The sequence below is a fragment of the Candidatus Villigracilis saccharophilus genome (assembly GCF_016711665.1).
This window is the reverse complement of sequence record NZ_JADJSO010000059.1, coordinates 1-57671: the sequence shown is the minus strand read 5'-3', so window position 1 is coordinate 57671 and position 57671 is coordinate 1. Positions and strand designations below refer to the sequence as shown.

Here is a 57671-nt window from a genome sequence, read left to right as displayed (position 1 = left end):
CGCGCCATCGCTGACCAGGGACGCACCATCCGCGTGCCCGTTCACATGGGCGATCAGATCAACAAGCTCCTGCGCGTTCAGCATCAACTCACCCAACGGCTGGGACGCGAGCCCAGTGTGGACGAATTGGCGATCGCATTGGATGTACCGCCCAAGAAAATCGAGAACATGATCCAGGTCGCGCGTCGTCCGCTATCACTGGAAACCCCGACAGATGATGAAGAAGATTCTGTGCTCGGCGATTTCATTGAAGACGACGAGGCTCCCCCGCCTGACGAGACCGCCACATACAACTTGTTGAAGGAACACCTCGGCGAAGTGTTGAATGGTCTGCCTCCTCGTGAAGTCCGTATCCTGCAATTGCGCTACGGCCTGCTCGACGGACAAGCCTATACCCTCGAAGAAGTGGGCCGCAAAATGGGTGTCACCCGTGAACGTGTCCGCCAGATCGAAGCGCAGGCATTAAGCAGATTAAGGCATCCCTCGATCCGCAGGAAATTGCGCGATTACCTAGGTGAATAGAAAAAATGAATATCAAAATGGGCGAACCAATCGCCCATTTTGCGTTTAAAATGGACATATGCAAAATAACAAAACATCTTCGCTGTTTGCTTATTTTCTGCCTAGATTTCAAGATATTTTTTTTATTAGCATTCTCTTGGCAGTTGCCTTTTACGGACCTGAACTTTTCAATTTAGACGGTGACCTGGGACGTCATATTACAATCGGCAAATACATTATTACGAATAAAATCATACCTACACATGACCTGTTTTCATATACGATGAAAGGCGAAGAACTTGTGCCACACGAATGGCTGGCGCAGGTTCTTTTTAGCGGCGCTCATTCCAGTATGGGATTAAGCGGGGTCGTACTTCTGACCAGCGTCTTAATAGCCTTGACCTTTACCCTCACATACCGTGAACTTATCACACGTAATGCTTTCCGCCTGATAGCATTGTTTGCAAGTTTATGGGCAGCGATGACCTCCAGTTTACACACACTGGCACGCCCGCATATTTTCACAATGCTATTTTTGGCGATCTGGTCTTATCAACTCGAGCATGTAGTGGAAAAGAAATTTTTCCGAATTTGGATTTTCCCGCTTCTCATGCTAATCTGGGCAAACACGCACGGCGCGTTCATTGCGGGCTTTGTCGTCTTGGGGGCTTATATCACGGAATGGTTATGGGATCTTTTTCATGGACAGGGAGATAAAGAAACTGGGAAATCACTTTTCATCATCAGCGCTACTTCCTTTGCGGTCACTTTTATCAACCCATCAGGCTATAAACTTTGGACAACCAGTGTTGGCTATATTGGCAATACATATCTTGTAGATCATACAATCGAATACATGTCGCCCAATTTTCATCTTGCCGGCACTTGGCCATTCCTGCTGACGTTGGCATTTTTTTTATTTTCACTTGGGCAAGGCGCAAAACTAAAATTAAGAGAGTCCATCCTGATAGCAGGATGGACAATCATGGCACTTTACAGCGCGCGAAACATTCCTCTCTTTGCAATTGTTACTACCCCCATGCTTGGCAGGCTTATCCAAGCTTCAGCAGAAAAATCATCCTTCCTTGCACGACAGGATAGGAATATATCAACGATCGAAAGCCAGCTTCGCGGAATACTCTTTCCAGTGATAAGCGTGCTACTACTTGCATTCGCCTTCGCGCACGGTGTAAAACTGGACACAGGGAAGGTGGGAAATCAATACGACCCGGCAGTTTTCCCAGTAAATGCAGTAAACTGGCTAGAAGAAAATCCTCAAAAGGGCAATGTATTCAATTCCTTTACCTGGGGCGGTTATCTGCTTTACCGTGAATGGCCTGATCAATTGGTGTTTATTGACGGGCAGACTGATTTTTATGGAGAGAAGCTCACAAAGGAATATGAACAGATTATTTCAACTTCAAATGGATGGGATGATATATTTTTTAATAAATATATCATCACATGGGTTATCATCCCATCCAATTCCCAGCTAGGGCAAACCTTGAAGGTCGATTATGACTGGCGTATTCTATATGAAGATAATACAGCCGTCATTTTACGAAGGTAAATTTAATTTCAAATAGCCATGTCCCTATTGCAAAATCAAAAAGCAAAACTTATTTTTATTCTAATTCTCGCCTTTGCCATCCGTCTGGCGGGAATCTCGTCGCGCCCCATTTGGTATGATGAAGCCTTTTCGATCCTGATCTCAGAGCAAGGTCCATCCGCTATTCTCCAAGGCACACTTGCAGCAGATAGTGATTCGTCCGCCGCAGAAGAACATCCACCCGCTTATTACTTCATGGCATGGGCTTGGATGCAAGCATTTGGAAATTCTCTAATCGCAGTTCGAATGCTTTCAGTCATTATTTCACTTGGAATTATTTTTTGTATTTACCTGATAGCAAATCATTTATTCGATCCATCCACAGCGCTTGCAGCCGCGTTCATATCAGCCATTCTGCCATTTCAAATTCACTACGGCCAGGAAATCCGCATGTACGGTTTATTGACCTTCTGGTTGTGTCTCGCGACCCTCGCGTTTCTCAAACGTCAGTGGATTCCATTCAGTATTACCGCCGCCCTTGCACAATACACACACAACCTCGCGGCTTTTTATTTGATTCCCCTCGCCGTGACACCAATTTTTCAAAAGGATTGGAAAACGCTTCGCTGCTTAATTTTGGCTGGATTCGCGGCAATCATCATGTACTCGCCGTGGCTGATTCAACTCCCCGCGCAACTCTCAAAAGTGACGGGCAGTTTTTGGGTCGAAAAACCTGGATTTGAAAAACTTTTTACGCTGTTCCTGATCTACCTGCCAAACTTGCCGCTCCCAAACAACCTGCTCCCACCTGCGTTGTTATTAGCGACTCTCACGATAATACTCGCGGCATACCAAACATATCGCGCAGCAAACAACAAATATGGGGAAGCCTATAACGGTCTTTGGCTTGCCTATCTAGCATACATACCCCCGTTATTGTTATGGCTGGTTTCACAAATATCGCCCATGTATGTAGAACGCGCGTTATTACCATCACATGCGATTTTTTGCGTCTGGCTGGCGTGGGCATTCACAAAGACCGGATTACCCCGTCCAATTCTTTTTATTGCATTCGCCTTGATCTTCCTCTCTTCAAGCATGGGACTGTACCAACACATCACATATAAGAGTTTTCCATACGGCGCATTTGAACAGATCAATGAAAACATCAAAAACAGCGTCCGTCCCGGCGATGTAATCATTCACTCGAATAAACTCACCTACCTGCCGTCATTTTATTTTGACCGCGAATTACCGCAAGGCTATCTCATCGACTCCCAGGGAAGCAGCACCGACACTCTCTCTTCCGCAACAAGTCAGATCTTAAACTTGACCAATTACGAAAACATGGAAACCGCATCAATAAACGCAACCCGAATATGGTTCATCATCTATCAGGAATCCGTGGACGAATTCAAGCAGAACAATAAGACACATCCGCACTTGGAATATTTGAACATCAAGTTTATGCTTAATTCTGTTGAAACACTGGATAATGTCATGATATATAGTTACACTCAAAGAACTCCTTGAAAATTCGATAAGGTTTTTATCAGATTCCCAACTCCTGTCTCCAAATCAACGTCAAGTGAATAAAGCGTTTTAACTTAACAAGAAAATGGAAATATACAAATGAAGTTCATTACACGGCGCAGTCTATTTATGATTACACTTATTACTTTAATTACAACTGTCTTTGTGATAGGTGTTATTTTCACGCATAATACTTTCACAGTTCGCTTTCCAGGCGGCAACGATTCACTGCCGCGGTATGTGGCGGCACGAGCATGGTTATTTGAAGGCTTGAGCCCATACAGTGATGAAGTCACAGCGCGCGCCCAGAAAATGGTATATGGACGTTTGGCAAAGCCTGATGAAGATCGCCAACGCTTTGCTTATCCCTTTTATACTATTTTCTTTTATATACCCCTGGCATTTTTTACATGGGATTGGGCGCAAGCAATCGGAATTGTGACCCTGGAATTTGCCATGATATTAATAGCTGTATTTAGTATGCGCCTCTACAGATGGTCCCCACCGCCGTTAATTTTAGGCGCCACCCTCCTATGGGCGACGATCTGGTACCACGCCGTCCGAACCATTATCGTGGTTCAGTTCGCTGGCATTGCGGCATTATTGATTGTCACAAGTTTATGGGCGATCAAAGAAAAGCGTGAAATATTAGGCGGGATAACCCTGGCATTAGCCTCAGCAAAACCGCAAATGCTCTTTTTATTACTGCCCCTGATAGGTATATGGAGTATATTCGCCAGACGTTGGCGCTTAACTCTCTCGTTGAGCATTACGATGAGTATCCTGCTTGCATCATCATTTTTTTTCTGCCAGGCTGGGTTTCTGCTATGCAAATACAAATTGCAGATTACACCAAATACACTCACATCGGCTCACCATTGAACATCTTAACTACAATTGTATTTCCCAAATTGGGATCAAACGCAGAAGCGGGGCTGATATCCGTTCTTTTGGTCTGGCTGCTGTGGGAGTGGTGGCAGGTGAAATATGATCAAGAAAGCCGACACCTTGATTGGACAATTGCCTTAACCCTTATTATTACCAATCTGGTTGTTACACGCACAGCAACGACCAATTACATTATGATGCTACCCGCTTTGTTCCTTATCTTCAAAACAAGCGTTGATCAGTTTGGACCTAAAGCCAATTTATGGATCGTCATTACCCAACTTGTTCTAGTGATAGGTATATGGGGATTGTTTGCTTTTACAGTTCAAGGACGCGATGAGCAATGGCCTGTTTATTTACCTCTGCCATTTGGGCTATTGACAGCAATGATATTTTTTAGACCAAAGCGGAATGGACAAAACATAATACACCCCATAGGAACACACTGAAGCAAGGGATGCTCCTTCCCATGCCACATAGCCGCAAACGGAGATGATCTTGAAAAATATGACCAGTATAAAAGATTTCCTATGGTTTTCAATTATTTCAATAGGAATCCTAGCATTCAGTTCCATCCCATACTGGGCGGCTCATTCTGCAGAAACGGATGACCTGCTTTTTCGCGGCGCATACTTTGATGAAATGGACTATGCCGTTCACATCTCCATGATGCAGGCAGGCCGAATGGGGGACTGGGCATACGAAATGCGCTTTACAAGCGAAAAACATCAACCCGTATTCTTGCGCATGTTCTACATCATCCTCGGGCACATCAGCAAATGGGTTAATTTAAATGTAGAGACAACCTATCACGCCGCGCGTTGGATATTTGGTTTTATGGCTTTATTTTCCATTTATCAATTGTGTCTTAATGTTTTCCCCAAAAAAATTCTCGCGCGGACAGCCTTCCTGCTTTGCTCAATTGGAGGAGGCGCAGGCTTGGTGCAATTACTCTTCAACAGTAATCTACTAAACGCCAGTTCGCCAATTGATTTCTGGCTGATAGATGCCTATATTTTTTTTAGCATCTCGGTATTCCCTTCCTTCTCCTTTACTCTGGCATTAATGGCAACCGCACTTAATTTGTATTTGAATTATTTGGTCAAAGGAAAATGGAGAATGCTGTTTCTTATCATTATGCTAGCCGTAATCAGTCAGATCATAAATCCGATCGCGTTTGCAGTCTTAGATATTGCGTGCGCAGGCGCAACGGTATTTTTATGGTGGAAAAATAGAGAAGTCCAGAAGCAACAACTCCTTGCATTGGTGATAATGGCTCTGGCTCAAATACCCCTCCTTATCCACAACTTTCTGATCTTGAACCGTGATCCATTTTGGAGTCAATTCACACTTCAAAACCAGACCCTTTCTCCGCCCCTCGTTTATTACGCCTGGGGATTTGCACCCTTCTGGTTATTAGCAATTTATGGAATGATCATGGCAATTCGTGAAAATAATGTCAATATGACAGCCTTGTCCGTATGGGTTATTAGCGGATTCATGTTTGCGTATCTGCCTTTACCCATACAGAGAAGGTTTTTATTAGGAATTACAATTCCGCTTGGGCTTTTGGCGATTTATGCATTAAATCATTTCCTTACAGAGCTTTCGACAAAACTACCAGCCTTATTGAAACGTGAACAACTTATTTATTTCTTCTATATATTAATTTCATCCATTTCATTCATCAGCCTATCTCTTGGGTCAAGCTTGTACATGCTAAGCCGCCCTGTTGACAATTTTTATCCGCGCGACCTTGAGAATGCCCTATTATGGCTGGATCAGAATGCAGAACCCAATGATTTTGTGCTTGGTGAAATTAAAACCGGTCAGATAGTCGCACAACGCACAAGACTCAGAACATATATTGGCCACCCCATGGAGACACTTTTTTTCAATGAGAAGATAAACACCGTCGAGGAATATTACCAAAGCAATACTCCTGAAGGTTGGATCAAAAATACGTCTGTTCAATGGGTCATTTACGGTCAATATGAAAAAGAACTTGCTCCCGATTTCCAGCCTGATTCAAAACTGGAGCTTGTATATCAGAATAGAACTGTGTTAATTTATAAGGTAAATAATTAACTCAATCTGCGAAGTTAAAATCAGAGGAGCGTATGCCGCGGAACAGTATCGAGCCTTGAAGTAGAAAGGCAGATGCTGCAAATATATTAAAAATCGGTCTTGATGTAATACATAAGACTTATTTTTTCAGTCGATAATTTTAAGCAAGCAATACCGCTTCTGCGGATTCATACCCATCATAGATCGGGATGATAGCAGGGATGCCTGTGATTTCAAGCACGCTTTTCACTTCTGGGCTTGGACTCAATAACACAATCTTTCCACCACGTGTAGCAATGGATTTGGCGTTGATCATAAGCAACCGAATGCCAATGGGTGCAAGAAAATTTACTTCCGATAAATCTATTATCACCCGAACAATAAGCCAGTAAATTTGGTTTCAATTTCTCCTGTACCGATAATATCCAACCTGCCATTAAGCTTGATCAAGCCAATGCCGTTCCCATTTTTATTGCATTGCAGTTCCATATTTTTCACCTTTACTTTAAGAGTAGAATTTATTATATGAGGGGTGGTCGAGATTATTATTAACAAAATATTATGGCTTTAGTGGACAAGATTGAAAATTGTCCTACACTAGTATTATCCGCAGTACGTAGTACAATGAAATCAGGTCATCAGTTGGTAAATTGCCTATATGCGGGGGATTTAGATTATCGCTTGTACGCATCCTACTACTAAACCTTCCGTAAATCCAAATTTCGGAAAACAACGCCTTAATGTGAAGAGGCGCGTTTAATTATTTAAGGGGTAGAGGAGCCGGTATCATGAATAAAGCGCTATTCGAAGAAAAATGGGATGTGCTCCGCGGCCAAATCAACGCCAAGTGGAGCTTGATGGTAGAGTACGATCTCGTCAAAGTGGATAAAGCAGAGGTGAAGTTCGATAAATTCGTCACCATGCTGCAGGTCAAGTATGGACATACCCGCCAGAAGGCCAAAGAGGAAATTGGCAAACTCTGGGCGGAATATGAATCCAAACACAAAAGTAATACATAACCAAACAAGGAGTAATACAATTGGATACAACCCCAGTAAAAACCAAAGCAAAACGCCCCTCCAAAGGAGTGGCTAAACATAATCGTCTCGTAAAACAGGAAGCCCGAAGAACCAGCATCCCTGGAACTGAAATAAAGAAAAAGAAAAGAATTGTAAAAGCGTCAAAGTAGGAATTTGAATCAATAATCGGAACGTTATGTTCCGATTATTGATTCAGAAAGCAACAGCGTAGTGCTATCTACAAGCTATCCAGATAAGTTGAATCAAAAACCACCAAGTTTCGCTAAGGGTGTGGAGGAAAGTATGGAGCCGCATCCAAATCCCACATCTTTACATTATCAATATTCACAATTGCTGTGTGATCAGGATCTGCAATCAGATGAAAGGCAACAGCCCGAAGGGATGGTTTAAGCGGCGAGGCAGATATACATTTGTTGGAATAATCCAGAGGGGTGTGATTGAGATACACTGCACATCGACCGTCCTGCACAATAAACAAGATATTGATCCGCTCAGGGGGGAATTGATCATATGTACCTGAAATGGATTTCCAATCGTTATTAAAAACCCAGCGAAATATCCATTTTTTATTTTTAGAGAGTTCCAGTGAAAAGTTTTGATCCGCAGTTGGAGAAAATTGAAACCTCATAAAATCATTGGGCTGAGTCTCCCCAAACTTAACTTCAAAACTCAAAACAAAATTCCTGCGATTCAATGTTGGGTTATAAACCATCGAATCCGATCTTTCTTTTCCTTCAGGAAGTCTCAAGATCAGACCACCATCCTGTATATGTGCATAATATGGCCCTACAGCACTTCCTGCAACATCATAGAACCAACCTCGATTCAACAAAGAAAAATCATCTTGAAAATCCGGCCGACGTCCGACCAATGAAACAAGAATAGGGTCTGAAAAATCAGAAACCCACTCGGGGGATATCGTGGTTTCAGGCGTTTGCTGAAAAGGCACCAAGGACGGTATTTGTGTCGGAAGTGAAATTCTTGGCATTATTTCAGGTATCATATCAACAGGCGTGCTTGCAGGCTGGGAAAGTGGAATAACGTCCGCTGCACAAGCCATAATAAATAGTTCAATACTGGTCAAAAAAAATAAAAGCCTGATTGATTTCATTGATATTTTTTCCTGAAATAATCTTTTCAAATAAAAGTTTATCATGTTGTTCATTTTTTCTGCATCGGATTTCTCAGGTCCAAATTTTAATTTGGACGGCCGCCCCAGACATACACCCGGGTGGAAATAAGCCCTTCAATCAAATGTAACAAACTTACCTTAAATTCGCCGTCTCAATTTTTACACCAGGCTAACAGCATCAATTGCTTTCTTGACAATCCCTATAAGTACGTGTAAAATCACGGACGCTTAACGACAAGCTTACTTTCGCCGAGATAGCTCAGTTGGTAGAGCACACGACTGAAAATCGTGGTGTCCCCAGTCCGATCCTGGGTCTCGGCACTCAGGCTGATGGTTAGCCTAAATTGCGGGCGTAGTACAGTGGTAGTACGTCTCCTTGCCAAGGAGAAGGTCGTGGGTTCGAATCCCATCGCCCGCTCAAAACAAAGAGGGTTGCAGGTTGAAACTAATTCAATCCGCAGTCCTCGTTGTAATATATTCGGCGTCGTGGCCAAGTGGTAAGGCAAGGGTCTGCAAAATCCTCATCGCGGGTTCGAATCTCGCCGACGCCTCAAATTAAAATAAACCTTCTTGTTTATAACAGAGGTTTATTTTTTTATTTAACCCACATACCGATGGAATTAGCATAAATCCCTTTTCAGAAAGATGATCGTGGCAATTCGTAATATCAATGATTCAATCATCCCCCCACCCAAAGCCAAAATAAATTGAAACAAATTGGCAAGCCAATTATTTCAAGAATGCTCTATAATTATCAACGGGCAAAAATTCATCCAATGAAAATCCTATATATTGAAGATAGTCCTGTACAAGTTGAAATAATTCAACGCTCCCTGGATTTCAACGGAGCTGAATTTCAATTGAATATTGCTAAAAGCATACAAGAAGCCCACTCTTTGCTGGTAGCAACTGAATATGATGTAATCTTATGCAACCAAAACCTGCCAGATGGCTCCGGGTTGGATCTGATCAAACTGGTTCGCAAGCAGGAAATAAAAACTGCAGTTGTGCTCATTTCTAATCTAGAAAATACACAAAACGCGGTTGCGGCGCTGACGGCCGGCGCGGCGGATTATCTTGTTAAGCAAGGTGATTACCTCCTTAGATTACCGGTCATCCTGCAAAACGCGCAGGCACATACGCAGCTTGAAAAACAAAACTTGGCCCTGCGCGAAAGCGAAAATCGGTATCGCAATATTTTCGAAAACGCAGCCGAAGGAATTTTTCAATCAACGCTTGAAGGCAAGTTCCTCAATGTTAACCCCACCATGGCAAAAATCTTTGGGTACGATTCACCTGAAGATATGATCAACTCGGTCATGAACATCAATGGGCAGATTCATATCAATACCGAGTCTCGGAGAAGATTTATTGATGAGCTAATGTCAAAAGAGTCGGTTGTAAAATTTGAAGCCCAAAATATTCGCAAAGACGGCATGATGATATGGACTTCCACCAATGCCCGCGCTGTAATGAATGAAAATAACGAATTTTTATACTTTGAAGGCTTTTTAACCGACATCACAGATAGAAAACAAGCAGAATTAAACATCGAAGCAAGCGAGAAAAAATATAAGACTCTTATAGAAAGCTTGCCCGGGGTTGTATTTCTTGACGATTTTCAAGACGACAGAAACAGCCGTTACATGAGTCCCCGCATAAAAGATGTTCTTGGCTACACGGTGGAAGAATGGGTCGGGGGAAATAAATTATGGGAAAACAATCTCCACCCTGAAGACCGCGATCGCATCATCGCTGAGGATAAACGCACCAATAAAACCGGTGAACCGTTTCAGGTGGAATATCGCACAAAAAGAAAAGATGGCAGATATGTTTGGATCAAGGAAGATGCATATCTGATCCTCGACCAGGCTGGAAAGCCCAGCTATTGGCATGGGATAATGCTTGATATTACGGCGCAAAAAGAAGCCCAAGAGACGATAAAAGTCAACGAGGGCAGTTATCGGGGTTTATTCAACAGTGTCACTCAGGCAATTTATATTCAAGACAAAGATGGCCGCTTCCTTAATGTAAATGATGGCGTTGTAAAAATGTATGATTATCCACGGGAATATTTTATTGGAAAAACACCGGATTTCTTGAGCGCGCCGGGCAAAAATGATATCAACAAATTGATACAAATTATCGAACGCGCCTTTATGGGAGAAACGCAGGAATTTGAATTTTGGGGAATCCGAAGAAATGGACAGGTATTTCCAAAAATTGTGAACCTGAACAAAGGCACATACTTTGGTCAGGAAGTGGTCATTGCCGTCGCACAGGACATCACTGAACGCAAATTGGCGGAAGAAGTACTTGAACGACAATTAAAAGAACTGACCGTGCTCCACGCGACATCTGTGGCAGGCACACAAAGCAGCACTGAAGACGAGATCATAGAAAAAGTAACGCAAATTACCGCGAGTATATTTCAAGAGGTTTGCGGCATTCTGCTATTGAACGAGCAAGGGGATCATCTAATTCCGCATTTTTCCTGTATCGGGGCAGTGGCGGAAAACTGGCAAAACAGCTACCCGATCACCAAAGGTGTCACGGGCCGGGCTGTCACATTAGGCAGGACAATTCGCATCGGAAATATCACGGAAGAGCCAGAATATATCAAAGTAATGGATGGAATTAAATCAGAGCTATGCGTTCCATTTTGGGTGAACAACCATATTATCGGCGTATTTGACGTTGAAAGCAAAAAACAAAATGCTTTTGATGAAAAAGATGAGAGACTATTGAATACAATTGCCGCCGGGCTGGGGACTGCCATTGAGAAGCTGAGACTATATAAGGCTGAGCAAGATCAAAGTAGGCGTGAAGCGGCGATCCTTAACCTAATCCGCACAGCAGCCTCGTCCCTGGACCTAAACCAAGTATTACAATCCATACTTGGCCAACTCGTTAAAGTAATCCCTTCAGACCTGGGAACGATTCAGTTGTTGGATGGAAATCAGTTGGTAATTTCAGCCGCAATTGGCTTAGAAGCAATTGGTTTTGCAAAACTCGGTCCAATGTTGCTTGCTGATTTTCCCCTCAACGAGATCGTACTTACACAAAACCAGACCGTAAGAATTGAAGATACATATTTTGATAATCGCTATAAACATTTCGATAGAAATGAAAAAGTACGCTCCTTCCTGGCGATCCCGTTAATTGCGAATGGGACAGCTATTGGCATTATTACCCTCGACAGTTATCAACCAAACCACTTTAGCGAACAGGACGCAGAACTCGCTCTGGCCATTGCCAATCACGCCTCGATCGCCATCGAAAATGCGCGCTTATTCGATGCAGAAAAAAATCGACGCAAACAAGCTGAGATCATGCGGAAAGCAACAGCAGCATTAACCACTTCTCTAGAGCTGGAAAAACTCTTTGAGATCATTTTTGATTCTCTGGCTGAAATGGTGCCATATGACAGTGCATCCATTGAGGTATTGAAGGATGGGTATTACGAAATCGTAGCGGCGCGCCGATTACCAGAGGGGCTGATCGGCAAAAAAAACTTATCGGAATTTGAGAAATGGGGCGGTTATGAAGTGGTAAGCCAGCCCATAATCATTCCAGATGTGCAAGTTGATGCACGCTTTTATAAGACGAGTGGTTCAGAATATATCCGCAGTTGGATGGGCATTCCCTTATTGTCACGTGGAACCTTGATCGGGTTCATAAATTTAGATAGCAAAAAAATCGGCTTGTTTACCCAAGAACACGCCTCCATTGCGCATACATTCGCCAATCAAGCCGCTGTTGCCATGGAAAATGCCAGCTTATTCCAAAAGGAGAACCGCCGCTCTCAAATCATTGAAGCGCTCGCAAATATCGCCAATGAGATTGCCGTCACCCGGGAAGTTATCCCGGCCCTGGATAAGATCGCTGAACGAACTCTTTTACTGTTAAATGCGAGTACGGTCGCATTCTATTTACTCCAGGAGGATGGCGAAACCATAAAGATCGTTTCGGCACAAGGCGCGTATCAGCATGAGATGATATCGCACACCATCAAGATCGGCGCAGGCATCACCGGCAATATCATTTCTTCCGGAAAGCCCGAAATCATAGACGATGTAAGTAAAGACCCGCGCCAAATAACAGTACCGGGCACATCTGAAGATGATGCCAGACACGATACCATGATGTCAGCACCTTTGATCCTACATGGAATTTCCATTGGGGCAATTAACGCATGGCGATTAAAATCCAACGGTTTATTTGACAAGTCGGAGTTGAATTTTCTTGTAAGCATTGCCCACCAGGCCTCCATTTCAATAGAGTCGGTGCGTCTATTCCAAGAAATCACTCGACGGGCTCAGGAAGCCACCGCAATTGCGGAAGTAGGCCGTGATATCTCCGCCACGCTTCAACTTGATATCGTGCTTGAGCGCATCGCTACTTATGCCCGGCAATTACTAAAGGGTCAAACCAGCGCAGTATATCTTTTTGAACCCGAGCGATCCCTTCTGCGCGCGATCTCTGCCATCGGAGATGATGCTGAAGAGATCAAGAATGATCCGCTTGAATTGGGCGTAGGAATCCTGGGTAATATTGCATTACAAAAATTCGGTGAAATCGTAAATGATACTTTCCGCGATCCACGCGCCATTACCATCCAAGGCACTGACGATGACCCCTATGGTCACGTCATGGGAGTGCCAGTTCTCTCGAAGGAAAACCTGACGGGTTTATTGGTAGTTTGGCGAACTGGGCTTGGCGAAGAATTTCAAACTACAGACCTGGATTTCCTGAGCAGCCTTGCGCAACAAGCCGCCATAGCGATTGAGAATGCCCGCTTGTTCGAACTGGAATTACATCGTCGACTGGAAGCGGAAACCGTCATGCGCGCCACCACCACGGTTGCCAATCTACTTGATCTCCCCTCGTTGCATAATGCGATCCTCGACTGGTTGTTTAAAATCACGCCATATGATAGCGCCTCTATTTTAGAAATTGAGGAAGATCACCTTCGTATCACAGCCGCAAAAGGTCTCCCATCTCTGGAAAAAGCATTAAGGCAAAGTTTTCCATCCGATAATATTCTTTGTCAAATCATTAATAAAACAGGCATGCCATTAATCATTGGAGATTGTCAAATCGACCCGCGCTTTGAAAAATGGGGCGACGCCGATTATGTGCGCGGATGGATGGGGATCCCTTTGACCGCGCGTGGCAGAGTGATCGGATACATCACAATAGACAGCCGCACACCAAATGCATTCAGTCAAAACGATGCAATTACCACACAAACATTCGCACATCAGGCGGCTACAGCTTTGGAAAACGCACGGCTGCTTGAAGTAGAGCGGAAGCGCCGTCGGGAAGCAGACAATCTTCGCATTGCCGCGACAGCAATAACATCATCGCTTAATCCGCAGGAAGTTCTTGAAACCATCCTGATCTCGCTGAAACAAGTGGTCCCGTTTGACAAGGGAACCATGATGCTGTTGGAAGATGAAAATATAAAGATCGTGGCGGCGCAAGGCTTTAGCAACAACAAGGCAATGCTGAACAGAGTTTTCCCATCAAGCAACAAGCTTATATCTATCATCAGGGAAACACAAAGGCCGCTCATGCTTGAAGACGCATTGATTGATGAGCGCTATGAAAGATGGGCTGGCGCAGATATGGTCCGCGGCTGGCTTGGAGTACCGCTGACATTACACGGTGAAATTATCGGTATCTTTGCTTTGGGAAGTTTGAAGGTTGCGGCATTCGATCAGAATTCAGCAGACCTTGCCCAAACATTTGCACTGCACGCCACAGCAGCAATTGACAACATACAATTATTCGAAAATCTGCAAAAATCAAACCAGGAACTTGTTCAAGCCTACGATACGACACTAGCTGGATGGGCGAAAGCACTGGAATTAAGGGATAAAGAAACGCATGGGCACACTAACCGTGTCACTGAACTGACCATGGACCTGGCACGCTTCATCGGCATATCCAAAACTGACCTGGTTCATCTGCGCCGCGGCGTGCTATTACACGATATTGGTAAGATGGGTGTGCCGAACGAAATCCTCCATAAAGAGGGTCCTCTGAATGATGAAGAGTGGGTTGAAATGCGCAAACATCCCCAATATGCGTTTGATCTGCTCTACCCCATTACATTTCTACGACCATCTCTCGATATACCTTATTCTCATCATGAATGGTGGGACGGTACCGGCTACCCGCAAAAATTGAAAGGGGAAGAAATTCCTTTACCTGCGCGTATTTTTTCTGTTGTAGACGTTTGGGATGCCCTGCTCTCTGACCGCCCCTACCGGCAGGCTTGGGAAAATACCAGGGTAATAAATTATCTGCGCGAACAAGCCGGTACGCATTTCGATCCCAACATTGTTGATATCTTCCTGAAAATGATGGAAGCCAAAGCCCTGCAAGAAATGCAAAAAACCCAGCCTATAAAAAGAATTGAAAAAGAGTAGAAATAAAAAGAAGGTGTAAAAAAATTACACCTTCTTTTTATGATCAATCCTCACTTCACACGAACAAATTTCCTTTTACCAACCTGTAAAACGCCAGCATGTGGGAATGGCGAATCACCACGCTCTAATACTTCGCCGTCAAGCCGCACACCTTTTTGATCGATCAAAGCTCGGGCTTTGCTTTTACTTTCTGCAAGTTGCACGGACAGGATCACATCCACAACAGTTTGACCTTCCTGTAAATCATATTCAGGCATCTCGTCGGGAATTTCCTTTTGCTGGAATGTTTTGATGAAATTCTCCTGAGCAGACACGGAATCTGTCTCGCCGTAGAAAATCGAAGTGATCTCGCTCGCCATTTTCATCTTCGCATCACGCGGATGGAACACGCCCGAAGCGACATCCTTTTCGATCTGGTCGATCTCCTGCGGGCTCCAGCGTGTGACCAGGCGCATGTATGAACTCATGGCTGAATCAGGCACAGACATTAATTTCCCAAACATATCATTCGCGCCGGTGTTGATCGGCACAATATTTCCCGTAGATTTTGACATTCTCTGCACGCCGTCGGTTCCAGGCAAAATGGCGGTGATAATTCCAACCAAAGGTCTTTGACCCAGCGCTTCCTGCAACTTACGGCCAGCGACAATGATATTGAATAACTGGTCGGTGCCGCCCACCTGGACATCCGTTTCCATGGCAACCGCATCATAGCCTTGCATCAAGGCGTAAAAGGTCTCATGAATATAGATCGGCTCACCTTTATCCAAACGATTGGAAAAATTATCGCGCGCCAAAAATTGCTGGACTGTAAAATTCTGTCCAAGGCGGATCAGATCCACCAATGTGAGCTTCGACAACCACTCTCCGTTGTAACGAGTCTTGGTCTTTTCACGGTCAAGCACACGGAACGCCTGCTCGGTGTAGGTCAATGCATTTTCAGCGACCTTTCTCCTCGGTCAGGATCGGACGCGCTTTATTCTTATCGGAGGGGTCGCCCACCAGGGCGGTGTAACTCCCGATCAGAAAAGTCACCTCGTGCCCAAGATCCTGAAATTGGCGAAGTTTACGCATGGTAATGGTGTGACCAAGGTGCAAGTCGGTGGAAGTGGGATCATATCCGCAATACACGCGCAGGGGTCTGTTCTCTTTTTCAGCGAGCAGCAGGCGCGATCGCAGTTCAGCGGTCATGGCTTTTTTGAGGTCTTCATCCCCATACTCAGTCCCTTGCATTAAGATTTCAACTTGTTCTTCGATGTTCATAATATCTCCACTTCAAATTGACAAACAAAAACGCGCCCGCGATAGTGAGGGCGCGTTCATAGCACACCATCGCAAAGGTCTATGGACAGGTGCAATAATAGTATTTTTTGGAAAAGCTTGTATTGAACATGCGCGTATTATACAACAAGAATTTCACTGCGACAAATTGAACGAAAAGCTCCACGGGCCTTTTATGGCAAAGAATTCATCGCTATAAACCAATTGTTCAGCCTGCTCCTGCGTCATATCCGCGGGAATGCTCAGGATCTGCATGGTCAAGACGCCATTCACGTCTACACAGTCCAATGTGATGCCTATGCCGCGTTCAAGCATGGCTTGCTGGATCTTCGGCATGTAAACTGAACAATACTCCCCTTCACGCGGAGTGGCTGAAATGGCGTCGATCACGACAGAGGCATTGGTGAGGTCGGCATCAGGCGGAACGACAAATGTCAGTGTATCGCAGCGCAACCCCAGGCTTCCATTTGCGGGCTCCTGTAATGTCACCAGAGTGGTGCCAAACTCCTGTAAAATCGTCCCGCCATAATTCAAGCTTGCTGTTTGGATACCCCAATCTGAAGTATCTGGCAATGTGAAGCAAACCTCTGCGTTCACATTTTTCCCTTCCACTGAAGCACTCTGCATACGAACTTCAATTCCGCTCGCGGCTTGATTGGGCGCAGCCAACTCGGCCTGTGCGCTGGGGTACGACGGATCAATAAAAGCGGTGGCAGTGGGGAGAAGAACGGGCAAGACAACCACTGGCTGCTGCCCGGAAGGCGCACACGCAAACAGGGAAAGGGTCAAAACTAAAATAAATCTTTTCATGTGACTTTTTACTCCTTTAACTTTATTTGAACAGATCAGCCAACGCTTCACGCGCAGCCTCAAACTTGAATCTGTACCCCGACTCGATCAGCCGTTTGGGTTGAGCAAACCTACCTTCCACGATCAAGACGCTCATTTCCCCTAAAAGGATCCGCAGCAAAAAGGCTGGCATGGGAAACCAATACGGGCGATGAAGCACATTTGCAAGCGTTCGGTTGAATTCCGCGTTAGATGTGGGCGTAGGCGCAATAAGATTATACACGCCGCGCATATTTTCGTTTTCGATCAAGAATCGTACTCCCCCAACCCAGTCGTCGATGTGGATCCACGGCATGGCTTGTTTACCAGAACCAAGCGGTCCGCCGGCAAACAGCTTGATGGGCAGCGCCATCAATGAAAGCAGCCCGCCATCTTTGGCAAGTACAGGCGCAGAACGAAGGATAACCCGACGCACACCCAATTCTTCAACAGACTTTGTTGCGGCTTCCCACTGCACGGTAAGCTGGGCAAGGAAATCATCAGCGGGCAGCGTGGACTCGTCGGCCAGGTCGCCATGTAATCCATAATGGTTAATACCTGAGACTTGGACAAAAATACCCGGACGGCGATCCGCTTCCAGAACCGCTTGAGCAAGCGTCAGGCCTGGCTGGACGCGCGAATCATGAAAATCACGTTTGGTTGAGGCAGTCCACGGCCAGGAGGCAAGCGTCCGTCCAACGAGATTCACGATCACATCCATTTCATTGACAAGCTGCCCCCAACCCTGTGTAGTTTTGGCATCCCATTTTATAAACTGTATACCATCGCTTGAGATGCGTGAATTGCGCGAAAGAATAAAAACCTCATGGCCATCGGCAAGAAGAGAGTTGGTCAGTGCGCGGCCCAGAAACCCTGAACCGCCTGCGATCAATATTTTCATGCAATTTCTCCTATGTCCTGTCTTCCGAAGTGCTATTAAGTGGCATTATAATCATGCGGATTATAGAGTCACTATGCAGGAACCTGTACTGGTACTCAACGCTAATTTTGAGCCTATACATGTATGCTCAACCCGGCGTGCGATCGGCCTGATCCTTGCAGGCAAAGCCGATATGATCCTGAACGGGCGCGGACACATCCGCACAATTTCGCAGTTATTGCCGCGCCCCTCTGTCATTCGGCTGGAAACCCAAGTTCATCGGCCGCGGCCACACGTCAAATTAACGCGCCGCGAAATATTCCGACGTGACAATTATACCTGTCAGTATTGCGGCAGGCGCGATGTTAACTTAACTGTGGATCATGTCATTCCGCGTCATTTGGGCGGACAGCATATTTGGGTCAATCTGGTGGCGGCCTGCTCGGCCTGTAATCACCACAAAGGCGGACGCAAAGTGGAAGAGGCGCACATGCGCCTGATGCATATTCCAAAAGAACCACCGGGGAATGCCACCTACATCTTTGGGAGGCACCTCACAGAGAATGGCGAGTGGCAGCCTTATATTTCAGGCTGGTAATTTGATATAAATATTTTCAGCCGCAGATGACAGAGTTCGTACTCGATCGTCTGCGACTGAATTTTTTATTCCAGTTTTGCTACAATAACTTCATTACGTTTTGTAAAAGCGCAGGGGTTATATAGGCTTCGATCATGGCGGCGATAGCCAGTAAAGGCACGACCAAGCCGATAAATATCTTCATCCAATCCGCGAGCAATTCAAGGATCACCTCGCCCATGGATCTGCCTGTTTGCGGCGTGACAATGGACACCCCCATATACAGCACCACAGCGCAGCCGATCATCAAGGCTGGGATTTCAAAGACACCATGCGGCACAACGCCCGCAAGGAAGATCGGCCAAGCTTGGATCCCAAGCAACTGGAACAAGGCGAACAAACCACCGATGAGCCCAATATTGACCATATACAGCATAACCCCCAGCACGCTAAAGGAAAATAATCCTGCAAAAAATATCAAAGCTACCGCGCGCGTATTATTCATAAACAGGAATGGCGCATTGAGATTTTCCTGAATGCCTGAAAGGTCTGGCATTTCTTTAACACGGTCGGTCAATTTCTGCAGGTTTTCCGGGGACGATCTACTAATCGCCGCAGGAATATTTACCATGATCCAATCGTAGCCCATCCATAAGCTCACGCCCGCGATCAAGGCAACCGCCAACAACGCGGGCGTGATACGCCGCAGGGCAATCATCAAAACGTTCCGATACCATTCACCAAGAGACCGCGCCCCGCCAAAAAAATCGGTCCAAAACGTGCGCCACATCCAACGCAGGTTGAATGAATCTATCTCACGTCCAAGCAAATACTCGCGTTGGAAATGAGCAATGCCCACACGGATCAGCAGCAGCGAAATGATCATCACCCCAGCGATTGCAAGCCAAAGTACCTGATCGTTTCCCCAAAAGAGCATCACAGCCTCTCCTTGCATCAAGATCGCAACCGGGATCACAATGAACGACGCCAGTAAATTCGCGGCCTTTACCGAAGTGGACTGAACTGAAATCACAATGGCCGCGCTGACCATCAAAGTCGCATGGGCCGTGGTCAACAGGATCAATTGCAGCATGGTAATGAAGGGAGGCATGACAAGCTGCTGGCGGGAAATCATAACCAGATAGAAAGCGATGGAAAGATAACTGGCCACCAACGGTGTAACCACACCCACCAACAATTTACCAAAATACAATTGCCAATTATCCAATGGGGCGCTCAGCATGGGCTCGATCGTACCGCGTTCCTTCTCACCCACAAACGCTTCCAACGCCACCACCAATGAAATCGTGATCGGAAAAAAACCAATGATCATGATCGAAAATGGCACAAGTCTTTCGAGGATCAAATTCGCGTTATATTGATTCAAAAAATCCACCGTCTGCTTGGCAAACTCATTCATCAATACGGGAAAACAAAAAACAAGGATGATCATGGGCGTCAACACGCGCCAGTCACGGAATTGGTCTTTTAATTCGCGCCCAGCAACAAGCCAGACAGGTTTTAGTTTATTGAACATTCTCGCGTCCTTTTGCTTCCGCCATCACTTTGAGATATACCTGCTCAAGCGTACGCGGTTCCTCTTGAATTGCCATGACAGGCACAGACATTGCCGATAATGATCTCAAAATAAGCGGATTGGACTCCTGCGGATGCGGCACCCTCACTTTCAAACTGGTCGCTGTTTGAGAGAGCAGTTGCACATCTTCCGGTAATTCAAACCCAGTCGAATTCCACGCTTCAGAAAATTTGATCTCATACTCCGGCGCGCCCAGCACATTACGCTTTAATTCTTCCAATGTCCCCTGTAATAAAATCCGCCCGCGATAAATAATGGCGATCTGATCTGCAAGAATCTCAACTTCTGTAAGATTGTGGGAACAGATCACTATGGTACGCTTCGACGACTTCAAACGCGCAATCTCATCCCGCACCAATCGCGCGGACTCTGGGTCCATTGCTGAAGTAGGTTCATCCAGCAGCAATACGCCAGGATCATGCATCATGGCGCGTGCCAGCGCGAGTTTCTGGCGCATCCCTTTGGAGTATTCGCCGATGCGGCGGTGTGATGCCTCAGTCAACCCAAAATATTGAAGCAAATGATCGGTTCGTGATTTACGCGACTGCGGCGACAAACTATATACCTGCCCAAAAAAATCCAGGTATTCAACTGCTGTCATACGCATATACAAACCATGCTGTTCAGTCAGCACACCCACCGAAGCGCGGACATCGTGCCCGTTCCTGACCACGTCAAAGCCAGCCACCCGCGCCCACCCACGCGAGGGTTGCAGCAGCGCGGTCAACATACGGACCGTGGTGGTCTTCCCAGCGCCATTCTGACCCAATAAAGCCAGTATCTGCCCAGCCTGCACATTAAGATCCACCCCATCTACCGCCAAAAAATCATGAAATTGCTTGCTCAGATCGTGAGTTTCTATCATATAGGTTCCTTACATATCTTGTATCTTTAGTACACGACAAGATATGTAACAAGATACTTACTTTGAGATTGACTGGTTCTATTGTATTCCCCACGGTTCAATTTCTGCCTTCACAGTGACCTTACAATTTCTGCGGAATTCGGTGCCGCAAAAACAAACCAACTCCCGCGCAAACAAGGGTGAGTGCAAAAAATACTTGATTGATATTGACTCCATTGATGAAAGCGACATCAAGGCGCAGGAATTCCAAAAATAAACGGAAAAAGGAATAGAACCCAAGATACGCAAGAAATAAGTCACCCGCCTTGAGCGTGCTCACAAAACGGCGCGCAAACCATAATAGGAAAACCATATTTGCAAAGTTCAACACCACTTCATAAGCAAACAACGGATGATATGTTTCCACGGTTTCAAATCCCACCAAGCGATAGGCGGGCTCAATAAAAATCTTCCAGGGCAAGTTCGCGGGCAGACCGTATAATTCCTGATTGAAATAATTTCCCATGCGGCCAATCGCTTGCGCCAATGCAAGGCCGGGCGCAAGCAGATCAGCCAGTTCCCAAAAATTATATTCATTCGCACGTGCAAAAAAGTATAGAGCAACAATTCCGCCGATCCATGCACCCGGAATGCCAAAACCACCGATCCATAGCGAGAGCATATCAACCGGGTGGGAAAGGTAATACTGGGTTGTCAGACCAAGCTGAACGGAAGAAAGAGGCGGGGTGAGAATATGCCAAAGGCGTGCGCCAATCGTTCCCCATATTATTAAAGGCAGAAAAAGATCTGAAACAATACCAAGATCGTAATTATATTTTTTCCCTGGCACTGCCCGCCAAGACAAGTGTGCTTCACGCGCCGCAAGCAATAACCCCGCGGCAACACCGAATATGATCAATAACCCACCCCAGCGAAAAAGCAGGGGGCCAAGAAAAAATCCTTCCTGGGTCAGGTTCAATGCAAGTACTCTTTATTATCTCTGGCTTTTCGCATCCGTTCATGTCCCTGTACGCGAACATGCAGGATGCGTTGAAAAGCCGTGATATTGCCAAGCACTGCAATCACAGAAACTGCAGCGAACGGTTGATTGAATATAAGCAAGGGAATTAAAACAAAGTATCGTTCAACGCGTGTAAGGATGCCAACTTTAGCAGTGAACCCCAAGCCTTCAGCGCGAGCTTTTACATAAGAGACCAGCACCGAGCCGCCTGTAGCCGCGAATGTGACCATGACGCCGGGGTAGTTTTCCTGTGAGAGAAAATAATAGAGCAGTCCGCCAAATGTGATGAATTCAGCGTAACGATCACTGACCGAATCAACGAAACCGCCAAAGTCAGAGGATTCACCGCGCAAACGAGCCATGGTTCCATCCAAAGCATCAACCAGAACAAACAACAAAAGAACGATCCCGCCTGTTGTCATTTTACCTTGCGAGATAAAGTACGCGCCAGCGGCGGTACCGGTAAGCCCTAACAAAGTTATGGCATTTGGCGTTAATCCAAGACCATTTAAGAAAGTACCTATGGGATCCAATACACCTTTGAAGATGATGCGCAATCGATCAGTAAAAGTTGGTTTTGAATTCATAATGTATTTTCCAAACTTCGGAAGTCAAAATTGACTTCCGAAGTTTGGATTTATCCTTTAGGGTTCTTATCTTCTTCGTCCATCAGATCTTCTTCGCTGACGAGCACGTCGCGCTCCTTGCCGCCGCCTTGAGAGGGTCCGACAACTCCCATCTCTTCCAGCTGATCGAGTAGCCGCGCAGCACGTGGATAACCGATCCGCAAGCGGCGTTGAATCAATGATGCGGATGCACGCTGACTGCTGCGCACAATGGAGATAGCTTGTTCGATCAAACCGTCATCCTGGTTCTCATCAGGTTCCTGCAGGAGTTTTTCCCACGGCGGGGTTTCATCCTGTGTGTCGCTATTCTTCTGCCAGTGTGAGATGATGCGCTCGATTTCCATATCCGTGATCATCACGCCTTGCGCACGCACAGGGTTGCCAACTTCAGGATTCAGGAAGAGCATATCTCCGCGTCCAAGCAGGGATTCTGCGCCGGTGTAATCCAAAATAACGCGGCTATCAATGCCCGAAGCAACTGCAAATGCCAAACGTGCAGGGAAATTGGCTTTGATCAAACCCGTAACCACATCTGTTGAAGGGCGCTGTGTTGCGACTACCAAATGAATGCCCGTGGCACGCGCCATTTGCGCAAGGCGGACCAGGTTGTGTTCGGTCACATCCGGAGCAGACATCATTAGGTCAGCAAGTTCATCGATCAATACCACAATACGAGGTAATGCTTTTCCATCGGCTTTGCGAGTCACTTTACGATTGTATGCTTCAAGATCGCGGGCATGAGCGCTCTCAAGCAAACGATAGCGATGTTCCATTTCAACAACCACCCAACGCAGAACTCCCAAAATACGTTCGATGTTGGTCTCAACTTTTCCGTATAAATGCGGCAAGCCGTTAAAGCGGATCAACTCCACCATTTTCGAATCGATCATCACCATACGCAGGTCTTCGGGCGTATTGTTCATAGCGAGACAGGCCGCAATCGAAGTAATACACACGGACTTTCCAGAACCCGTGGCGCCGGCAATCAGAACGTGCGGCATACGAGCAAGATCAGCGATCAGAGGATGCCCTGAGACATCGCGTCCAATTGCAATCGTTAACGGAGCGCCCACTTTATTAAACGCATCTGATTCGAGCAGCGTCTTTAATCGGACAACGGAGCTGTGCGTATTTGGAACTTCAATACCCACATAAGGTTTGCCGGGCACAGGCGCTTCGATACGCAATCGCTGGGCAGATAATGCCAGCGCTATATCTTTTTCCAATGAAGCGATCTGCGCGACGCGCACTTTCATTTGCAGTGCGTCGTCTTCATCTGAGCCGGGCTTTTTTATAAACCCCGGCTGTACAGCAAATTGAGTCACAGAAGGCCCAACGCGATATCCAATCACAGTAGCGGGAATGCCAAACTCAGCAAGGGTCTTCATAATGAGACCCGCGGTTTGATTGATCGTTCGTTCATCCGCGCGGACAGCTGTTTCTGCCAATAGAATTTGCAGCGGCGGAAGGTCTTCAGCACGGGTAAGCGCCTTGGTGGATTTCTCTTCCTTCTTGTCAACAGATTTTAAAGAGGTGCGAAATTCCGGCGGCAGTGGTTGAGTTTTCTTCTTTGGCGCTGCTGATTTTACAGGTTGTTCGTCCTTCTGTATTTCCGCTGGCGCTGAGATCGGAGATTCCAAAACGATCGGCGACGCTTCGCCCGCTACTTGCAACAACCATTCTTCAAGTTTTGTCCACAGGCCAAAACCTATCATGATCATGAACGCCCAAAGAATTACCAGGACCAGCGTACCCCACACCTGACCGAGAGACTGCCATGCCAAGGTAGCCAGCCCCCAGCCTAAGCGGCCACCGTCCAACCCGGCCTCTGCCCGGATGAGATCATTGCCTTTTAAAATAGCGACCAGCCCCAACGTTAGCAGAGACGCGATTTCAATTGAAATAAGCCGTCCCCAATGAATATCGCCCCCATCGCGCTGTAAAAGGGAAGATCCAAAGTACGCTAACGCGAAGATAACAATGAAACTGCCCCAACCAAACCAAAGTTTGAGCAGGCTGGCGAAAGGGGTCAGCAGCGTACCGTCGGTAATCTTCCAGATCGCAAGCAGGGACATGATCGCAAATGCAACCAAGGCCACACCGATCGCATCACGAAGAAAGCGGCCAAAGTGCAGGTTGAAGCGTGCGAGTCGTTCGAGCCAATCGTTTTGTGGAACTTCAGACATTTGTTTTATTCAAGCCTCATACTTAAACCCATGCGTTGATGCGCAGCATCTAAATGCAGAATACGAACTTGCACAGCCTGTCCCTCTGAAAGAGTCTCTTTCAAGGGCTTGCCATCTGTCTGTGGAATTTCAGAAGCGTGGATCAATCCTTCCACGCCGGCATCGAGGCGGGCAAATGCGCCATAGGAAAGAACACTTGTGATAACCGCTGACTTGATACATCCTTCCGGGAAATCAGCAGCGGCATTTTGCCATGGATTCGATAATAATCGCTTCAGACTTAAAGCAACACGGCATCGTTCCGGCGCAAGTTCAAGCACTTGCACATCGATGGTTTGCCCCATTTTCACTATCTGGGTGGGATGCGAAACACGCCCCCAGGATAATTCAGAAATATGGATGAGACCTTCCACACCGCCAAGGTCAACAAAAACACCAAAATCAGTTATATTTGTAATGACACCTTTAACATGTTGACCTGGCTGCAATGCGTGAAACAATTCGGCACGCTTGCCTGATTCGGATTGTGCGGCACGCTCAGAGAAAACCACACGCCCGTCTTCAGGCACACACTCGATCACCTTCAAACGCAGAGAACGGCCGACATAGGATTCAAGATCATGATCGCGGTCAATATTCTCCGCCTTTCCCGCCAGATCGATAAGATGTGAGAATGGGACAAATCCGTATAGTCCATCGCCCTCAACAAGCAGGCCACCACGATTGTGACCTGTGACAGAGAGGTCTATGATCTGATCACGAAGATACAGATCCTTGACCTGAATCCAGTTTGTAGCTGGTTTCTTTTCTGAAACTGCCGTTTTTGCAATTTCATTCTCCTCGGCCCTGCTGACACCCACCGAATGCACTGGCTCATGAGCCGCAGAACGACTCTCTTCCGCCAGCACCGACGACCACCAGCCCTCGTCAATGGCGGGCATTGGATTTTCCTGATTCCTTTTTTGGCCTGTCATTATGGCCTCCTTCAATACTTGATAAAATTAAGCGCCGGGCTTTCACGATAATCGATTCGGGGAAGTCACGCCTATTAGAAAATTTCCTAATTATTGATCCTTGAGATTTACTTCCATTTCAAGGATCGCCTTTGCAACCGCTTCTACAGCCACACGCTGTTTTCGATATAGATCTGCTTCAGACATGGCTAGGCGCGAAGCCACATCACGAACCTTGCGTCCTTCGATAAATTTCATTTCCAAGATATTGTACAGTATCCATTCGGTGGTGAATTTTCGATCACCACCGGGTTTAACCTGGTCAACAGCCTTGCGCAATAAAGAGCGAAGCGCGTTAGCCGAATTGCCGTCATCTTTTTCAGCAAGGTCGCGCACCACTTGCAGTTTGATCATCGGATTATTGGTAAGTTTTGGTCCGCCCCAATAATGCGTAAGCGCATCTTTAACCCAATTAGCCAGATCTTCTTCTTCAGGAAGTGGCTCAGCGAGCAGGCTTGCGCGGGTGTCGTAGCGGCCGGCCGCACGCATACGCTGGATCAACTCAACCTGAGGCTGAAGGTCAGCCAGCGAGCGGAACACGCGCTGCTGTAATTGACGGTCTTCCAGGGCAAGCGCGGCACGGTCTGCCAGCAGCCACAGCGCATCACGCTGCTCCCGCTCCAGAACTTGTTTCTCGGGCCGTGCCACCCCAAGCAAGCCGAGCAGGGATGGCAATTCATCCTGATCCATATCTGCACGCCTGCGCTGATGTAACGGCAATACCCAGAAATTACCCCATTGAAATTCACGCCTTGGATCGTCAGGCACTTTTTCAAGGACTTCTGTTAATCCTTCCTGGTCAAGCATGGCGCGATTCCCAGCAACGATCAAAGGGGAAAGAGTCTCATCGTCCAGCGCGGCAATAAAAGCAGATGGGGATTGCAAGTGATCACGCACTGCGGCAAGCACAGCTTCAAGAAATTGCTGGAGGTCGCCCTGTGTCAACAAACGCTCTTCAAAATTTTGAAGAACTTTCAACTCACCGCGATCACTGCCAAAGAACAGCCAGCGTTCCCAAAGAGGCGCAGCAAAAGTAATGGCATGTTCAAGCGACAAGATCGTGGCAACCACAATAAATGGCACAAATGCGTTATACGGAGAGCCGAAAAATTCACCGCCGCGACGGACAACGGTCATTAATGCCAATGCGGCAGAGGCGGTCACAGGTCCGCGCATGATCCATTTGACCAAACGGCTCTTGATCACACGGTCAGGCCATGAAACGCCGAAGAACGCAACCGCATACGCCATCACGATCACCAATGCGCCGACAAGCACATTGATCATGGTCGCCACGCTCCAGAATAAATAAGGATGTTCCGCAGCAAGTCCATACCCAAACAAAAGGTATGGATAGGAACCAAGCGCCGGTGCAGTCGCGCCAGCCATCAAATACAACATACGGCGGCGGCCAGAGCGGGTCAACATTAGGCTATACGCACGCGCAAAATTCACCCCTGCCCAAACCATTGCGGCCACATAGAAAAGCGTAAAAACTTCGGTCCAAATCGTTCTCAGGAGATGCGGAGCTGGTTTCCCATCCGGCACGAGCGGACCAAGTAAATATCCAAATGCGAGCAGTGCGAGAAAGAAAACAGAAACAATATACATACCGCGCACCGCGAATCTTCTTCGCCCGCGGGAGGGGCGGCCTGCTGTCACAAGTAAGGCATCAGAAAGGTGCAGGTATGCTGCGGGGAGAAAAACAATACCAAACCATTGCAGCCGCAAAAGCAAGTCAAGCGTTTGCGTTGCAAGTGATTTATCCTGCAAGGCTTCGGCGGTAAAAACGATCACCACGCAAAGTAGAATGATCGCGAATGAACGCGCCACTCTATCGCGCAAGTTGAATGAAAGCGCATATAGGAATAGCGAAAATGCCGTAATGGCAATCCCCGCAGTTAGGATTTGATTTAGTGTCTGGATCCCCGCCAGCAACGTATCCGTCCAACCGTTAATCATACAACCCTTCCAATAAAAGATTCAACACCAAGCAGGCCAACCTGCCTTACATATTATTTTATATTCCTGGAAAAAAATAAAGCCACATCCTGATTGTTATAATAGTGGTCATTATACCCGCAGAATTCATACCCGAACTTTTGCGCCAAACGGACAGCGGGAAGGTTTTTTGACTGCATCTCAAGGATCAACCGACGATGCGATCTGTTCCCCGCCCAATCCTGCGCGGCTGACAATAAGGCGCTACCAACCCCCTTACGGCGGTGCGTGACATTCACTACAAGGTCAGTAACCCAGACAACTGAAGCGGCTCCACGCTCAAGCAGACTAATGTATCCGACAGGTTCCTGACCCACCAACCCCGTATACATCATGGATTTTCTCACCCAATCATCTGCAAGCGCGAACGGATTATGAGGATATTCGATCGTAATCGAACGCGGCAAGCGCACTTCACGAAATGAAGCAATTGCCTGACCAGGCTCACGGCGCAGTTCTAACTGCCAAACCGATTCACTGGCAATAGAATGATCAAAACCCATTAATCGTGAAAGGTCATTTGCAACGGTGGGACGAATGTCAATTTCAATCATAATTTTTCCAAAGTTGGTGATCATTGTAAGGGGATAATCCGTACGGGCACAATACAAACAGGAAGCGACTGTCCCTGATTATCAGTAACCACAAGACGAAGTTGGTAATCGCCGGGTGTTAATGTAGTTGTATCCCAGCGTCCGAGCGAGCCTTCATTCACGGTCGCGCGCCCAGCGGAAATGGTTGCCCAGGTATTACTTCCTTGAGATGCCACCTCGTATTTATAAAAACCAAAATTAGGGATATTTACTGTGCCGATCAATTCAATAGCGCCTTTGATCTCCTCCCCAGGATTCGGGGAAGTGATCTCAATCTGATCGGGTGTACATCCTGTAGAATTTAATGCGACTTTTGGAATCGGGTTTGCGAACTGAGTCATCATCTCCACAGAAAGCGTACCTGTGGGTGTTGAAATCAAATCCAGTGTGGGGGTACCTAAAAAAGTATCCAACGGAAGGCCGGGAATCACAAAAGAGGCAATGAATACCTCCGCACAAAATAGGACAACGATCAAAATCGAAATCGCAGCAGACTGCCCCAAACGACGTGATGAGAACTGACGTTCCAGACTGTAAACAGCAGTTTGAACTTCCTGCCAAGAGCGCCACAACCAGCGGAAGGCAAACATACCAAATATGGCAAGGAGGATATAGATCAGCACCTCGTAGGAGGCGAGAAATTTATAAAGTTCAGTCATGCGCAAACATCAATAGTGATTATTCCAAACCACGCAATACACCACGAATGATCATTTCAACCTTGGGCGTGATGACTTTACCAGCCTCGATCACCTCTTCGTGGGTTGTTACTGTTGAACCATCCAGATTAGCCTTGTTGCTGATCCCAGAAAGACCCAACACACGCATATTACCATGCCGTGCAACGATCACCTCAGGAACTGTAGACATACCCACAGCGTCAGCACCAGCCATGCGCAGAAAACGCAGGTCAGCGGGAGATTCAAAGGATGGCCCGCTCAGGCCGGCGTAAACCCCTTCGCGTAAAGTCAATCCATTATCCATTGCAACTTGACGTGCAAGCTCGCAATAGGCACGATCATACGGCTGGCTCATATCCGGGAAGCGCGTACCGATCTCGTCCAAATTTGGCCCCATGAGCGGATTCAATCCTGACATCCCCATCAAATTTATCTGATCTGTTATAAGCATGACATCGCCGGGTTCAAAATCTGGGTGAACGCCCCCGGCGGCGTTTGTAACAATCATGCTGGAGATGCCCAATCGCTGCATCACACGCACCGGCAAGGTCACCTGTCCCATTGTATAGCCTTCGTAATAATGGATGCGTCCCTGCATCACAAGCACGGGTTTGCCTTCCAAATAACCAATGACAAACCGTCCCGCGTGGCCATGCACCGTAGAAACAGGAAAATTAGGCAGGTCGTTGTACGAGATACGGACTGCATCCTGGACAGAATCAGCTAAACCGTTAAGTCCGGAGCCGAGGATAATCCCGGCAACGGGTTGAATTGATATTTGATCTTTTATCATTTTCACAACGGAATCGATCTCTGAGAGAGTAATAAAATTTTGCATTTACGCTACCTGCTTATAAAGTATTACACTCGACCATGCCCCCATTGGAAAGGTCAAATGCTGTTTGCGATTATATCAGAAATCACAAACAGGCTTTTGAAAGGTAGAAAAATTCTGTTTCTTATGCTATCCTACGTGATGTAATGAAACACCCATCCGAAAAAGATCTAATCACGCTTTCATCCATGATCCTGGGATTCACGGGAATCTGTTTGTTATTGACCCCGTCCCGTTTAAATTCAGTGATCATTGGTCTTCCAAATTGGATACCCGCGTGGCTGGGAATATGTTCATTCCTTACTTCCCTATCGTCGCAGATATTTTTAGCCCTGCATCATCAAAAACGAAGCGGGGTCATTCAAGGCGCTTCGGCGATTTTACTATTTATTTTTGCAGCAGTTTTCTTTAGGGCAGGGTTATTTATCGAAGGTATCATTATATTATTCACGGGGATCACACAGTTGGTTCTGGCATCGCCATTTCATTTTTTATCCGCACGGAAGCATTCGTTTAAGACCGCCTCTACAGCCATCGCCTTCGCGTGCGGGATCGTCCTAGCGCTCTCCGAAGGTCATTATTATCGACTTGATATCACCCTATATAAAACTCCTCTGGTAATCGGGTTCTTAACCACTGCCTTATTTGGGATGATCGCAATCGTCTTTCCAATTCTAAAATACGGCTCGCTGCTGTTTCGCCTACAGATCATTCCGTGGCTGGTCTGGTGTTTCATCTTTTCACCAACCCTATTAATTGCTAATTTAATCGCGCCTGCTTTGCTTATTATGATGATCGTTTTCAGTGACTTACTGCCATGGAAAAGGCTGTACCTGCCTCAGGATGACATGTTCGGACGCCGCATCATCATGACGGCAAGTACACTGGCATTAACTTTACTTATCTTCCTGAGCGCGCTGTTGTATATCATAGACCGTTCAATTGCCCCATTAAATCTATATTTATTGACGGCCCGCGATGCGGCCTTTTGGTTCTTTATAGCATTATCTCTAGTTCTCTATTATGAAGTATCCATGATCATTATGACGATCAACGGATTGATACAGGAATTAGGCGACGCTGAAGATGAAAGGGGAAAATCTACATCTGAAACTAACACAAAGACATGGAACAATCGTCTGGAACGTTATATCAAGCCTTTCATGCTTATCAGCAATGGACTCCGCATTCGACTGACTGCCCAGGCCGACCAGACCAGGGTACTTGGGGAACAGCTAACATGTGAAAAGAAACGCATCACGCAGTTGACCCTGCTGCTGGAATTGAGTCAACAGCTTGAAAGCCAGTTAGACCAGCCTGTTGCGGCGCAACTGGCCATGAATACACTTGAACGCGCACTGGAATGTTCACTTGCGAGTCTCTATATCCACGAACCTGATCAAAAACAATTCATGCTCCTGGCCGCCGCGGGTGAACAGACCAACATGATGCCATCCGGCTACCGCCAAAACATTTCAGATGGGGTGATCGGGCGCGCTGTCCGTCAAAGGAAAACACAGATCGTTAATGACATCAAAGCAGATGCTGATTACATTTCCTTTGATAACGAGCCAAATCTATCGGCAGTTGTCATACCCATAATATTCAATGGTCACGCGAATGGAACGATCGTACTCAACAGCTTAAAGGTGAACGCCTTTGACAGTCTCGACATTGCTCTTGCCGAAGCTGTCGCCGCAGAACTCAGCCGCGCGTGGGAACGCTCCGGTTACCAGGAACGGCTGATGAATCTTGTTCAGGCAGGCAGTCAATTAGCCTCCATGGTGGAACCTGAATCCACAGCCAGAGAAGTAGCCTTCATCACCAGAGAAATTTTGCAGGCTCGGTTTACATTTGTACACATCCAATTAGGGCAGGAAAGAAACTTCGCGCAGAGCGCTTCCGCCGGCAAGGCGCCGCACTTATTGGAATCTCTGGGAAAATCCATAAATTCAGACGCGCTAATACAGATCGCATCCCAGGCTGTGCAGCCCTTCCGCGTACGGGATGTTCGGAAATACGCTGCGACCTCACATCTTGTTATTGACCACCCAAGTTTGCGAAGCATGTTGACCATTCCGATCCGCTGGCACCGAATCAATATTGGGGCGATCTTCGCGTTCGGCAAAAAGAATGAAGTTTTTTTTACCGAAAACGATGAAGCCCTCGCCGAACTTCTTTCCATTCAAACCGCGGGTGCATTTGAAAGCACCTGGCTTCAACAGGAATTACGCGCATCCCTGCGGATCACTTCGCTGCTCTACCGGCTAAGCAATCAGATCATTCAAGCCGAAAACCTGGAACACGCTGCTTCTGACATTGCTCAAACAGCGCACAAACTCGCAAAAAGCACCACAACAGGAATCATACTGTTCACCCCGTCAGGCGACTTAATCACTGAGATGCAGATCGACTCCAATGGTATTCATCATGATCGCGAGCATCCAATGGATCTCATAAAAGACACCATGCAGTCGGGTCAATTGATCTACATTTCATTGGGAAATTCGACAGTACGAACCTGCCTGCCCATCCAAACCCCCGTTCAAAAATACGGCGCAATTTGGATGGATGCGCCTGAAGATCAGGGGCATAAACCCACCGCAAACCCCAATGACCTGCAAGCGCTTGTCAATCAAGCGGCCATCGCGCTGGAACGTTCCTTATTATGGGTGGAGTCACAAAGACAGGCGCTCGAGATCAAAGCGGCTTACGATAAATTAGAAGCCACTTATGATCAAACCCTCGAGTCACTCATGTCTGCTCTGGACGCCCGCGACCGCGAAACCGAAGGTCACAGCACGCGCGTGGCCCATCTCGTCGCAAAATTAGGCGAAGCGCTTGGCTATTCTTCCAAAGACTTAAAAGTTTTGGAACGCGGATCGCTGTTGCATGATATTGGCAAGATAGGAATCAGCGACACGATCCTGCATAAGCCAGGACCGCTCAGCGAAGAGGAATGGAAGATCATGCGCATGCATCCCGATATTGGTGCAAAGATCGTGGCGGGAATTCCCTTCCTGCAAGAGACCATCCCGCTCATCCGCCATCATCAGGAAAAATGGGATGGGACAGGCTACCCTACGGGGTTGCGCGGCCAGGAAATCCCCGTTCTGGCGCGAATATTTTCAGTGGTAGACACTTTCGATGCGTTAACCAACAAACGTCCATATCGGCAGGAAATATCGGCAAGCGAAGCGGTAAATTATTTACGTGAACAAGCCGGGATAATTTTCGACCCAACCATTGTGGAAGCATTTGAAAAATTGATAACGACCGAAACACAACCAACCTGACCGATCAGTCAAAAAATGGCGGCTGTTATTTCAACACTTCTCCAAAGGCCTTCACAGTTTTCTCCACACCCGCATCATCCACCCAATAGTGCGTCACCAAACGAAAACGCCTTGGTCCCGCCCAATCCACCAGCACACCGCGTGTTTTCATTTCTACGACGATTTGATCAACTCTTAATTTGACTTCATCCAGCAGATCAAAATACACCATATTGGATGACGGGCTCGCATCCAGCTTTAATCCCCGAACCTGCTTCAATCCCTCATACAGACTCTTCGCCCGCGCATGATCCTGCCCAAGCCGCGTGGACAGTTTCTCCAGCGAGATCAGTCCCGCCGCAGCCAGCACTCCAGCCTGACGCATCCCGCCGCCCAGCATCTTTCGCAAGTGTCGCGCGCGCGTAATAAACTTCCTCCTCCCAACCAGCATCGAGCCAACGGGAGCGACCAATCCCTTGCTCAAACAAAACATGACCGAGTCTGCAGGCTCAACCAGATCTTTCACAGATACATTTAGAGCAGCCGCCGCATTGAAGATCCGCGCGCCGTCCATGTGAAGGAATAAATCATGGTCTTGTGCTATCTTTCCAACAGCTTGAACATATTCCACTGGAAGCACAACCCCGCCGCACACGTTCTGAGTATTCTCAAGACAGATAAGTCTAGTAATTGTGTGGTGCACATCCTCGGTCTGGATGGATGCGAGAATTTCATCCAACGCGAGAGTGCCGTCCGCTTGATTCTTGATCGGGTGCGGATGAATTCCGCCCAACGCAGACATTCCGCCCGCTTCATTCAAGTAGATATGAGATTTATCTCCAACGATCACCTCATCTCCGCGTTGACAATGCACAAGCAAAGCCAGTAGATTACCCATTGTTCCAGACGGGACAAAAAGAGCATCCTCCTTGCCTAACATCTCGGCAGCTTTTTGTTGTAATTGATTTACCGTGGGATCATCCATGTAAACATCATCACCCACCTCAGCCTCAGCCATCGCTTCGCGCATTTCGGGTGTGGGCTTGGTCACGGTATCAGATCGAAGGTCAACATATTCCATAAAAAAATCTCCTGACTAAATGTACTGCCTAACTTCTTCCAAAACTTTTTTCAATTCATCAGGTAATTCCGCTTCAAATAATCTCGGCTTCTTTTCATTTGGCAAAACGATCTTAAGTTTCGCCGCATGCAAAAAATGTCTATCGATGTGGAGCGTTACACTTTTTTTCCCATAGATCGAATCGCCAACGATCGGACAACCCAAAAACTGGCAATGCAATCTGATCTGATGAGTGCGTCCGGTAAATGGATGAAACTCTAAAAGTGTGTGTTCGTTGAACGACTCGAGTGTTTTATATTCGCTGACTGATTCGCGCCCTTTACCAGCGGGGACAATCGCCATCTTTTTTCTGTGACTTGGGTCACGGCCAATGGATGCTTCCACCCGCCCGGTGGGCGTAGGCGGTTTGCCATCCACAAGTGCAAGGTATGTTTTCTCGACAGTCCGCAAGCGGAACTGATCCTGCAGCCAGCGGTGAGCACGCTCATTCTTCGCAAGCACGATCAGGCCTGACGTTTCCTTATCCAATCTGTGCACCAGACCAGGGCGCTCCTCACCGCCAATGCCTTCCATATCCGGGTCATAACCCAAAACGGCATGGACCAGCGTGCCTGAGTCGTGCCCCGCCGCGGGATGGACCACCATGCCTGCAGGTTTGTTTACAACGATCAAGTCATCGTTTTCAAAAATAATATTCAATGGAATATTCTCACCCACAAGCCCGCTCGGCACAGGCGGAGGCACGCGCACTTCGATCTCAGCCCCCGTATCAATGGATTGGCCTGATTTTTTGGCAGGAACATTATTTATGGAAACAAATCCGTCGTCGATCAAGCCCTGCAAACGCGCGCGCGAGAATTCAGGCAGACGAGTTACAAGGAATTTATCAAGGCGTTCAGCTTTTTCCCCATCATAACGAAATTTCTCTATGCGATCGCTCAAGACTGCTCACCACTGATATTCGATTGTTCATTATTCACTATTGACTGGTCACTATCCGATGACAACTTTGCCGCGTTCTTTTTTTCCTGTTGTTCCTTGTACCATACGCCAATCAATAGAACGATGACGCCGATCGTGATGGAAGAATCTGCCACATTGAAAACAGGAAAAGTACCAACCGATAGAAAATCCGTTACTTTCCCGAACATGAGTCTATCGATCAAGTTTCCAGTTGCGCCAGCGAGCTGTAAGCCCATCGCGAGTTTCAAGGTCCAGTCCTCAGATTCAACCTGAGGGTAGTAATAAATGATCGCGGCGATCACAATAAAGGCCAGAACCGTAAACACCAAATTCCCATTTTGGAACATACCGAATGCCGCGCCGCTGTTGTGCCAGTTCACAAAACGCGCGTACGGACTCAGCCAACTCAGCCAATCGGGAAGCCATTGCGAACCAAATTCAATATTCGCACGAACAAGCGACTTCGTCCATTGATCCAGGACAATGACAACGCCAGCCACGCCAAATAAAATCAGATAGTCTTTTAATTTCGAATTCAACTTTCACCTCAACTACAAAATAGTCCAGCTATTGTACCGCACCCATAAACACACGCGGCACCCGCGCGCTGATATTCGTCATCACTTCGTACTCATTCGTGCCAGCCCAATCGGCTAATTCTTCAGGGATGATCCCGTTTCCGAGCAGGGTGACCTCGTCCCCCACTTTGACATCGTCTCCGCCGACATTGACCATGAATTGATCCATGCAAATGCGCCCGACCTGTGGATAGGATTTGCCATTGATGAGGACGCGCGGATGATTCGTCATACGGCGGAAATAACCGTCGGCGTATCCACACGGAACCGTGACGATCCTGGTCTGCTCTTCAGCCTGCCACAACGACCCATAGCTGACTCCACGCCCGGGCAGGGTGAGCTTGCTGAACACAACTTTTGATTTCCATTTGAGCGCAGGCTTAACTTCTATGGTTTTTTCAATGTCTCTGCCTGGATAAACGCCATAGAACAAGACGCCAGGTCGCACCATATCATAATAACTCTCAGGCATTCGCAAGGTGGCCCCTGAATTTGCCATGTGTCTTATCTGTGGATGCGGTACGCTTCGTTTTTCGTAGATGGACAAGACTTCCTGAAAACGCTCCAGCTGCAAAGAGGCTTTGACTTCCCTGGCATTGGATGGCAGACTATCATCAATCGTTTCTGAATTCGCGAAATGGGTAAAAATCCCTTCCACATCAACATGGCTACACGCCAGAGACTTTTCTATCAACGCCTCGGCTTCGTATTCGCGGACGCCGATACGCTCCATGCCAGTATCTATCTTGAGGTGGGTTTTGATGCGCTTCCCCGCTGACCCTGCCAATTGTTCTGCAGCAGTTAGAAGGTCTAGAGACGAAGCGGCGAGGGTTAAGTCGTATTCAAGGAATTCAGGCAGTTGCTCAAGCAAGGTTCCGCCCATAATAAGGATCGGCGTCGTGATTCCCAGCTTGCGAAGATGAATGCCCTCCTCCGCAATTGCCACGCCGATGTAATCCGCAAAAGGAGCAATGAACGGGGCAACGCCATCCACGCCATGACCATAGGCATTGGCCTTTAGTACTACGAGTACCTTTGCAGGCGCAACATGCGCGCGAATGTTTTCAAGATTTTGTTTTAATTGCGAAAGATTTACTTCAAGATATGTGGGACGCATAATTTATTTTTTAATTTTATTTGCCCGCCAATGGTATTCAACGTCGGGCTCGGATTCAGGCTCGGGGCTGACGCCAAATTTTTCAGCGACAAAACCATTCTTTTCATAAAAAGCGCGCGCCATTTTATTCGCGATGTGTGTATATAACCACATGTGTTTCGGCAAAAGTTGACGAGCCTTTTTCAACAACGCCCCGCCAATGCCTTGACGATGATAGGCAGGGTCAACATACAGACGATCTATGAATTCACCTTGAATGGCAAGAAAACCAAGCGGAACACCATTGCGTTCATATACCCAGATCTGGTCTTCTGCCACCACGGCTCGTGAAAAATACTCGCGCGCATCTTCGAGTGTGTGTCCCATGCGCTGCATGAGTTTTGGCATGGCGACGGTTTCCGCTTCAAACCATAAACGCGTAACGTCTTCAAAGTCTTCGGGCTTATATAATCGAATAATGGGCTGCATGGATTGAGTATACCCGACTCAAGAAAAATCCCCGAAAAACAAAAAGTTTTCCAGGGATTTTGTGTTTAATTTTAAAACTGTTAATGCCACGCACCGAGAATGGCGCCAAAAAGAACAAAGTTGATCAAGTGATTTCCAGTTTCGAGAGCCCAAGCCTTTAATTGGCCCGCAAACAATTTATTTGTCAGGCTTGTCGCAGCTACGAAACCAAACCAAAGCATAAAGCCAGCCCTTGCGCCGGAAGCTAGGGTTGCGCCGCCGGATGCGCTTCCCATAAAGTTCACCATGATCGCCATGGATACTGCCTGAACGATTGAGGCAAGAACAGTCCCGCCCCACATCAAGCCCATGTTATCGCCGCCGGGAGTGTCCTTTTCTGTTTTTCCAATGGCTTTCCACCATATCGGGAAAAAAGTCTTCGGACCAAACCAAATACTCCCGCTGATCATACTGACCACTACACAAGCTGCAACAGCCAACCAGTTTATAGAACCAAAATCCATCTCAGCCTCCATTGATAAAGTTAATTGGCACACACCAATCTTTTATCGCATTATATCAGCAGGTTTTTTGCTTTTACTGAGTTCAAAATCCCCGAACTTTGTGCAAAACCAGAGATCTTGTTTATAACGATTATGCCTTTATCTTCAAGGAACCAGTTATTAAAAGCGCATTCTATCGAGTGCGCTTGATCGAATTTACTTCAACGCGTCTTTGGCGGCGTTAATGACTTCCTCGTAATTTGGCTCTTGACCCAGGGACGGCAAATAGGTCACATAAGTCAGGTTGCCATCACGGCCAACGATAAAAACGGAGCGGCGCAGATAACGGCGTTCTTTGATGACGACACCATACTTCAATCCAAAATCGGTTTCGAGTACATCGGAAACGACTTTGACTTTATCAACCCCAGCCGCGCCACACCAGCGCTGCTGCGCCATCGGGAAATCTGTGCTGATGGTGTAGATGATGATGTCGTCACCCAACCTGGATGCTTCTTCGTTGAAGCGACGGGTTTCACGGTCGCATACTTCAGTATCGAGGGATGGCACCGCGGACAAAATAATGACCTTACCTTTTGATTCCTGGATGGGATTTACAGACTTCCAACCAAAAATGACCGAAGTAAATTCAGGGGCGGCCTGCCCAACTTTCACTTCGTCACCAAGCAAAGTGGCAAAGTTATCACCAATTTTGAACACATCCGTGCGGATAGTTGTCATATTTTTTCTCCTTGGAAAAAGATTTACTGTACCATGTAGAATACCGCAACATACGAACTCTTACTTTTTGGAATGGATCTTAACGAAGGAAAAACTGATAGCGCAGGAAATATCGTTTGGCAAAGCCAGCTCATAGCCCGGCTAGGAAGCGTATTCTTTTGGCAGGTCACACCGCGTCAATTTCGACAAATTTTAAGTCGGGATATTTTTCAGTGTAATGCTTCAAGAAAAAAGCGGAACTGAACAGAGCCACCCATTTATCACGTGAGTCACGCGCAATAATGACCTCGCCGCGATTGGGTAATTTTTCAACTGCCGCATCAGCGCCTTTGATCCAGCGCATCAAAACATGGTTCAATCTTTCCAGATCGGTCGGCACGTTGTATTCAGCTTTCAATCTGGCTTGCACGACATCGAATTGCAATTGCCCAACAACCGCAAGGATCGGCTCTCTTTTGAAAGCATTGAGATTATAGAGTACCTGCACCGCGCCTTCACTTTCAAGCTGACCCAATCCCTTGGCGAACTGTTTTTGTTTGCCCAAATCAGTGTTGCGCAAAAGCGCAAAATGTTCAGGCTGAAAGCGCGGAATGGAAGCGAAGTGAAACGGCGTTCCAGAACAAAGTGTATCCCCGATGGCAAACTCTCCATTATTGGGAAGTCCAAGCACATCGCCCGGGAAAGCCTCATCAATGATCTCGCGCTCACTGGCGAAAAGTTTGTAGGGACGCAGCAAGCGGATCACCTTGCCGGTTTGCGCGTGGGTCAGATCCATGCCGCGTTCAAAACGACCAGAACAAATACGCAAAAACGCGACGCTGTCACGATGTTTTGGGTTCATATTCGCCTGGATCTTAAAGACAAAGCCAGAGAATTCAGGCGAATCTGGAGATATGACTCCCGCATCACTTTGATAGGGCTGGGGGATCGGCGCATACTTCACGAAAGTATCAAGGAACAAACGCACCCCAAAGTTGGTCACAGCGCTTCCGAAGAATACGGGTGTCTGCTGTTCACTCAAGACGCTGGCGTGGTCAAAGACGACACCCACCTCATCCAGAAGATCAATGCTTTCGACAAGATGTTTGTAACGTTCCTCTGACAACATCTTATTTTGCTTGACATCCTCAAGATGCATGAACACTTCCGGAGCCATGCGCTCATTGCGTTCTGTGCGTTCGAACACGTAGACACCTTTTGTGGCGCGGTCATAGACTCCGCGGAAGTCTGGTCCGTCGCCAATGGGCCAGTTCATCGGGATCGGCTCCATGCCCAACACTTTTTTGATCTCATCCAATAATTCAAGCGGATCGCGGGCGGGACGATCCATTTTATTAACAAAGGTGAAAATTGGAATGCCGCGCTTGCGGCAAACCTCAAATAATTTAAGGGTCTGCGGTTCGATACCCTTGGCGGCATCAATGACCATGACCGCGCTGTCGACTGCGGATAAGGTGCGATAAGTATCTTCAGAAAAATCCTGATGCCCCGGGGTATCGAGTAAATTGATAATATGCTCTTGGTAAGGGAATTGAAGAATGGTGGACGTGATCGAGATCCCGCGTTCGCGCTCCATCTCCATCCAGTCAGACGTAGTCGAACGTTGATTCTTGCGCGCGCGCACATTCCCTGCCAATTCAATGGCGTTGCCGTATAGCAGCAGCTTCTCGGTCAGCGTGGTCTTGCCCGCATCCGGATGTGAAATGATCGCGAATGTGCGACGGGCGGCGATCGATTCGCCGAGCGAAGTGCGTTTTTCTAAATTGGTATTCGATAATTCATCCTGCATTTTTTTCTCCACGCCTCTTGGAAAGGCGTGAAATTTTAGCATAGAATTGCTTTGAAAATAAATTATCGCAGCCTTTGAATTCGTCCACTGTTTGGGGATTGCAAAGTCTAATTCGGAGTTGTATACTCACATTAATAAAGCCAACCGATCCCAGGAGGTATTATGTCCCACCGTCACTCTATATTCTGTATCCTGCCGCCATACATGCTCGATCAAATAGTCCAAAACGGCACCAGTGCACAGCGTGAAATGGCCGTGCGGACTTTGGCTACATCCGAGAGGACACGAAAAAACCGTATCGATATTGCCAAAGCCTCAATGCGGGCAGGGAGTTTTTCCGTACTCGGGAACGTTAAAAACCGAGTAGTCTACGATGCACGCTTTGGGACAAGCCTCCCCGGTATTGTTGCCCGCAGCGAGGGTGATACTCCCGTTTTTGACCCAGCGGTCAATGAAGCATATGATGGCAGCGGCGCGACCTACGACCTATACGCGGCAGTTTATAGCAGAAACTCCATTGACAATAAGGGAATGAGACTTAACTCCACCGTCCATTATGACAAGGGTTACGATAATGCCTTTTGGGATGGTCAGCAAATGGTCTATGGTGATGGTGACGAGGATCTTCCCGCCGCTCAACGCTTGTTCAACCGCTTCACGCTATCACTGGATGTGATCGGTCACGAATTGACACACGGCGTCACGCAATTCGAAGCCAATCTCGTCTACTCCAATCAACAGGGCGCCCTGAACGAAGCCGTCTCGGATATTTTCGGCTCACTGGTCAAACAGTACCAGCGTGGACAAACCGCAGACCAGGCAGATTGGATCATTGGCGAAGGCCTATTCACAGAGAACGTGAAGGGCTTTGGCATCCGCTCAATGAAGGCGCCTGGGACCGCCTATAACGATCCTGTGCTCGGCAAAGATCCCCAGCCTGCGCATATGAAAGATTACAAAACCACTTCACAGGATAATGGCGGCGTACACATCAACTCGGGGATTGTTAACCATGCCTTCTACGTGACCGCAATCGAGCTCGGCGGCTTCGCATGGGAAAAAGCAGGACAGATCTGGTACAAAGCACTCACCGAAAAACTTCAAAGCAACTCCAACTTCCAAAACGCAGGCGATCTTACATTTGAGGCAGCGGGCGAACTTTTTGGTCTGGGCAGTTTGGAACAAAACGCGATCAAGACAGGCTGGTCTGAGGTGGGCATCACAGTTGGAGGCACACCGGGAGGCGGCGGAACAACTCCGGGTGGCGATGGTTGTCTAAGAGGACTGATGCAGGCTTTGGGCTTGTCAAAATGATGCGTATCATTTTCGAACGCACAGGCGGGTTCATGGGACGGACAGTCAGCTTGAACCTTGATCTGGCTGATCTCCCTTCCGAGCAAGCCCAGACCTTGAAGCGGCTCGTGGACGAATCAGATTTCTTCAACCTGACAGAGCCTCCGCCGAACACAATCATGCGGGACGGCTTCAACTACTCACTGACAGTCACCAAAGAAAAAACCGAGCGAACCCTTCACCTCTCTGAAAGGAACATCCCGAACGGATTGCGCCCACTTGTTGAAGATCTTATTGAAAGGATGCGAAAATAAAATCTAAAAACGAAGAGAGGCACCTTCGATATGCCTTTCTTCGTTTTTATGGTAATTCTGCAGGCTGGCAGGATAATTTCATTTCATCAATGAACTCAACCTGGCAGGCTGGCCGACCAGGGTTTGCAGCGATCACAGTGGAATCAAAGGGGGATGGAAGTGGCAAATTCAACTGTGGATAATTTATCTGCAAACTTTCCTGATACCAATCAAAGTGAAGCAGGTCGGTTGCGATCACAATCAGGTCCCGCCGTTCATGCAGTGCATAGTGAAAGTACCACAATGTGAAAATTGCCTTATCCCCTTCTGCAAACACAATTGCATCCACAGGCGCTTGAAGCATCACTGTTTTTCCAAATTGTTCCGCACGCATATCCCGCGAAGCATCCACCGTCGACCAATGACGCCCAGCCTGGAAGAATAAAGACAAAAGGACCAACAAACCGATCACCGATCCTATTTTTTGAAATCGGTGATTGAGCATGTCGGTCAACCCATCCACACCGATGCCGATCCATATTGCAAAGCATAAAAACACCGGCATGAGGTACATATAGGAATCAAAGGTTGCGTATCCGATCGCGAAGAATATAAATATGAACGCAGTCCAGATCGTGTTAAGGTATAGGCGTGTCGGCTGATAAAAAACGATCAAACCAAACAATCCAACGACCAAACCAACGATCCCAAACTGGTCAATCAACATGTCCGCAACAGACCGAATCCGCAGCCAAACATCTTGAGGAGATAGATCAAAAATTTGCCGGTGATATAGTTTTCCTGAAACCAGCCAGATGAAGTTTTGAGGCGTGACTGGATTCCCCCAATTCAATTTCGGTAAAGACGCAGCACGCAAAGGCAGTGAAATATATGCCAGCAGGCCTATTCCCATCCAAAGTAATCGCTGAAATATAGTCCGCCAGTCCAGTCTCCACTTTTCAGAAGGAAAAACCGAGAAAATAAGAACGGGAAAAAGCAGAACGGTTGTGAGGTGATTTCCCATTCCCAACCCAAATACGAGCCCAGATAATACGTTCAACCATTTCCCAGGGAGCTGCATTATTAAATGGTCTGATGATTGATATAGAATAGCGATCACAAACAAGGCGTGTAAAGTATAGACTTCCGTGACAACAGCCTGCGACCAGATCAATGGAGCAAGTCCGAAAGCAAGTGCAGATACCATTCCCGAGATTTTTGCCCCATTGCCCGGCGCAACAAGTTTGTTAACAAGGCGATAGATCATCAACGAAGTCAGAATAGCTGCAAATGCGGATAATAAATTTGTGCGAAAAGCAAGGGTGCCGACTGGCAATAATTGAAACAAACGTGAAATAAAAAGGTAAACAGGATATCCCGTTGGATGCGCCACCCCGCCAACAGCAGCGGCAGTAATCAGGTCTCCCCCATCAGAACTTTCATTTGCCCAGGTCAACCCAGGCGCCATGGTCAACAGGTAAACCACGAACAATGAAACTACCATTCCCACCGCAGGAATGTAGTCACGATAAGGAAAGGACTTACGCATAAATAAAACCTGAGACAACCACGATCACCCCCCCGCCGCGGATGCCATCAGGATCACCTTGTCGTCTTCCTTCAAAATTGTCTTCATCCCGTTCAATTCACGTGAATGAACGCCATTTACAAAAATATTAAAGTGACGGCGTAAGTCACCCTTTGCATCAAATAAATGTGTCTTCAGGGTCGGATAGCGCAGAACAATATTATCAAGCAGCACAGCAATGGTCGTCCCCTCGACGATGAACTCACTCTGGTTGTCCACGTAATATTTCATGAGAGCGGGAAAACGGACAGTTGGCATGGCAGAAGTATAAAGGGTTCCCTGAAGTTTGTCGAAGGGTGAAAGTTCTCCCCAAAATGTAAAAGTCCTGAAGATGTGATTCTCCAGGACTTTCTAAAACTCTTACAAGCCGCAAAACTACATACCGCCTTGCTCTTCCTTCTTAGCTTCCATTTCCTTTTTATGCGCTTCGATGATCGGACCAGTAATATGAGACGGGACTGTATCGTAATGATCAAAGTCCATTGTAAAGTATCCGCGCCCACCGGTGATGGAACGGAGTTGGGTGGTATAGCGCAATAACTCAGCCATCGGGACGTGCGCCACAATGATGGTATTGCCATGCTCAGAGTCTGTTCCCTGCACGCGTCCGCGGCGGGTGCTGAGATCACTCATCACATCGCCCATGTTCGCGTCCGGCACCGTGACACGGATGGTCATGATCGGCTCGAACAAAACAGGACCCGCATCATGGACTGCCAATTTGAAGGCTTCGCGTCCCGCAATTTCAAAGGCGAGCGGCTTGGAATCGACTTCATGTTCCTTGCCATCATAAACAATCACTTTGACATTACTCATGGGATAACCTGCAAAGGCTCCCCGTTCCATGGTGGCTTTAATGCCTTTTTCGATTGGGGGTAAATAGGATTTGGAAAGGTTCATACCAACAAGTTCATCGGTAAACTCAAAATCGGCTGTCGGCAATGGCTCAATGCGCAGATGCACCTCGCCAAATTGACCTGAGCCACCGCTTTGCTTCTTGTGGCGGTATTGACCGCTGGCTTTGCGTGTAATCCCTTCACGGTATGGAACACGCGGTTCGTGGGTAGCAAGCCCCACCTGGAACTTGGTTTGAGCGCGATGCAACGCCACATCAATGTGCTGGTCGCCCATGCCCTGTAAAACGGTTTCGTGAGTGATCGGATCATTCACCCAAACGAGGGTCATATCTTCTTCGCACAAGCGAGTCAAAGTTGGGGAGATCTTCGCGGCATCGGCTTGACTCTTTGGAGTAATAGCAACACGATACAACGCCGCAGGGAATTTTGGTTTTTCAATTGTGAGCGGGTGTCCCTTGTCGCAGAAGGAATCGCCTGTCACTGTTACCGTTAATTTGGATACCACTGCGATATCACCGGCGTGCACAACTTTCGTTGGGATCGCTTCCTTGCCGCGCTGGAAGTGCAGACCGGATACACGTTCGTCCGCGCCTCTGGTTTGGTTCCAGATGTGACCATCCGCCTGGACTGAACCGGAGAATACACGGAAGTACGTCATCTTGCCCACGAACGGGTCAGCTGTGGTCTTCCACACATATGCAGACAATGGGCTAGTGTCAGACGGCTTGAGATGCTCATCACCATCTTTGCCCTTCGCGACACGCGCAGATGTGGCTTGCAACGGAGAAGGCATCAGGTCAATGATATCGTTGAGGAGCGCAATTGCGCCAACTTCATGTCCGCCCGCGGCACAGAAGACCGGCACAAATGCTCCAGCGTAAACCACATCTTCCAGACCGCGCACCATCTCGGCGTCGGTCAGAGAACCGTTCTCGAGGTACTTCTCCATCAACTCGTCTTCGCCTTCAGCCGCAGCTTCGACGAGCGCAAAATGCGCAGCTTCCGCCGCTTCTTTTAGATCCGCCGGGATATCTGCTGTGGTTTTACCATCGCCCAAATAGGATTTCATGCCAATGATGTCCACTACGCCTTTGAAACCAGCCTTCTCGCCAATCGGCAAATGGACTTTGATGGCGCGTTTGCCATGCGCCTTTACAAAAGCTTCAATGGCATCATAAGTTTCTTCAAAGTTCGCGTTATCGCGATCCATCTTGTTAATTACAAAAAAGCGCGGCAGATTGAATTCATCTGCATAACGCCATGCCAGCTCAGTACCGACTTCGATACCAGAGACAGCATCTACTAAAATAACCGCGCCATCAGCGACACTTAAGGCAGAGATAATCTCGCCTACAAAATCAGTGTAGCCTGGCGCGTCTATAATATTTATTTTATGATCGCGGTGCTCGATTGGGATTACGCTTGAATAAATGGAGATCTTGCGGCGGTGTTCCTCATCGTCATAATCCGATGCGGTCGTACCGTCTTCAACCTTACCCAAACGGGTGGTTGCCCCAGTTGCATGTAGAAAAGCCTCCGCCAACATTGTTTTACCCGCGCCGCCATGCGATACAAGCGCGATGTTGCGAAGAAACTCGGTGGTATACTCTTTCATCGAAAAAGCCCTTCCTCAAGTCATAGGATGTAAATCTGTTGATTATCCTGCCTTACTCGGCATTTTATGACGGTATGCCTGAAGGCAAGTTGTCCGATTGTAAAAGAACTCAAGTGAATTGTCAAAGTGTGAACGTCACAGACAAAATATGACATTAAGATATCGGCTGAGCGTCCTGTGAACATCCTGATCAACCAATACTCATTTGTCGCGATATCCATCCTGCTGATCATAGCGGCAGGATTTTTTCTGCTTGGAAACAAACCTAAATTCAAGAACTACCTGATATTTGGCGCCATTGTGGCTGCATTCATTGTCGGTTGGGTGATATTACATCCGCGCCAAACAATTTTCATGAACAATGCCAAATCGGTACAAGCCATGATCGGCTCAGGCAAACCAGTTTTGCTTGAATTCCAATCCCCCTACTGACTGGCCTGCACCGCATTGAAGCCCGCCGTTGACGAGCTTGAACAGGAACTTGGTGACCGCATTCACTTCATAAGATTAAATATTCAGGAAAAAGTTGGCATGGAACTTGCTCCCCTGTACGATTTTCAATACACGCCCACTTTTATTTTCTTCGACGCGCAAGGCAATGAACTCTGGCGCACCATCGGCGAATTTGATCCGCAAAAAATTCGCGACTCAATCAAATGAGCTTCCTCCGCCGCCTTACATTTAACCTTTGGTATTTCCGCAAACCCTCCTGGGACAGCGGCATCACCCCGCCCGAACTATTTCAATTCATCCAATCCCATCCCGCGGGCCGCGCCATTGATCTCGGCTGCGGCACGGGCACGAATCTCATCACGCTGGCAAAAACAGGCTGGCAAGTTACAGGTATAGATTTTGCCTCACTCGCCATCCAGGTCGCAAGGCGCAAACTCAAAAAGCAGAACATCAATGCAAAATTGCTGGTCGGTGATGTGACCAACTTCAAAGTCGATTCGCAATTTGAACTTGCCCTTGATATTGGCTGTTTTCACGGGGTTGAAAATAAGGTGGATTATCTGACTCAGTTGGATAGAATCCTCGCCCCAAATGGATTCTGGTTAATGTACGGATTCTTCAAACCAGACACGCTTCAAACTGGACCCGGGCTTGTTGCCTCAGACTTTGATATGATCTCAACTCAGGCATTAAACCTCATCTCCCGCCGCGATGGCTTCGACAAAAAAGAACGCCACTCGGCATGGTTTTTGTATCAAAAAACCACATCACCCCTTCAGGGTTTTGGATAATCCACTATTTATATTCTATATCGGGATTTGCACAATAAATCTTCTTTGTATTTTCTGTAAATTGATTACTGATCACTATTCACTAATTACTGGTATTTTATGAAACTCCTCTTCCTCTTCCTCGATGGCATCGGGCTTGGCGAAAACAACCCCGAAAAAAATCCGTTCACGCGCGCCAAGATGCCGTATTTAAATTCTCTACTCGGCGGGCGGACTCTTATTCAGGAATCCGCGCCTTTTGAAGGTGAGCAAGCAACATTACTTTCAGTTGACCCGAACTTGGGCGTGAAAGGCTTTCCCCAATCTGCAACGGGACAGAGTGTGCTGTTAACAGGAATCAACATCCCTGCCGAGTTGGGCTATCACTACGGCCCCAAACCAAACCCCGAAGTGGCTCAATATTTGGATGGAAAAACCATCTTCGCAAAAACTGTCAACGCGGGCAAAAAGGCTGCGTTACTTAACGCTTATCCCCCACGCTATTTTGATGGGATCGATTCTGGCAAACGGCTTTATTCCGCAATCCCGCAGGCAGTGAGTAATGCAGGTCTGCCGCTCTTCACGCAGGATGATTTTTATGCAGGCCGCGCGCTTTCCGCTGATTTCACTGGCGCAGGCTGGCGTGAATTCATGAAGCTGGATGATTCTCCATTATACGAATCGGAAGAAGCGGGAAGAAAAGTGGCCGAACTCGCCAGCCAATATGACTTTTCATTTTTCGAATATTGGGCCAGTGATTACGCAGGTCACAAACAGGATATGGATTGGGCAATACGCCAATTGGAAACCTTTGATTCAGTGTTGAAAGGGCTTCTCGAAGCGTGGCAGGCAGAAGAAGGGTTGATCGTGCTTACATCTGATCATGGCAACATGGAAGACCTGTCCACCCGCAGGCATACAGATGCAAATGTGCCGCTGCTCTTATTTGGGAATTTAAACAATCGTCGCGAATTCCAAAAAGGATATTCGCGACCTCACAGAGATTGCGCCAGCGATCTTCAAATTTTTGGAGATTTAGCAAAACACTGCTTATTAATGGTTATGAGACATGCACCATCCCGAAGGTTTATTTCGAGTAATTTAAGCGCATAGCAGCACCTTCGGGGCGATTTTTTTAATTACCAATAAAGTCAAGGGCAGGCCAGATTACGGCAGCCCATCCCAATTGCCTGCGATCGGCATGTCGCCAGGGTTGCCCAGCGCAAAGTTGATATCCGCAAAGCCGATCGTGTTGCTGTTGCGCAGGTAGAACTGGGCGTTGCGATAGACGCCGATGGTATCTATGCCGTCGTTGTTCCAGTCGCCGTGACGGGCAGGTCGCCCGCCAGTCCATAATTCAGCGCCACATCTGCGAAACCTGTTGTGTTGGCATTCTTCAGGAAGATCACGCCATTGCTCGGGCGGAAGACGCCGGTGGTGTCAGAGCCGTCTCCGTTCCAATCGCCTGCTATGCCCACATCGCCCACATTTCCAAGATAAAAAATCATATCTGCCGGCCCGCTCATGTTGAGATCCCTAATTGGAATTGTCCAGTCGAGGGTCTATAGATACCGATGGTGTCAATGCCGTCTCCGTTCCAATCCCCGACCACCGGCTGGTCACCGGGAAGCCCGAAAGCGATAACCAGATCGGCAAAGCCAAGTGTGTTGGAGTTGCGCAGGTAGAAGGAGCCGTTGCGGTAAATGCCGATGGTGTCCGTTCCACTGCCGTCCCAGTCGCCAGCCACAGGATAATCTCCCGCGAGGCCGTAATTGATCGCGATGTCGGCAAAGCCTGAGGTGTTTTGATTCTTCAGGTACAAAAGCCCGTTGCTCGGGCGGAAGACCCCAGGGTGATAAAACCAGGTGTCGGTGAGGGAGTAGAAGTGTTTCCCGGGCATGGGCGTGGGTGTGGGTCGGCGTCATTGTGGGTGGGGACCCACAATGCTCAGTCCCGCATCATAGATCGTTGTCGATATGACATTAGTGGCGATGGTGAAAATATCGCTAAAACCATAATCCGCCGAAAAGATGCTTGCATTGATATCACTATCTTTCGTATCATCTGCGCCCTGGTTCTTCGGAGAAAATGAGGAACCGTTGAATGGCACAACCCGCACACGATAGTCACCTGCACTGGCGCAATGACAGTGTAAATGCCGTTGGCATTGGTTACGGCACTAAAAATCAGGTTATTTTTCGCTGCATTCCACAACTGTACAGTTATGCCGGCGATTCCTGGTTCACCGGCGTCCTGGATGCCGTTGCCATTCAGATCATGCCAGACAAGGTTGCCAATATTGATCGGCGTGGGCGTGCGCGTCGGGGTCGGCGTTTTGAATTTAATGATCCCGGCATCGTAGATGGTGGTGCTGATCACATTCGAGGCGATATTGAAAGTATCTGTGAACCCAAGATCGACCCCGCTCGGGTTGATATCACTGTCAGTCTGGTCATTCACCGCCGCGTCTTTGGGAGAGAAGGCATCCGATGCGGAAGGCAAGACCACACGCACACGGTAGTTCCCGGGATCGGGGCCACCAGCGTGTATGCGCCGCTCGCACTGGTCGAGGTTGAATTGATCAGTTGGTTTTTCGCTGCATTCCACAACTGCACGCTCACTCCGGGCCAAACCCGGGCTCATCAGCATCCTGGGTGCCGTCCTGATCCAGGTCGTCCCAGACGAAGTTGCCAATATTGATCGGCGTGGGCGTGCGCGTCGGGGTCGGCGTTTTGAATTTAATGATCCCGGCATCGTAGATGGTGGTGCTGATCACATTCGAGGCGATATTGAAAGTATCTGTGAACCCAAGATCGACCCCGCTCGGGTTGATATCACTGTCAGTCTGGTCATTCACCGCCGCGTCTTTGGGAGAGAAGCCATCCGATGCGGAAGGCAAGACCACACGCACACGGTAGTTCCCAGGGATCGGGGCCACCAGCGTGTATGCGCCGCCCGCACTGGTCGAGGTTGAATTGATCAGTTGATTTTTCGCTGCATTCCACAACTGCACGCTCACCCCGGCCAAACCCGGGTTCACCGGCATCCTGGTGCCGTCCTGATCCAGGTCGTCCCAGACGAAGTTGCCAATATTGATCGGCGTGGGCGTGCGCGTCGGGGTCGGCGTATTGATCAGTTGGTTTTTGCCGAATTCCACAACTGCACGCTCACTCCGCCAAACCCGGTTCACCGGCATCCTGGGTGCCGTCCTGATCCAGGTCGTCCCAGACGAAGTTGCCAATATTGATCGGCGTGTTCGTGGGTGACTGGGCGCTTGCGCTGCCAGGCGACGTTAACGGAGTCGTAGCGGTAAAAACACAAAGAACGACAAAATCATTATATAGATCGGTTTCTTTTTCATTTTTCCATCTCTTCACTGATAATATTCAAAATCATTATACGATATATTTCATATAAATTATCCATTTAATCCGTAGTCAGCAATTCCAAATTCAAAAAAAGCAGAAAGAGTACGACCTGAATTCCACGTCAATATAAAATAATCCGATTTTTTCAACTGGCGAAGTATTTTGGATAATTATTCCACCTGAATACCCTTTCAAAATAAAATCGCCTCCATTTACCTTCATGCACGGCACCATGTCCAGCGAAGGATATTGGAAATATTCTCTATTTTTCACTGTTAATCCACTGTATAACAATACAGCCAGGGGGGAACAAAGTAGGGGGCAAAGGGGGTTTTATCCCAAATGGGGGTTAGTGTACTGTGTCAGACCAAAATCAGCTCCACGTTCAACCCGCAAAACATAAAGAGCTGATTCGCTGCCAAGAGCCACATCTAGCGTAAAAATTCATTGGGAGCATATAACCCAGAGTCAATGTGCTGAGGCGATTAATGGAACCAGTATTGCCACAACAGACTGCACAGCCTACAGCGAGTGGATACGGCGCATAATTTACTCATTACCAGTAAATATCCGAATTCAGGCCAATGAAGAGATTGCTTACAACAAAAAATTGGTTTTTTTATATTTTCGATAATTTGTTTCGCCAAAGCAGACATTTCCCTGTCCGCACGATTAGCGATGATACCTTCCAAAGCAGGAATTGCGCGGGAATCTCTTTAAAGCGCCCAGTGCCAGCAAGGCTTGCCGTTGGACATCTTTTTTGCAGGGTCCTGGAGCATTTCGATCAAAACAGGCACAACACGTTCATCTTGAATCTTGCTTAACGCAACCAATGAATTTTCACGCACTGCAGCCTCGGGGTGACTTAAGGCTCCGATGAAAATATCCACGATCGGCGCACCAAATTTTGCGAGCGCTTCCGCGGCGGCTTTTCCGACCTCGTGATGCAGATCATAGATCGTCATGCCCAATTCGTCGATGGCGCGTGGATCGTGAATTCTGCCGAGCGTGATCGCCGCATACTTGCGGACAGTGCCTTCCTTGTCACTAAGCGCTTCGATCAACGGGGCTACGGCAACAGATCCCATTTTTTCAATTGCGATTAATAAGTCTGCAGCGGCTTCCTCCTGTTCAAACCACCAGGATGAATCGCGCAAGGCTTCCATCAGAAACGGCAGCGCGGCGGGATGTTTTGTATCGCCCAAAGAGCGCGCCGCAGAACGGCGCACATCCATGATCGGATCATCAAGCAAAATATTTGTAATGTCATCAAAGGTGGAAGGGTCGCAGAATTTTGCAACCGCAATACAAGCCGCACTACGGACTTCGCTCTCCCTGTCTTTGAGCAGAGGCAAAAGAACTGGCAGGACTTGAGCATCGCCAATATTCGCCAGGGCGAGCGCGGCGCGGGAACGGACGGTAAAGTATTCACCCTTTACAGCGTCAAGTAACGCAGGGATGGCGGTTTTATCTTTGCTAATGCCCAATATTTCGACAACTCTCGCGCGGATAATCGGGTGCGCTGTCGAAAGCGTCTTGGTCAGCAAGGGTGTGGCGGAGGGGATTCGGGCGAGAATCTGCTGATAATACAGGAGCAGGCCCAAGTCTTGAGTCTGAAGCGCGTCGATCAACGGCGGCACTGAGTCTGCGCCCAGTTGAATCAATTCCCTTGCGGCGGCATCCCGCTTCGTGGAATCCGTAAATTGGTTGATGAGTCTTTTTGCTTCACCGTGCGCGCCGCCTGTAAACCAGTTCATATTTTTATTGTATCTTAAAAAAATACTCCCTGCTGTGCGGCAGGGAGTAAATATTCTGAAAGTAGTTTAAAGGCCTTTGACGAAAAGGGCAACCACGAGCAAAGCAAACCCGATGAACAAAAGCCAGAAGGCTTCGATCGGAAGCAGGGTAAATACGCCCAGAAAGCTGAACAGACCAAGCAGGCCTAAAGCGACTGCGATCCAGAAAGTGATTTCTTTGGGCGGGGTGAGTTTAAGATTCATGATGGATTCTCCTTGAGATAATAGATGATGTTCGTAACGAATTCTGTAATTTCATTCTAGTGTAATAATCCTATAACCACACCTACCAGTTGGCGGATTTTCTTCTCGTACACTTGGGGGAGAATTGGAAAGCTGATCTTGAACTCTCAAAAGCCTATCATGTTCAAAACTTGCCTAACTTTCTCTGATATAATGCCGTGTTTGCTTATTACACAACGCCAGAGGTATTCTGGTGTTATTTTTGCAATCTTTTAGCGGAGCGAATAATGAAGAAAGAACAACAATTAGATCTGTATCACCAAATGGTTTTGATCCGCCGTCTCGAAGAACGCGGCGCGGAGCATATCTGGCTGGCAAGATCGGCGGCTTTATGCACTTGTATATCGGACAGGAAGCAGTGTCAACTGGTTTGATCGCAGCTCGTGAAGAGCGGGACCGTGTCATCACAGCCTATCGCGATCATGGCGTGGCGCTGAATTGCGGAATTTCTGCCAATGAAGTGATGGCAGAATTACTCGGCAAAGCGACAGGCATGTCGAAGGGCAAGGGCGGCTCGATGCACATGGCGGATACCTCAAGAATATGTGGGGCGGACATGCCATTGTGGGCGGCATCTCCCCATCGCTTCAGGGCTTCGCGATCGGCGATCAATACGCTGGCAATGACAATATCACCATCTGTATGTTTGGTGATGGCGCGACCAACATCGGTTACTTCCATGAAGCCTTGAATATTGCCAAGACCTGGAATTTGCGTGTGTTGTGGGTTTGCGAAAACAATCAATATGGCATGGGAACCGCAGTTGACCGCGCTTCGGCTGTGACCGAGATCCGCCAGAAGGCTGAAGGCTACGGTATGGAAGAACGGCCAAGTTGACGGCATGGACGTAATGAAAGTTTATGAAGCTTCAAAGGAAGCTCTGGATTTTATCCGCAAGGAAAGCCAACCATATCTGCTTGAAATTGATACCTATCGCTTCCGTGGACATTCGATGGGCGATCCGGGAACGCTATCGCAAAGCGGAAGAAGTCAAGAAGTGGCAGGAAAATGATCCGATCGGAATTTTCAACAAGCAATTGATCGAAAAGAAGATTGCCAGCGCCAAGGCTTTGGATGAGATCGAAGCACGCGTGGAAGAGGAAGTGCAAAAGGCTGTTGAATTCGCCGAGGCAAGTCCCGAACCTGCGATGGAAGAGTTGTTTACGGATATTTACGCGGACTAAATTTATGTCATTGCGAGGGCGCTAGCCCGAAGCAATCTCCACTTACGATGAGATTGCTTCGTCGCGAAGAACAAGAGCGCTTCTCGCAACGACATGACGAAGGAAATTAAACATGGCAAAAATCACAATGCGCGAGGCGATCTCGCAAGCTCTTATGGAAGAAATGGACCGCGACCCCAAAGTCTTTATCATGGGTGAAGAGGTCGGCGTTTGGGGCGGCACCTATGCCGTGACCAAAGGCTTTTATGACAAATACGGCGCGGCGCGTGTCAAAGATACACCGATTGCAGAGAACGCCATCATCGGCGGCGCGATCGGTGCGGCGATGGTGGGTCAACGCCCCATTGCGGAATTGATGACCATCAACTTTGGTTTCTCTGCGATGGACTACATTGTCAATCAAGCGGCAAAATTGCATTACATGTTCGGCGGACAGTTCCACCCTCCCGATGGTCATTCGTGCGGTCGGCGGCGGCGGACGTCAGCTTGGCGCAACACACTCCAGACTCCTGGATGCCATCTTCGCGCACTTCCCCGGCCTCAAAGTCGTCAGCCCCGGAACGCCAGAAGATGGCAAGGGTCTTTTGAAATCAGCTATCAGGTCGAATGATCCGATTCTTTTCATCGAACACGCAACCATGTATCAAGTCCGCGGCGAAGTGCCTGAAGGCGAGTACACCATCCCGATCGGCAAATCCAAAGTGCAGCGCGCAGGTAAAGATGTGACCATCGTCACCTATTGCAAGGGTCTTGAGCTTTCGATGAAAGCCGCCGATGAACTTTCAAAGCAAGGCATTGAAGTTGAAGTCGTTGACCTGCGCACACTTCGTCCGCTGGATATGGAACCTGTGATCGAGTCGTTCAAGAAAACAAATCGCGCAGTTGTCGTTGAAGAAGGCTGGAAATCCTACGGCGTCGGCTCCGAGATCGTCGGCCGCATTTATGAAGAGCCTTCGATTACGTCGACGCGCCCATCATCCGCGTGGCGCAAAAAGAAGTCCCGCTCCCTACAATCGCACGCTCGAACAAGCCGCGCTCCGCAGGTGGCTGACATCACCGCGGCGGTAAAGGAGGTTCTGAAATAATGGCTGAAACAATTTTCATGCCCAAACTTGGCTTCGATATGGCCGGAGGGTTTGCTGGTCCGTTGGGTGAAACAGTTGGCGAGACCATCAACAAAGGCGACGTGCTCGCCGAAATCGAAACCGACAAAGCCACCGTTGAAGTTGAATCTTCTGCAAGCGGTGTTGTCCTGCAACTCATCGTCGATCAAGGCACGATGGTTCCCGTCAATGCGCCGATTGCGGTGGTGGGTGTAGCAGGCGAAGTGGTCAGTGAGCAGAAGACGGAAGGCGGAAAGCAGCAGGCGGATGAAAAGCCTGCGCCTCAATCTCCGCCGACAGTTGATTATGCTCACCAAGCAGTTGCTTCCACTGATGGCGCTCCCGTCAAAGCCAGCCCGCTCGCCAAAAAAGTTGCGCGTGACCAAAAAGTGGATCTGTCCAACATAAAAGGCACTGGCCCCGGTGGACGAATTGTCCGCAAGGATATTGAAGCAGCGCTTTCCAGTGGGCAGTCATCAGTGAGCAATGTTCAGTCTGCGCAGCCAACACTTGCACCTGGCGCAAGTGCAGGTGTTACCAATTACCAATTACCAATTACTCACGACGACAAAGTGATTGCCACAACAAAATTACGTCAAGCAATTGGACGTCGTCTCGTCGAATCCAAGACCACCATCCCGCACTTCTACGTCACTCATGAATTCAAGATGGACGCATTGATGGATATACGCAAGCAGGTCAATGCGTATTTGCCAGATAACGAAAAGTATCAGTCAATGACTTTATTCTCAAAGGCGTGGCGTTGTCCCTGCGTCAGTTCCCTAACTTGAATGCCACCCTCAAAGGCACTGACATTATCCAATTGGACATGTCAATGTCGGCGTGGCAGTCACCGTCCCCAGTGGATTGATGACCGTGGTTGTCAAAGATACCGACCTAAAGACATTGCGCCAGATCTCGGGCGAAGTCAGCTATGGCAGGCCGCGCCCGCGAAGGTAAGGTTAAGCCCGAAGATGTGGATGGTTCAACATTCTCCACTTCTAATTTGGGCATGTACGATGTCGAAGAATTCATCGCCATCGTCAACCCGCCCGAAGCTGGGATATTGGCAATCTCCTCTGCAAGAGAAATTCCTGTTGTGGAAAATGGTGAGTTGAAAGTGGGCTGGAGAATGAAGGCTACCATTTCGGTAGACCATCGCATCAGCGACGGAGCCGAAGCGGCGCAATTCATGCAAGCACTGGCGGGCTTCCTTGAAAATCCAGTCAGAATGTTGGTGTAGCAAACTTTTATTTATAGAAAGGAGAAAAAGAAATGGCAACTAGAAATGCAGATGCAATTTGGACTGGTTCTTTAAAAGAGGGAAAAGGAACCATGAAGTTCGGCACCTATGAAGGCTCTTACACTTGGTCCTCTCGCTTTGAAGATGGTCAAGGCACCAACCCCGGAGGAATTGCTCGGTGCGGCGCCACGCAGGTTGTTTTTCGATGGCGCTCAGTTCCGGCCTTGGCAAGAATGGCTTCACCCCCACGCAGATACAAACTCAGGCGCAGGTTACACTTGAGGTGATCGACGGCAAGAGTCGCATTACTAAAATCCACCTGACCACCGAGGCGGTCGTACCCGATATCAGAGATGAAAAGTTCCAGAAATCGCTACCGCCACAAAGGGAGGCTGTCCTGTTTCCTGTGGCGCTGGCAAGTACACCGGACCACATTGACCGCCCGCCTTTTATCCGCGTAAAAGAAAAGTTTCGCCAAAATATCCGAAGCAAAGACTTCGGATATTTTTATTTTGCCATCTCACATCTTGAACGAATCACAGACGACAGCCGCTCCATTCCGATCTGTATATTTTCGGCGTGACGCCGCCAAAGCTAACTCTCATACAATTGTTGTGGATGGACTGTCCTTCCACAAAGAATTTTGCCCGAAGTATAGGCCACTTTATGCTGTTTTGCCTCCTCCAGCATGGAAGTTGTATCCACATGCGCAGGTAATTCCACCTAAGTGAACAGGCTGCCGTCCGGGGTAAACATAGTTCACCCTGGTCAGGCAGCATGGACTTAATGCAGTCCATCATCACATCGCGGCGTTCACGATGAATATCCCGAATCGATTTCAGGTGCGGCTCGAACAACCCGCGGTTGAAGAACTCAGCGCATAGAATTTGCGTGACCACATTCGTATGTGGGAATTGGGGCGGTTTTCGCATCATAGAATTTTTGATGATCTCCTCTCCGCATAGACAAAACCCAAGCGAGCCCGAGAAAAAATCTTGGAGAAGCTATGTTGGCAAAATCGTTACCAGTCTTATCAAAGTATTTGATTGGCGGCAACACATCTCCGCTATATCGCATCTCGCCGTAGGGATCATCTTCTAAAATGACGATATCATAGCGGGCTGCCCAGTTCAGCGAGAGCCCTCCGCCGCTCCAAACTTGTTGTCCGCCCGGCGATTCCTGAAAAGTAGGAATTACATAGATCATTCTGGGATGATGCTGTTTGATCTTTGCTTCTACATCTTCGCTAATGACCAATCCTT

General features: G+C 47.8%; 56 protein-coding genes, 3 tRNA genes and 5 pseudogenes (1 of these 64 running past the window's edge). 29 read left to right on the top strand and 35 right to left on the bottom strand.

Going from position 1 to position 57671, the window contains the following annotated elements; translation table 11 throughout:
- From IPL17_RS18795 to IPL17_RS18770, 6 genes are all read left to right on the top strand, one after another.
- Positions 1-522: the 3' portion of a sigma-70 family RNA polymerase sigma factor gene (locus tag IPL17_RS18795; RefSeq protein ID WP_345308616.1), read on the top strand. 696 nt of this gene lie to the left of the window's left edge; the window shows 522 of its 1218 coding nt (coding positions 697-1218); its start codon lies off the left edge, out of view; the stop codon is at positions 520-522.
- Between the two features lie 58 nt (positions 523-580).
- On the top strand, positions 581-2071 hold the full coding sequence (locus tag IPL17_RS18790; RefSeq protein WP_345308615.1) for a hypothetical protein: 1491 nt from the start codon (positions 581-583) through the stop codon (positions 2069-2071).
- 18 nt (positions 2072-2089) lie between these two features.
- Positions 2090-3583 carry a glycosyltransferase family 39 protein gene (locus IPL17_RS18785; protein ID WP_345308614.1) on the top strand — a complete coding sequence of 498 codons (1494 nt, stop codon included), beginning with the start codon at positions 2090-2092 and terminating at the stop codon, positions 3581-3583.
- Positions 3584-3682: 99 nt separating this feature from the next.
- Positions 3683-4465 carry a glycosyltransferase family 87 protein gene (locus IPL17_RS18780; RefSeq protein WP_345308613.1) on the top strand — a complete coding sequence of 261 codons (783 nt, stop codon included), beginning with the start codon at positions 3683-3685 and terminating at the stop codon, positions 4463-4465.
- Positions 4462-4920, top strand: a complete 459-nt coding sequence (locus tag IPL17_RS18775; RefSeq protein WP_345308612.1) for a hypothetical protein — start codon at positions 4462-4464, stop codon at positions 4918-4920. The genes IPL17_RS18780 and IPL17_RS18775 overlap by 4 nt, the downstream gene beginning before the upstream one ends.
- Before the next feature lie 58 nt (positions 4921-4978).
- Entirely contained in the window at positions 4979-6559 is a 1581-nt protein-coding gene (locus IPL17_RS18770; protein ID WP_345308611.1) for a hypothetical protein, read from the top strand.
- A 139-nt stretch (positions 6560-6698) separates the two neighbouring features.
- On the opposite strand, the gene IPL17_RS18765 is transcribed toward IPL17_RS18770, so the two are convergent.
- Entirely contained in the window at positions 6699-6854 is a 156-nt protein-coding gene (locus IPL17_RS18765; protein WP_345308610.1) for an STAS domain-containing protein, read from the bottom strand.
- 472 nt (positions 6855-7326) lie between these two features.
- Between IPL17_RS18765 and IPL17_RS18760 the strand changes: the two genes are divergently transcribed.
- A complete protein-coding gene (locus IPL17_RS18760; RefSeq protein ID WP_345308609.1) occupies positions 7327-7557 on the top strand; it encodes a hypothetical protein in 231 nt (76 codons plus the stop codon).
- Positions 7558-7840: 283 nt separating this feature from the next.
- Here the strand turns inward: IPL17_RS18760 and IPL17_RS18755 are convergent, their stop codons facing one another.
- On the bottom strand, positions 7841-8743 hold the full coding sequence (locus IPL17_RS18755) for a hypothetical protein (protein ID WP_345308608.1): 903 nt from the start codon (positions 8741-8743) through the stop codon (positions 7841-7843).
- 215 nt (positions 8744-8958) lie between these two features.
- Here IPL17_RS18755 and IPL17_RS18750 point away from each other — a divergent pair.
- The 4 genes from IPL17_RS18750 (at position 8959) to IPL17_RS18735 (ending at position 15147) form a co-directional block, all read left to right on the top strand.
- A tRNA-Phe gene (locus IPL17_RS18750) sits at positions 8959-9031 on the top strand.
- 25 nt (positions 9032-9056) lie between these two features.
- Positions 9057-9128, top strand: a tRNA-Gly gene (locus IPL17_RS18745).
- Between the two features lie 62 nt (positions 9129-9190).
- Positions 9191-9261: transfer RNA gene (locus IPL17_RS18740), tRNA-Cys, on the top strand.
- 225 nt (positions 9262-9486) lie between these two features.
- Positions 9487-15147, top strand: a complete 5661-nt coding sequence (locus IPL17_RS18735; protein WP_345308607.1) for a GAF domain-containing protein — start codon at positions 9487-9489, stop codon at positions 15145-15147.
- A 50-nt stretch (positions 15148-15197) separates the two neighbouring features.
- Here IPL17_RS18735 and tyrS read toward each other — a convergent pair whose 3' ends face one another.
- The 4 genes from tyrS to IPL17_RS18715 all read right to left on the bottom strand — a co-directional run bounded on the left by tyrS (position 15198) and on the right by IPL17_RS18715 (position 18157).
- Positions 15198-16079, bottom strand: coding sequence for a tyrosine--tRNA ligase (gene tyrS / locus IPL17_RS18730; RefSeq protein WP_345308606.1), 882 nt, complete (start codon positions 16077-16079; stop codon positions 15198-15200).
- A gap of 7 nt (positions 16080-16086) precedes the next feature.
- Positions 16087-16410, bottom strand: a complete 324-nt coding sequence (locus IPL17_RS18725) for a hypothetical protein (RefSeq protein WP_345308605.1) — start codon at positions 16408-16410, stop codon at positions 16087-16089.
- A gap of 153 nt (positions 16411-16563) precedes the next feature.
- Positions 16564-17238, bottom strand: a complete 675-nt coding sequence (locus tag IPL17_RS18720; RefSeq protein ID WP_345308604.1) for a hypothetical protein — start codon at positions 17236-17238, stop codon at positions 16564-16566.
- 22 nt (positions 17239-17260) lie between these two features.
- On the bottom strand, positions 17261-18157 hold the full coding sequence (locus IPL17_RS18715; protein WP_345308603.1) for a TIGR01777 family oxidoreductase: 897 nt from the start codon (positions 18155-18157) through the stop codon (positions 17261-17263).
- Positions 18158-18230: 73 nt separating this feature from the next.
- Between IPL17_RS18715 and IPL17_RS18710 the strand changes: the two genes are divergently transcribed.
- Entirely contained in the window at positions 18231-18734 is a 504-nt protein-coding gene (locus tag IPL17_RS18710; protein ID WP_345308602.1) for an HNH endonuclease, read from the top strand.
- Between the two features lie 79 nt (positions 18735-18813).
- Here IPL17_RS18710 and IPL17_RS18705 read toward each other — a convergent pair whose 3' ends face one another.
- The 10 genes from IPL17_RS18705 to IPL17_RS18660 form a co-directional block, all read right to left on the bottom strand.
- Positions 18814-20250, bottom strand: a complete 1437-nt coding sequence (locus tag IPL17_RS18705; protein WP_345308601.1) for a stage II sporulation protein M — start codon at positions 20248-20250, stop codon at positions 18814-18816.
- Positions 20240-21175, bottom strand: coding sequence for an ABC transporter ATP-binding protein (locus IPL17_RS18700; RefSeq protein WP_345308600.1), 936 nt, complete (start codon positions 21173-21175; stop codon positions 20240-20242). The genes IPL17_RS18705 and IPL17_RS18700 overlap by 11 nt, the downstream gene beginning before the upstream one ends.
- 121 nt (positions 21176-21296) lie before the next feature.
- Positions 21297-22133: a prolipoprotein diacylglyceryl transferase gene (gene lgt / locus IPL17_RS18695; RefSeq protein ID WP_345308599.1), complete on the bottom strand. Its 837-nt coding sequence runs from the start codon at positions 22131-22133 to the stop codon at positions 21297-21299.
- Positions 22130-22762, bottom strand: coding sequence for a CDP-alcohol phosphatidyltransferase family protein (locus tag IPL17_RS18690; protein ID WP_345308598.1), 633 nt, complete (start codon positions 22760-22762; stop codon positions 22130-22132). The genes lgt and IPL17_RS18690 overlap by 4 nt, the downstream gene beginning before the upstream one ends.
- 50 nt (positions 22763-22812) lie before the next feature.
- Positions 22813-24987 (bottom strand): DNA translocase FtsK, encoded by a 2175-nt coding sequence (locus IPL17_RS18685; RefSeq protein WP_345308597.1) that lies wholly within the window; start codon positions 24985-24987, stop codon positions 22813-22815.
- 5 nt (positions 24988-24992) lie between these two features.
- Positions 24993-25961, bottom strand: coding sequence for a S1 RNA-binding domain-containing protein (locus tag IPL17_RS18680; protein ID WP_345308596.1), 969 nt, complete (start codon positions 25959-25961; stop codon positions 24993-24995).
- A gap of 90 nt (positions 25962-26051) precedes the next feature.
- Positions 26052-27962: a hypothetical protein gene (locus tag IPL17_RS18675; RefSeq protein WP_345308595.1), complete on the bottom strand. Its 1911-nt coding sequence runs from the start codon at positions 27960-27962 to the stop codon at positions 26052-26054.
- 53 nt (positions 27963-28015) lie between these two features.
- Positions 28016-28555 carry a GNAT family N-acetyltransferase gene (locus IPL17_RS18670; RefSeq protein ID WP_345308594.1) on the bottom strand — a complete coding sequence of 180 codons (540 nt, stop codon included), beginning with the start codon at positions 28553-28555 and terminating at the stop codon, positions 28016-28018.
- A gap of 20 nt (positions 28556-28575) precedes the next feature.
- Positions 28576-29253 (bottom strand): hypothetical protein, encoded by a 678-nt coding sequence (locus tag IPL17_RS18665; protein ID WP_345308593.1) that lies wholly within the window; start codon positions 29251-29253, stop codon positions 28576-28578.
- A 19-nt stretch (positions 29254-29272) separates the two neighbouring features.
- Complete coding sequence (locus IPL17_RS18660) at positions 29273-30112, bottom strand: purine-nucleoside phosphorylase (protein ID WP_345308592.1); 840 nt, start codon at positions 30110-30112, stop codon at positions 29273-29275.
- 143 nt (positions 30113-30255) lie between these two features.
- On the opposite strand from IPL17_RS18660, the gene IPL17_RS18655 reads away from it, so the two are divergent.
- Positions 30256-33405, top strand: a complete 3150-nt coding sequence (locus IPL17_RS18655) for an HD domain-containing phosphohydrolase (protein WP_345308591.1) — start codon at positions 30256-30258, stop codon at positions 33403-33405.
- Positions 33406-33430: 25 nt separating this feature from the next.
- Here IPL17_RS18655 and ltaE read toward each other — a convergent pair whose 3' ends face one another.
- The 8 genes from ltaE to IPL17_RS18615 all read right to left on the bottom strand — a co-directional run bounded on the left by ltaE (position 33431) and on the right by IPL17_RS18615 (position 40603).
- Positions 33431-34465, bottom strand: coding sequence for a low-specificity L-threonine aldolase (ltaE, locus tag IPL17_RS18650; protein ID WP_345308590.1), 1035 nt, complete (start codon positions 34463-34465; stop codon positions 33431-33433).
- Between the two features lie 15 nt (positions 34466-34480).
- The gene (locus IPL17_RS18645) at positions 34481-35407 is read right to left on the bottom strand and encodes an RluA family pseudouridine synthase (protein ID WP_345308589.1); all 927 of its coding nucleotides are present in this window, start codon (positions 35405-35407) and stop codon (positions 34481-34483) included.
- The gene (lspA, locus tag IPL17_RS18640) at positions 35404-35967 is read right to left on the bottom strand and encodes a signal peptidase II (protein ID WP_345308588.1); all 564 of its coding nucleotides are present in this window, start codon (positions 35965-35967) and stop codon (positions 35404-35406) included. Before lspA ends, IPL17_RS18645 begins: the two co-directional genes overlap by 4 nt.
- A 28-nt stretch (positions 35968-35995) precedes the next feature.
- Positions 35996-37123, bottom strand: coding sequence for an alanine racemase (alr, locus tag IPL17_RS18635; RefSeq protein ID WP_345308587.1), 1128 nt, complete (start codon positions 37121-37123; stop codon positions 35996-35998).
- Positions 37124-37126: 3 nt separating this feature from the next.
- Positions 37127-37591 (bottom strand): GNAT family N-acetyltransferase, encoded by a 465-nt coding sequence (locus tag IPL17_RS18630; protein WP_345308586.1) that lies wholly within the window; start codon positions 37589-37591, stop codon positions 37127-37129.
- An 80-nt stretch (positions 37592-37671) separates the two neighbouring features.
- Complete coding sequence (locus tag IPL17_RS18625) at positions 37672-38094, bottom strand: DUF1761 domain-containing protein (RefSeq protein ID WP_345308585.1); 423 nt, start codon at positions 38092-38094, stop codon at positions 37672-37674.
- Positions 38095-38289: 195 nt separating this feature from the next.
- On the bottom strand, positions 38290-38814 hold the full coding sequence (tpx, locus tag IPL17_RS18620; protein WP_345308584.1) for a thiol peroxidase: 525 nt from the start codon (positions 38812-38814) through the stop codon (positions 38290-38292).
- Positions 38815-38980: 166 nt separating this feature from the next.
- A complete protein-coding gene (locus tag IPL17_RS18615) occupies positions 38981-40603 on the bottom strand; it encodes a peptide chain release factor 3 (RefSeq protein WP_345308583.1) in 1623 nt (540 codons plus the stop codon).
- 162 nt (positions 40604-40765) lie between these two features.
- Between IPL17_RS18615 and IPL17_RS18610 the strand changes: the two genes are divergently transcribed.
- Together IPL17_RS18610 and IPL17_RS18605 are read left to right on the top strand one after the other, a co-directional pair.
- Positions 40766-41917, top strand: a complete 1152-nt coding sequence (locus IPL17_RS18610) for a M4 family metallopeptidase (RefSeq protein ID WP_345308582.1) — start codon at positions 40766-40768, stop codon at positions 41915-41917.
- Positions 41914-42210 (top strand): protealysin inhibitor emfourin, encoded by a 297-nt coding sequence (locus tag IPL17_RS18605; protein ID WP_345308581.1) that lies wholly within the window; start codon positions 41914-41916, stop codon positions 42208-42210. Before IPL17_RS18610 ends, IPL17_RS18605 begins: the two co-directional genes overlap by 4 nt.
- Positions 42211-42256: 46 nt before the next feature.
- Here IPL17_RS18605 and IPL17_RS18600 read toward each other — a convergent pair whose 3' ends face one another.
- The 3 genes from IPL17_RS18600 to fusA all read right to left on the bottom strand — a co-directional run bounded on the left by IPL17_RS18600 (position 42257) and on the right by fusA (position 46249).
- On the bottom strand, positions 42257-43738 hold the full coding sequence (locus tag IPL17_RS18600; protein ID WP_345308580.1) for a DUF2723 domain-containing protein: 1482 nt from the start codon (positions 43736-43738) through the stop codon (positions 42257-42259).
- A gap of 24 nt (positions 43739-43762) precedes the next feature.
- The gene (locus IPL17_RS18595) at positions 43763-44035 is read right to left on the bottom strand and encodes a MoaD/ThiS family protein (protein WP_345308579.1); all 273 of its coding nucleotides are present in this window, start codon (positions 44033-44035) and stop codon (positions 43763-43765) included.
- Positions 44036-44152: 117 nt separating this feature from the next.
- Complete coding sequence (fusA, locus tag IPL17_RS18590) at positions 44153-46249, bottom strand: elongation factor G (protein ID WP_345308578.1); 2097 nt, start codon at positions 46247-46249, stop codon at positions 44153-44155.
- A gap of 177 nt (positions 46250-46426) precedes the next feature.
- On the opposite strand from fusA, the gene IPL17_RS18585 reads away from it, so the two are divergent.
- The 4 genes from IPL17_RS18585 (at position 46427) to IPL17_RS18570 (ending at position 48585) form a co-directional block, all read left to right on the top strand.
- The gene (locus IPL17_RS18585) at positions 46427-46681 is read left to right on the top strand and encodes a hypothetical protein (protein WP_345308577.1); all 255 of its coding nucleotides are present in this window, start codon (positions 46427-46429) and stop codon (positions 46679-46681) included.
- Between the two features lie 15 nt (positions 46682-46696).
- Positions 46697-46909 carry a thioredoxin family protein gene (locus tag IPL17_RS18580; RefSeq protein ID WP_345308576.1) on the top strand — a complete coding sequence of 71 codons (213 nt, stop codon included), beginning with the start codon at positions 46697-46699 and terminating at the stop codon, positions 46907-46909.
- Positions 46906-47493 carry a class I SAM-dependent methyltransferase gene (locus IPL17_RS18575; RefSeq protein ID WP_345308575.1) on the top strand — a complete coding sequence of 196 codons (588 nt, stop codon included), beginning with the start codon at positions 46906-46908 and terminating at the stop codon, positions 47491-47493. The genes IPL17_RS18580 and IPL17_RS18575 overlap by 4 nt, the downstream gene beginning before the upstream one ends.
- Before the next feature lie 99 nt (positions 47494-47592).
- Positions 47593-48585 carry a peptidase gene (locus IPL17_RS18570; RefSeq protein WP_345308574.1) on the top strand — a complete coding sequence of 331 codons (993 nt, stop codon included), beginning with the start codon at positions 47593-47595 and terminating at the stop codon, positions 48583-48585.
- Positions 48586-48773: 188 nt separating this feature from the next.
- Here IPL17_RS18570 and IPL17_RS18565 read toward each other — a convergent pair whose 3' ends face one another.
- The 7 genes from IPL17_RS18565 to IPL17_RS18535 form a co-directional block, all read right to left on the bottom strand.
- Entirely contained in the window at positions 48774-48998 is a 225-nt protein-coding gene (locus tag IPL17_RS18565; RefSeq protein WP_345308573.1) for a hypothetical protein, read from the bottom strand.
- Complete coding sequence (locus IPL17_RS18560; protein ID WP_345308572.1) at positions 48995-49372, bottom strand: hypothetical protein; 378 nt, start codon at positions 49370-49372, stop codon at positions 48995-48997. Before IPL17_RS18560 ends, IPL17_RS18565 begins: the two co-directional genes overlap by 4 nt.
- A 47-nt stretch (positions 49373-49419) precedes the next feature.
- Positions 49420-50079, bottom strand: a complete 660-nt coding sequence (locus IPL17_RS18555) for an SdrD B-like domain-containing protein (protein WP_345308571.1) — start codon at positions 50077-50079, stop codon at positions 49420-49422.
- Positions 50080-50089: 10 nt separating this feature from the next.
- Complete coding sequence (locus IPL17_RS18550; RefSeq protein WP_345308570.1) at positions 50090-50629, bottom strand: SdrD B-like domain-containing protein; 540 nt, start codon at positions 50627-50629, stop codon at positions 50090-50092.
- Positions 50630-50639: 10 nt separating this feature from the next.
- Positions 50640-50849, bottom strand: coding sequence for a hypothetical protein (locus IPL17_RS18545; protein ID WP_345308569.1), 210 nt, complete (start codon positions 50847-50849; stop codon positions 50640-50642).
- Positions 50850-51556: 707 nt separating this feature from the next.
- Positions 51557-52597 carry a HEAT repeat domain-containing protein gene (locus tag IPL17_RS18540; RefSeq protein WP_345308568.1) on the bottom strand — a complete coding sequence of 347 codons (1041 nt, stop codon included), beginning with the start codon at positions 52595-52597 and terminating at the stop codon, positions 51557-51559.
- Between the two features lie 66 nt (positions 52598-52663).
- On the bottom strand, positions 52664-52840 hold the full coding sequence (locus tag IPL17_RS18535) for a hypothetical protein (RefSeq protein WP_345308567.1): 177 nt from the start codon (positions 52838-52840) through the stop codon (positions 52664-52666).
- A 232-nt stretch (positions 52841-53072) separates the two neighbouring features.
- On the opposite strand from IPL17_RS18535, the gene IPL17_RS18530 reads away from it, so the two are divergent.
- The 10 genes and pseudogenes from IPL17_RS18530 (at position 53073) to IPL17_RS18485 (ending at position 56992) form a co-directional block, all read left to right on the top strand.
- Positions 53073-53570 carry a thiamine pyrophosphate-dependent enzyme gene (locus IPL17_RS18530; RefSeq protein ID WP_345308566.1) on the top strand — a complete coding sequence of 166 codons (498 nt, stop codon included), beginning with the start codon at positions 53073-53075 and terminating at the stop codon, positions 53568-53570.
- Positions 53453-53716 carry a thiamine pyrophosphate-dependent enzyme gene (locus IPL17_RS18525; protein WP_345308684.1) on the top strand — a complete coding sequence of 88 codons (264 nt, stop codon included), beginning with the start codon at positions 53453-53455 and terminating at the stop codon, positions 53714-53716. Before IPL17_RS18530 ends, IPL17_RS18525 begins: the two co-directional genes overlap by 118 nt.
- Before the next feature lie 4 nt (positions 53717-53720).
- A pseudogene (locus IPL17_RS18520) lies at positions 53721-53804 on the top strand (hypothetical protein); the annotation flags it as partial.
- Between the two features lies 1 nt (position 53805).
- Positions 53806-54063 (top strand): thiamine pyrophosphate-dependent enzyme, encoded by a 258-nt coding sequence (locus IPL17_RS18515; RefSeq protein WP_345308683.1) that lies wholly within the window; start codon positions 53806-53808, stop codon positions 54061-54063.
- 112 nt (positions 54064-54175) lie between these two features.
- Positions 54176-54442 (top strand): annotated as a pseudogene (locus tag IPL17_RS18510) (alpha-ketoacid dehydrogenase subunit beta); the annotation flags it as partial.
- A gap of 70 nt (positions 54443-54512) precedes the next feature.
- Positions 54513-54647 (top strand): annotated as a pseudogene (locus IPL17_RS18505) (alpha-ketoacid dehydrogenase subunit beta); the annotation flags it as partial.
- Positions 54648-55148, top strand: coding sequence for a transketolase C-terminal domain-containing protein (locus tag IPL17_RS18500; RefSeq protein ID WP_345308682.1), 501 nt, complete (start codon positions 54648-54650; stop codon positions 55146-55148). It abuts the pseudogene before it with no gap.
- On the top strand, positions 55148-55957 hold the full coding sequence (locus IPL17_RS18495) for an E3 binding domain-containing protein (RefSeq protein WP_345308565.1): 810 nt from the start codon (positions 55148-55150) through the stop codon (positions 55955-55957). Before IPL17_RS18500 ends, IPL17_RS18495 begins: the two co-directional genes overlap by 1 nt.
- Positions 55958-56036: 79 nt before the next feature.
- Positions 56037-56409: pseudogene (locus IPL17_RS18490) on the top strand (2-oxo acid dehydrogenase subunit E2).
- A 178-nt stretch (positions 56410-56587) separates the two neighbouring features.
- Positions 56588-56992 (top strand): hypothetical protein, encoded by a 405-nt coding sequence (locus IPL17_RS18485; RefSeq protein ID WP_345308564.1) that lies wholly within the window; start codon positions 56588-56590, stop codon positions 56990-56992.
- A 290-nt stretch (positions 56993-57282) separates the two neighbouring features.
- Here the strand turns inward: IPL17_RS18485 and IPL17_RS18480 are convergent.
- Positions 57283-57671: pseudogene (locus IPL17_RS18480) on the bottom strand (hypothetical protein); the annotation flags it as partial.

Coding starts and splice junctions, on each gene's coding strand:
- IPL17_RS18785 (WP_345308614.1), top strand. CDS start 2,090: ATGTCCCTATTGCAAAATCAAAAAGCAAAACTTATTTTTATTCTAATT.
- IPL17_RS18725 (WP_345308605.1), bottom strand. CDS start 16,410: ATGAACATCGAAGAACAAGTTGAAATCTTAATGCAAGGGACTGAGTAT.
- IPL17_RS18705 (WP_345308601.1), bottom strand. CDS start 20,250: ATGTTCAATAAACTAAAACCTGTCTGGCTTGTTGCTGGGCGCGAATTA.
- tpx (WP_345308584.1), bottom strand. CDS start 38,814: ATGACAACTATCCGCACGGATGTGTTCAAAATTGGTGATAACTTTGCC.
- IPL17_RS18615 (WP_345308583.1), bottom strand. CDS start 40,603: ATGCAGGATGAATTATCGAATACCAATTTAGAAAAACGCACTTCGCTC.
- IPL17_RS18575 (WP_345308575.1), top strand. CDS start 46,906: ATGAGCTTCCTCCGCCGCCTTACATTTAACCTTTGGTATTTCCGCAAA.
- IPL17_RS18560 (WP_345308572.1), bottom strand. CDS start 49,372: ATGCCCGGGAAACACTTCTACTCCCTCACCGACACCTGGTTTTATCAC.
- IPL17_RS18780 (WP_345308613.1), top strand. CDS start 3,683: ATGAAGTTCATTACACGGCGCAGTCTATTTATGATTACACTTATTACT.
- IPL17_RS18770 (WP_345308611.1), top strand. CDS start 4,979: ATGACCAGTATAAAAGATTTCCTATGGTTTTCAATTATTTCAATAGGA.
- IPL17_RS18540 (WP_345308568.1), bottom strand. CDS start 52,597: ATGAACTGGTTTACAGGCGGCGCGCACGGTGAAGCAAAAAGACTCATC.
- IPL17_RS18675 (WP_345308595.1), bottom strand. CDS start 27,962: ATGATTAACGGTTGGACGGATACGTTGCTGGCGGGGATCCAGACACTA.
- IPL17_RS18630 (WP_345308586.1), bottom strand. CDS start 37,591: ATGCAGCCCATTATTCGATTATATAAGCCCGAAGACTTTGAAGACGTT.
- IPL17_RS18680 (WP_345308596.1), bottom strand. CDS start 25,961: ATGACAGGCCAAAAAAGGAATCAGGAAAATCCAATGCCCGCCATTGAC.
- IPL17_RS18655 (WP_345308591.1), top strand. CDS start 30,256: ATGAAACACCCATCCGAAAAAGATCTAATCACGCTTTCATCCATGATC.
- IPL17_RS18755 (WP_345308608.1), bottom strand. CDS start 8,743: ATGAACAACATGATAAACTTTTATTTGAAAAGATTATTTCAGGAAAAA.
- IPL17_RS18600 (WP_345308580.1), bottom strand. CDS start 43,738: ATGCGTAAGTCCTTTCCTTATCGTGACTACATTCCTGCGGTGGGAATG.
- IPL17_RS18690 (WP_345308598.1), bottom strand. CDS start 22,762: ATGAATTCAAAACCAACTTTTACTGATCGATTGCGCATCATCTTCAAA.
- fusA (WP_345308578.1), bottom strand. CDS start 46,249: ATGAAAGAGTATACCACCGAGTTTCTTCGCAACATCGCGCTTGTATCG.
- IPL17_RS18790 (WP_345308615.1), top strand. CDS start 581: ATGCAAAATAACAAAACATCTTCGCTGTTTGCTTATTTTCTGCCTAGA.
- IPL17_RS18595 (WP_345308579.1), bottom strand. CDS start 44,035: ATGCCAACTGTCCGTTTTCCCGCTCTCATGAAATATTACGTGGACAAC.
- IPL17_RS18535 (WP_345308567.1), bottom strand. CDS start 52,840: ATGAATCTTAAACTCACCCCGCCCAAAGAAATCACTTTCTGGATCGCA.
- IPL17_RS18495 (WP_345308565.1), top strand. CDS start 55,148: ATGGCTGAAACAATTTTCATGCCCAAACTTGGCTTCGATATGGCCGGA.
- IPL17_RS18565 (WP_345308573.1), bottom strand. CDS start 48,998: ATGAGCGGGCCGGCAGATATGATTTTTTATCTTGGAAATGTGGGCGAT.
- IPL17_RS18670 (WP_345308594.1), bottom strand. CDS start 28,555: ATGATTGAAATTGACATTCGTCCCACCGTTGCAAATGACCTTTCACGA.
- IPL17_RS18610 (WP_345308582.1), top strand. CDS start 40,766: ATGTCCCACCGTCACTCTATATTCTGTATCCTGCCGCCATACATGCTC.
- IPL17_RS18605 (WP_345308581.1), top strand. CDS start 41,914: ATGATGCGTATCATTTTCGAACGCACAGGCGGGTTCATGGGACGGACA.
- IPL17_RS18570 (WP_345308574.1), top strand. CDS start 47,593: ATGAAACTCCTCTTCCTCTTCCTCGATGGCATCGGGCTTGGCGAAAAC.
- IPL17_RS18720 (WP_345308604.1), bottom strand. CDS start 17,238: ATGAAAAGATTTATTTTAGTTTTGACCCTTTCCCTGTTTGCGTGTGCG.
- IPL17_RS18700 (WP_345308600.1), bottom strand. CDS start 21,175: ATGATAGAAACTCACGATCTGAGCAAGCAATTTCATGATTTTTTGGCG.
- IPL17_RS18760 (WP_345308609.1), top strand. CDS start 7,327: ATGAATAAAGCGCTATTCGAAGAAAAATGGGATGTGCTCCGCGGCCAA.
- IPL17_RS18765 (WP_345308610.1), bottom strand. CDS start 6,854: ATGATCAACGCCAAATCCATTGCTACACGTGGTGGAAAGATTGTGTTA.
- ltaE (WP_345308590.1), bottom strand. CDS start 34,465: ATGGAATATGTTGACCTTCGATCTGATACCGTGACCAAGCCCACACCC.
- alr (WP_345308587.1), bottom strand. CDS start 37,123: ATGCGTCCCACATATCTTGAAGTAAATCTTTCGCAATTAAAACAAAAT.
- IPL17_RS18625 (WP_345308585.1), bottom strand. CDS start 38,094: ATGGATTTTGGTTCTATAAACTGGTTGGCTGTTGCAGCTTGTGTAGTG.
- IPL17_RS18685 (WP_345308597.1), bottom strand. CDS start 24,987: ATGTCTGAAGTTCCACAAAACGATTGGCTCGAACGACTCGCACGCTTC.
- IPL17_RS18665 (WP_345308593.1), bottom strand. CDS start 29,253: ATGACTGAACTTTATAAATTTCTCGCCTCCTACGAGGTGCTGATCTAT.
- IPL17_RS18660 (WP_345308592.1), bottom strand. CDS start 30,112: ATGCAAAATTTTATTACTCTCTCAGAGATCGATTCCGTTGTGAAAATG.
- IPL17_RS18715 (WP_345308603.1), bottom strand. CDS start 18,157: ATGAAAATATTGATCGCAGGCGGTTCAGGGTTTCTGGGCCGCGCACTG.
- IPL17_RS18710 (WP_345308602.1), top strand. CDS start 18,231: ATGCAGGAACCTGTACTGGTACTCAACGCTAATTTTGAGCCTATACAT.
- IPL17_RS18735 (WP_345308607.1), top strand. CDS start 9,487: ATGAAAATCCTATATATTGAAGATAGTCCTGTACAAGTTGAAATAATT.